Source organism: Pseudomonas sp. BMS12 (genome assembly GCF_001592875.1).
Taxonomy (GTDB): Bacteria; Pseudomonadota; Gammaproteobacteria; order Pseudomonadales; family Pseudomonadaceae; genus Aquipseudomonas.
Window position 1 is genome coordinate 178804 of sequence record NZ_LSOF01000005.1, and the last position, 57671, is coordinate 236474.

Sequence of the window (57671 nt, forward strand, 5' to 3'; positions counted from 1 at the left end):
GCGCGATAATGCCCGTCCACCTCAATGAACCTTTCAACGGCACCGCGCTGCTCACCTTCGACCAGCACCTTGACCGTACCGTCCGGCAGCTTGAGCAGCTGCAGTACAGTGGCAACCGTGCCCATGCGGTAGAGCGCATCCTCACCCGGATCATCATCAGCCGGATTACGTTGGGCCAGCAGAAGAATCTGCTTGTCACCGGTCATCGCCGCCTCAAGGGCCTCGATGGACTTCTCACGACCGACAAACAGCGGGATGACCATGTGCGGATAGACCACGACATCACGCAGCGGCAAGAGAGGCAATTCGATGGTTGTCTTCATGATTTCAGCTCTACGGCGGCCATTCGGCCGTAAACGGACGGGATACCCTTGAACCTAAGATGGGGCCAGCCCTAGGAAAAAACAAGCGAGAAAGACGCAAAAGCAAAGGGCCCCGCAGGGCCCTTTGTTACATCATCATGCGTCAGGCGCGGCCTTTGCAGGCGGCTCACTGTTCTCATAGATGAGCAATGGCTGGGAATTGCCCTCGATGACGCTTTCGTCGATCACCACCTTGCTGACCTCGGACTGCGAGGGAATCTCATACATGGTGTCAAGGAGTACGCCCTCGAGGATCGAACGCAGGCCACGTGCGCCAGTCTTGCGCTCCAGAGCCTTGTGCGCGACAGCTTTCAGCGCATCGGCACGGAACTCAAGATCGACACCTTCCATCTCGAACAGCTTGGCGTACTGCTTGGTCAAGGCGTTCTTCGGCTCGGTCAGAATCTGCATCAATGCTGCTTCATCCAACTCGTCGAGAGTAGCGATGACTGGCAGACGACCGACGAACTCGGGAATCAGACCAAACTTGACCAGATCATCAGGCTCGACTTCGCGCAGCGCCTCGCCAACCTTCTTGCCCAGGTCCTGGCTGCGCACTTCGGCATTAAAGCCGATGCCGCCTTTGGTGGAACGCGACTGGATAACCTTCTCCAGACCAGCGAATGCACCACCGCAGATGAACAGGATGTTGCGAGTGTCGACTTGCAAGAATTCCTGCTGTGGATGCTTGCGGCCACCCTGCGGCGGAACCGAAGCCACGGTACCTTCGATCAGCTTGAGCAGTGCCTGTTGCACCCCCTCACCCGAAACGTCACGAGTGATGGATGGGTTGTCCGACTTGCGCGAAATCTTGTCGATTTCATCGATGTAGACAATGCCCATCTGGGCTTTTTCTACGTCGTAGTCGCACTTCTGCAACAGTTTCTGAATGATATTCTCGACGTCCTCGCCCACATAACCGGCTTCGGTCAGGGTAGTGGCATCGGCGATGGTAAAGGGAACGTTGAGCAAGCGCGCCAATGTCTCGGCCAGCAGCGTCTTGCCCGAACCGGTAGGTCCGATCAGCAGGATGTTGCTTTTGCCCAGCTCGACGTCATCTTTCTTCTCGCGCTGATTCAGGCGCTTGTAGTGGTTGTACACAGCAACGGAGAGCACCTTCTTGGCACGCTCCTGACCGATCACATACTGATCCAGGATGCCGCTGATTTCCTTGGGGGCAGGCAACTTGTGAGCGCTGCTCTCGGCCTGGGCTTCCTGCACCTCCTCACGGATGATGTCGTTGCACAGGTCGACGCACTCGTCGCAGATAAAGACCGAGGGCCCGGCGATCAGCTTGCGTACTTCGTGTTGGCTTTTGCCACAGAAGGAGCAATAGAGCAGCTTGCCGTTATCCTCGCCATTGCGGGTGTCAGTCATTCGATCGATCCAATACGGTAGGCATGAAACACAAGATGAAGGCAATTGCAGGCATTTTCAAGCCTGCGGGACAGCCGGGCACGCCCGGCCGTCATGCGAGGGCGCGATCAGACAGCCAGCTGACGCCGCGTCAGAACCTGATCGATGAGGCCATATTTGACCGCATCATCGCCACTCATGAAGTTGTCGCGGTCCGTATCCTTGGCAATCACATCGATCGGCTGCTTGCAGTGGTCAGCCAGAATTTTGTTCAGGCGCTCACGAATGGTGAGGATCTCGCGAGCGTGGATCTCGATATCCGAGGCCTGACCCTGGAAGCCGCCCAGCGGTTGGTGAATCATCATGCGCGAGTGCGGCAGACAGTAACGCTTGCCTGCGGCGCCGCCAGCCAGGAGCAACGCCCCCATGCTGCAGGCCTGACCGATGCAGATGGTCGACACATCGGGCTTGATGAACTGCATGGTGTCGTAGATCGACATGCCGGCAGTCACCGAGCCACCCGGGGAATTGATGTAAAGGTGGATATCCTTGTCCGGATTCTCCGCCTCAAGGAACAGCAGCTGGGCCACCACCAGGTTGGCCATGTAGTCCTCGACCTGGCCGACCAGGAAGATCACCCGCTCCTTCAACAGGCGCGAGTAAATGTCGTAGGCGCGCTCGCCACGGGCGGACTGCTCGATCACCATTGGCACGAGGCCGCCGGCGGCTTGGATGTCAGGCATGGAGTTCATGAAAGAATTGTGCGACATGTCTAGCGATCTCTCCCTAATAGTCATGTCTCTAAAGACGCATAAGCCAGCGCGAAGGCTGGCTTATGGTTGTGCTCGAACGAGGCGAGGGATCAGGCTGCTTGCGGAGCTTCCGCCGGCTTGACCGCTTCTTCGTAGGAGACCGCTTTGTCGGTCACGCTGGCCTTCTGCAGGACAGTATCTACAACTTGCTCTTCCAGTACAACCGAACGCACTTCGTTCAGCTGCTGGTCGTTCTTGTAGTACCAGGCCACGACCTGCTGCGGCTCTTGGTAAGCAGAGGCCATTTCCTCGATCAGCTCGCGCACGCGGGCTTCGTCAGCCTTCAGCTCGCTCTGCTTGACCACTTCGGCAACGATCAGACCCAGCACCACGCGACGCTTGGCCTGCTCTTCGAACAGCTCGGCCGGCAGCTGATCCGGCTTGATGTTGCCACCGAACTGCTGAACAGCCTGCACGCGCAGACGATTGACTTCGTTGCCGATCAGAGCCTTCGGTACTTCGACCGGGTTGGCGGCCAGCAGACCTTCCATTACCTGGTTCTTGACCTTGGACTTGATGGCCTGGCGCAGCTCGCGCTCCATGTTCTTGCGCACTTCGGCACGGAAGCCTTCCATGCCGCCTTCCTTGACACCGAACAGGGCGAAGAAGTCGTCATTCAGTTCCGGCAGTTGCGGAGCGGAAACGCTGTTGACGGTGACGGTGAACTCGGCGGTTTTGCCGGCCAGGTCCAGATTCTGGTAATCCTCCGGGAAAGTCGGATTGATCACACGCTCTTCGCCAGCCTTGACGCCAACTAGTGCATCTTCGAAGCCCGGAATCATGCGACCGGAGCCCAGTACCAGCGCAGTACCCTTGGCGCTGCCGCCGGCGAAGGCTTCGCCGTCGATCTTGCCGACGAAGTCGATGTTCAGCTGGTCGCCATTCTCGGCAGCACGCTCGACGGCTTCGAAACGGGTGTTCTGCTTGCGCAGGATTTCCAGCATGTTGTCGACATCGCTGTCAGCGACATCAGCCTGCAGGCGCTCGACGGCGATGCCGTCGAAGCCAGCCAGCTGGATTTCCGGGAACACTTCGAAAGTAGCGACGTACTCGAGATCCTTGCCCTTCTCGAAGGTTTTCGGCTCGACAGACGGCGCACCCGCCGGATTCAGCTTCTGCTCGACGATGGCCTCGTAGAAGGTCGCCTGGATCAGATCACCCAGCGCTTCCTGACGAGCGGAGTCTTCGTAGCGCTGACGGATGACGTTCATCGGCACCTTGCCGGGACGGAAACCAGCAACCTTGGCACGACGGGCAGTCTGTTGCAGACGCTTGGTCACTTCGGTCTCGATGCGCTCGGCCGGTACGCCGATAGTCATGCGACGCTCAAGAGCGGAGGTGCTTTCAACAGAAACTTGCATGGATATTCCTCGTTGCACAGACATAAGCCGGCCGTTCCGGCCCCAAAATCAAAGGCGAGCATTCTAGTGGCTCGAATAGCAGAAGTCACCTGCACAAACGAGCACAAAAACCGGCGGGATATAAAAGGAAGGAAGAAGATGGTGCGGACGGAGAGACTCGAACTCTCACACCTTGCGGCGCCAGAACCTAAATCTGGTGTGTCTACCAATTTCACCACGTCCGCGTGGTAACGCTTTAAACGAAAACGCCAGGCCTTGGGCCTGGCGCTTTCTCGAATATGGGGTGGACGATGGGAATCGAACCCACGACACCAGGAGCCACAATCCTGTGCTCTACCAACTGAGCTACGCCCACCATATTGCGTTGCTTGTGCCTGATTCGCCAATGGCGCACCCGGCAGGACTCGAACCTGCGACCATCCGCTTAGAAGGCGGATGCTCTATCCAGCTGAGCTACGGGCGCTTAATCATCTGCGAACAGACTTTAAAGCTACAGCTCCAGCCACCAGGGCTGTCGCCTTCTTACCCAGCGACTGGCTGTGCTCGACAAGCGGGGCGAATCTTATATAGCCACCGCACATGCGTCAACACGAATTTCAAAAAAATTTCTTTGAGATAAAGGAGTTACAGGAAAGGGTGACGCATGTGCCTTTGCCCCATCGACCGCCCATGCGAGAATGGACGACCTTTTTCTCATCCTTCCTCATGGTTTAAGCACGCGTCATGACCGCACAACTGATCGATGGCAAAGCCATTGCCGCCAAGCTCCGCCAGGAAATCGCCCAACGTGTCACCGAGCGCCGCCAACAGGGCCTGCGCGCTCCTGGCCTGGCGGTAATTCTGGTCGGCAGTGATCCAGCCTCGCAGGTGTATGTCTCGCACAAGCGTAAGGACTGCGAGGAAGTCGGCTTCGTCTCCGTAGCCCACGACCTACCCGCAAACACCACTCAAGGTGAGCTGCTGGGACTGATCGACCAGCTCAACCGTGACAACGCCATCGACGGGATCCTGGTTCAGCTACCCCTGCCCGCCCACCTGGACGCATCGCAACTGCTGGAGCGCATCAGCCCGGACAAGGACGTAGACGGTTTCCACCCGTTCAACGTTGGCCGCTTGTCGCAGCGCATGCCACTGCTGCGGCCCTGCACCCCGAAAGGCATCATGACCCTGCTGGAAAGCACCGGCGTTGATCTGCACGGTCAGCATGCCGTGATCGTCGGCGCCTCCAACATCGTTGGTCGCCCCATGGCCCTGGAGCTGCTGCTGGCCGGCAGTACCGTGACCGTGACTCACCGTTTCACCAAGGATCTGCCCGGCCATCTGGCCCAGGCCGACATCGTCGTGGTAGCTGCCGGCAAGCCTGGCCTGGTCAAAGGTGAGTGGATCAAGCCAGGCGCCATCGTCATCGACGTCGGCATCAACCGCCAGGCCGACGGCAAGCTGGTGGGTGATGTGGAGTTTGATGTGGCCGCCGAACGCGCCGGCTGGATCACCCCGGTTCCCGGTGGCGTCGGCCCGATGACCCGCGCCTGTCTGCTGGAGAACACCCTGTACGCCGCAGAACATCTGCACGCGTAAGCGGAACTGCAGCAATGAAAAACGGCGCCCTCGGGCGCCGTTTTCGTTTCCACCACCAGCCCTACTGGGCCTTTTGCCAGGATTTGACCAGCTCGTCGTAGCTCACCGTCTCGCCCTTCGGCTTTTCGTTGGCCAGCTTCGGTTTCGGCGCCCCCGGCTGATCCAGCCAGTACTGCGGATCCTTCGGCTCGTTGAGCTTAGGCCCACAGTCACCCTGCACGCCAGAGCGCTCGATGCGCGCCATCATGGTGTCCTGGGCCGCAGCCAGGCCATCCAGCGCTTCCTGCGGGGTCTTGTCGCCACTGGCCGCCTCGGCGATGAACTGCCACCAAAGCTGCGCCAGGCGGGGATAGTCCGGAACGTTGGTGCCGGTCGGCGTCCACTGCACCCGGGCCGGGCTACGGTAGAACTCCACCAGGCCGCCCAGCTTGGGCGCAGCGTCGGTCATGGCTTGGGAATTGATGTCCGACTCGCGAATCGGCGTCAGGCCGACCAGCGTCTTCTTCAACGAAACGGTCTTGGAGGTGACGAACTGCGCGTACAGCCAAGCCGCCAGGCGCTGCTTCTCCGGAGTGGACTTGAGGAAGGTCCAGGAGCCGGCGTCCTGGTAGCCGAGCTTCATGCCCTCCTCCCAGTACGGGCCCTTGGGCGACGGCGCCATGCGCCACTTGGGCGTGCCATCCTCGTTGACCACAGCCAGACCCGGCTTGGTCATGTCGGCGGTGAAGGCGGTGTACCAGAAGATCTGCTGGGCGATATTGCCCTGCGCAGGCACCGGACCGGCCTCGGAGAAGGTCATGCCCTGGGCCTCCGGCGGCGCGTACTGGCGCATCCAGTCGACATACTTGGTGGTGGCGTACACCGCCGCCGGGCCGTTGGTATCACCACCGCGAGCGACGCTGGAGCCCACCGGGCGGCAGCCCTCGACGCGAATGCCCCACTCGTCCACCGGCAGGCCGTTGGGTAGGCCCTTGTCGCCACCGCCGGCCATGGAGAACCAGGCATCGGTGAAGCGCCAACCCAGGGACGGGTCCTTCTTGCCGTAGTCCATGTGGCCGTAGACGCGCTTGCCGTCGATTTCCTTGACGTCCTCGGTGAAGAATTTGGCGATGTCCTCGTAGGCCGACCAGTTCACCGGCACACCGAGCTCATAGCCGTATTTTTCCTTGAACTTGGCCTTCAGGTCCGGCCGCTCGAACCAGTCGGCGCGGAACCAGTAGAGGTTGGCAAACTGCTGGTCGGGCAGTTGGTACAGCTTCTTGTCCGGCCCCGTGGTGAAGGACAGGCCGATGAAGTCGTCGAGGTCGAGGGTCGGCGAGGTGAAGTCCTTGCCCTCGTTGGCCATCATGTCGCTGATCGCCACCGCCTTGCCATAGCGGAAGTGAGTGCCGATCAGGTCCGAGTCGTTGACCCAGCCGTCGTAGATGTTCTTGCCCGACTGCATCTGGGTCTGCAGCTTCTCGACCACATCGCCTTCCTGCATCAGGTCGTGGGTCAGCTTGATTCCGGTGATCTCGCTGAACGCCTTGGCCAGCACCTTGGCTTCGTACTCGTGAGTGGCAATGGTTTCCGAGGCGACGTTGATCTCCATGCCGCGGAACGGCTCGGCTGCCTTGATAAACCACTGCAGCTCGGCGAGCTGCTGTTCCTTGCTCAGGGTGGACGGCGAGAACTCGCTGTCGATCCACTTCTTCGCCGCCTCTTCATAGGCATCGGCCCAGGCCGCACCACTCAGTCCGGACAACGTCAGCAAGGCAGCCAGCGCCATGCTATGTCGGGTCTTGTTGTTATTGTCGAACATAGACTCCTCCTTCGGGGGTTAAGGGAACCGGGCGACCAGGCAGTCGCTCAGCCCCAGCGCATCACCATGAGTAACCACACGACGGACAGCGCCGAGGCCGCCCACACGCTCCAGTCGGTCACGCCCACCACCAGCAGATGCAGGTAGGCGCTGCCGAGCAAACCGATAAACAGGCGATCACCACGACTCGTGGCGATCGGCAGGAAGCCCTTGCGTTCCACGCAGGGCGAACGGATCTCCCACACCGTCATGCCGATCAGCAGCAGCGCGATGCCGCCGAAGAACAGCGCGGTGGGCAGGGTCCAGGCCATCCATTCCATAGTCGTGCCTCCTCAGACCCGACCGAGGGCGAAGCCCTTGGCCACATGATTGCGAACGAACCAGATCACCAGCATGCCGGGCAGGATGGTCAGCACCCCCGCCGCCGCCAGCACTCCCCAGTCGATACCGGAGGCCGACACGGTGCGGGTCATTACCGCCACGATCGGCTTGGCGTTCACCGAGGTCAGGGTCCGCGCCAGCAGCAGCTCGACCCAGGAAAACATGAAGCAGAAGAACGCCGTGACGCCGATGCCGGGACCGATCAGCGGGATGAAGATCTTCACGAAGAACTTGGGGAAGCTGTAGCCGTCGATGTAGGCGGTTTCGTCGATTTCCTTCGGCACCCCGGACATGAAGCCCTCGAGAATCCATACCGCCAGCGGCACGTTGAACAGGCAATGGGCCAGGGCCACGGCAATGTGGGTGTCGAACAGGCCGATAGACGAGTACAGCTGGAAGAACGGCAGCAGGAACACCGCCGGCGGCGCCATGCGGTTGGTCAGCAACCAGAAGAACAGGTGCTTGTCGCCGAGAAAACGGTAGCGCGAGAAGGCGTACGCCGCTGGCAGCGCCACCGTCAGCGAGATGAGGGTGTTCAGGCACACGTAGTACAGCGAGTTGAGGTAACCGGTGTACCAGCTCGGATCGGTGAAGATCACCTGATAGTTGGCCAGGGTGAACTCCTGCGGCCACAGGGTCAGGCCGCCGAGGATCTCGGTGTTGCTCTTGAACGACATGTTCAGCAACCAGTAGATCGGCACCAGCAGAAACAGGATGTAGAACAGCAGCGCCAGCGTTTTGCGAATGGTCATGGCGGGCTCCTCAGCGCTGCTGGTCGTTGTGGGTCATGGCCGTGTAGAACGCCCAGGACACCAGCAGGATGATCAGGAAGTACACCAGCGAGAACGCTGCAGCCGGGCCCAGGTCGAACTGCCCCACCGCCATCTTGGTCAGCGTCTGGCTGAGGAAGGTGGTGGCATTGCCCGGCCCGCCGCCGGTAAGCACGAAGGGTTCGGTGTAGATCATGAAACTGTCCATGAAACGCAGCATCACGGCGATCAGCAGCACGCTCTTCATCTTCGGCAGCTGGATATGGCGGAACACCGCCCAGCTGGAGGCACGGTCGATGCGCGCGGCCTGGTAGTAAACGTCGGGGATGGCGCGCAGCCCCGAGTAGCACAGCAGCGCCACCAGCGAGGTCCAGTGCCAGACGTCCATCACCAGCACGGTGACCCAGGCATCCATGGTGTTGGAGGCGTAGTTGTAGGCGATGCCCATCTCGCCCAGGGCCCAGCCGAGCAGGCCGATGTCGGCGCGACCGAAGATCTGCCAGATGGTGCCGATCACGTTCCACGGGATCAGCAGCGGAATGGCCATCACGATCAGGCAGGCTGAAGCCCAGCGCCCCTTGGTCGGCATGCACAGGGCAATGGCGATGCCCAGCGGGATCTCGATCAGCAGCACGCAGGCGGAGAAGATGAACTGGCGCAGCAGGGAATCGTGCAGGCGAGGGTCCTGCAGCACCTGCTGGTACCACTCGACCCCAACGAAGGTACGGGTACTGGCATCGAATATGTCCTGCACCGAATAGTTGACCACCGTCATCATCGGCAGGATGGCGCTGAAGGCGACCAGCAGAAACACCGGCAGTACCAGCCACCAGGCCTTGTTATTGACCACCTTGTTCATGCCCGCACCTCCACCAGCACGTCGTCTGCGTAGAGCATCAGCCACTGCGACGGGAAGCCGATGTAGGCCACCTTGTGCGGCACCGGCAGGTCCTCCTGCAGGCGCGCCTTGAGCGTCACACCGTCCAGTTCCAGGGTCAGAATCTTGTAGGTACCCAGGTCCTCGACGTGGCGTACCTCGCCGCGCAGGGCATCGACGAAGGGCTCGTCGCTGACATGCACGAACTCTGGGCGAATACCCAGTTTCAGCGAGCGCCCACCCAGCTCTGTCAGGCGCCGGCACAAGCCCAGCGGCAGCGGCACACGGGTTTTGCCGAAGCACACGCCCCCGGCATAGGGCGTGACCTCGATCAGGTTCATGCCCGGGCTACCGATAAAGAAGCCCACAAAGGTATGTTTCGGCCGCTCGAACAGCTCACGCGGGGTGCCGAACTGGACGATCTGTCCGCCGTACATCACCGCGATCTTGTCGGCGAAGGTCGAGGCCTCCAGCTGATCATGGGTGACGTAGATCATGGTGATGTTGAACTGCTCGTGGATCTGCTTGAGCTTGCGCCGCAGCTTCCACTTCAGGTGCGGATCGATCACCGTCAGCGGTTCGTCGAAGAGGATCGCCGACACGTCGTCACGCACCAGGCCACGCCCCATGGAGACCTTCTGTTTCTCGTCGGCGCTGAGATTGCGCGCCTTGCGGTGCAGCAGCGGGTGCAGGTCGAGCACCTCGGCGATCTCATGCACCTTGCTGGTCACCCGCGACTCGGCCAAACCCTGGTTGCGCAGAGGAAAGGCCAGGTTGTCGAACACCGTCATGGTGTCGTACACCACGGGAAACTGGAAAACCTGAGCGATGTTGCGCTCCTGCGGCGGCAGCTCGTTGACCTCGCGCATGTCGAACAGCACCTGGCCTTCGGATGGGCTGAGCAGCCCGGAAATGATGTTGAGCAGGGTCGACTTGCCACAGCCGGAGGGACCGAGCAACGCGTAAGCGCCGCCCTGCTCCCAGACATGGCTCATCTCGCGGATGGCGTAGTCCTCTGCCCCACTCGGCTCGGCACTGTAGCTGTGGGCCAGGTTCTGCAAACGTATCTCGGCCATGCGGGGCTCCTCAGGACCGACGGATCGGCGCCAGGACCAATTGGTCCCGGGTGTCGAAGACGAACAGTTTGTGCGTCGGGATATAGATGCGGATCGGCGCATCCACGTCGTACTCGTGCACGCCCTGCAGGTGCAGAACCAGGGCGAAGTACTCGCTGCGCACGTGCAGGAAGGTTTCCGAGCCGCTGATCTCGGCCAGCTCAACCGTCACGGCCAGCTCCAAATCATCGTCGTTGGACGGCACCAGACCGATATGCCCGGGGCGCACACCGAAGCGGTACTGCCCCTCCGGCAGATCGCGCAGCTCGGCGGTCAGCGGAAAATGCACGAAGTCTTCGAAGCTCACCTCGTTGTCGCCGATGCGCCCCTGCATCAGGTTGATCGGCGGCTCGGAGAACAGCTCGGCGGCCAACACCTGCTGCGGCCGCTGATAGACCTCGGTGGTCTTGCCACTCTGGATCACCCTGCCCTCGTGCAGGATGGTGGTGGTGCCGCCCAGGGCCAGCGCCTCGTTGGGCTCGGTGGTGGCGTAGATGGCGATGCTGCGACGGGCACGGAACAGCTCGCGCATCTCCTGGCGCAGCTCCTCGCGCAGCTTGTAGTCGAGGTTCACCAGCGGCTCGTCGAACAGCACCAGGTCGGCGTCCTTGACCAGTGCGCGGGCCATGGCCGTGCGCTGCTGCTGGCCACCGGACAGTTCCAGCGGGTAGCGCTTGAGAAACGCGTCGATGCGCAGCATCTGCGCCGTTTCCTGCACCTTGCGCTCGATCTCGGCCTTGGCTACCCCGGCCTGACGCAGTGGCGAGGCGATGTTCTCGAACACCGTGAGGTTCGGGTAATTGATGAACTGCTGGTAGACCATCGACACGTTGCGCTGACGCACCGGCACGCCGGTGACGTCGGCGCCGTGCATCAGGATGCGGCCGCTGCTCGGCTTGTCCAGCCCGGCCATCAGGCGCATCAGCGAAGTCTTGCCGGCGAGCGTGCGGCCCACCAGCACATTGAAGGAGCCCGGCTCGAAGCTCAGGCAGGCGTCATCGATGTACACCTGCTGGTCGACCACACGGCAGACATGTTCCAGCGTTAACGACATGGCGTGTCCTTGTATTTATTGCGCCAACCGTCGTGCACCTCACTCGGCCGACGGTACCGGTATAAGGCGACATTCGTGCCAGCGCCGAAGCAACAGGCGCATGTAGTTGATCCAAAAGATATTTCTCTGGATCAACCCGTCTGAAACGGGTAGCCGCTGCACAGCTGTGAACAGCACGAACTGAACACCTGAACAATTCGAGCGTTGACTTTGAACAGCAATGAACAACACTGGGCGGACGTTTTTCTCCGACTCGCCCATTGCAGTAACGGCGAAGCCGGCCACTCGCTGTCGCTATTCCAAGAACAAGAAAAGGCACAAGACATGACTGCCACTGCCACTGCCCCGGCGCCGAGCCACGACGCCATCGTCCGCGACTCCTGGAGCCGCTGCCGCGACTTCGGCCTGACCCACCAGAGCCAGCCGGCCTTCGGCCAGGCCGCCCCTGGCGAGGTCTCCGCCCTGCTGGAGAGCCAGCATTTCCTGGTGCAGACCACCCACCAGGAAGTGCTGCCCTACTACGAGAACATCCTGGCCAACTCCAACTGCCTGATCATGCTGGCCGACAACCAGGGCCAGCTGCTGCAGTCCTGGGGCGACCGCCGCTTCGTCGAGCCGGCTCAGGCCGCCGGCTTCGTCCCCGGCGCCTGGTGGCAGGAGCGCTACAGCGGTACCAACGCCATCGGCACGGCGCTGGCCTGCGGCCAGGCGGTGAATATTCAGCGTGACGAGCACTACCTCAAGGCCAACCGTTTCATGACCGGCTCGGCCTCGCCAATCTTCGACGCTGCACGGCAGATGATCGGCGTGCTGGACGTATCCAGCGACAGCTACCTGCCACCCGCCCACACCCTGGGCATGGTCAAGATGATGAGCCAGTCGGTGGAGAACCGGCTGATCCTCAACCTGTTCCGCGACGATTATTTCCAGCTCAGCTTCAACACCAGCCTCGACAACCTCGACAGCCAGTGGGCCGGGCTGCTGGTGTTCGACGAAGCCGGGCAGATCGTCTCGGCCAATCGCCGCGCCGACAGCCTGCTCGGCGTCGGCCTGTCGCGGGTCAATATCGAGAGTCTGTTCGACGTGCCGTTGCAGCAGTTGCTCAACCAGCCGGAGAGCCTGCCCTTCGCCCTGCGCGCTGCCGGCCGCTACCGTTTCCACGGCCTGCTCAAGCGCCCGCACAAGCCGCGCATCCAGCCCCGCGACTTCCGCCCAGCGCAACCCCAGGCCGAGCGCCAGGCAGGCTTCACCCTGGCCAATATCAATCTCGGCGACCCGCGAGTGGACAAGGCCGTACGCCAGGCCGAGCGCCTGGTGGAAAAGGACATCCCGATTCTGATCCAGGGCGAAACCGGTGCCGGCAAGGAGGTCTTCGTCAAGGCGCTGCATAACGCCAGCTCGCGCGCCGGTCAGCCACTGATCGCGGTGAACTGCGCGGCGATTCCCGCCGAGCTGGTGGAGTCGGAACTGTTCGGCTACGAGAAAGGTGCCTTCACCGGGGCCAGCCAGAAAGGCAGCATCGGCCTGATCCGCAAGGCCCACAAAGGCACGCTGTTCCTCGATGAGGTCGGCGACATGCCGCTGGCCGTGCAGGCCCGCCTGCTGCGTGTGCTGCAGGAGCGCAGCGTGCAGCCACTGGGCGGCGGCGAACCCTACCCGGTGGACATCCGCCTGGTCTCGGCCACCAATCGCCCGCTGCGCCAGGACGTCGACGCCGGGCTGTTCCGCGCCGACCTCTACTACCGCATCAGCGGCCTCAACCTGGAGCTGCCGCCGCTACGCGAGCGCAGCGACAAGGCCGCGCTGTTCCAGCGCGTGTGGGAGCACCATCGCGAACCCAGCCAGTGGGCGGGCCTGAGCCCTGAAGTGCTGGAGCTGTTCCAGCGCCACCCCTGGCCCGGCAACCTGCGCCAGCTCAGCAGCGTGCTTCAGATCGCCCTGGCCATGGCCGAGGACCAGCCGATCCGCGCCGAGCACCTGCCGGACGATTTCTTCGCCGACCTGGAGGAAGCACCTCTTGTTCCGCCCGACTCACCCGAGCCCGCCGCTGCCGACCTGGCCAGCCAGTACCAGGCGTGCGGCGGCAATATCTCGCATCTGGCGCGTCATCTCGGCCTGAGCCGCAACACGCTGTACAAGCGGCTACGCGAACAAGGCCTGAAGTAAGCGACAGTACCTACACCGGCACCCGCTGCTGCCGGGCAAATTGCGTGCACTCCTGCGCCGCCATCGGCCGAGCGAACAGGTAGCCCTGACCCTGGTCGCAGCCCAGTTCGGCCAGCAGAGCACGCGTGGCTTCGTCCTCGACGCCCTCGGCCGTGGTGTGCAGCCCCAGGCTGCGCGCCATCTGCACGATGGCGGTGACGATGGCGCGATCCTGCGGATTGCTCTGCAGGTTGCGCACGAAGGATTGATCGATCTTCAGCTTGTCGACACAGAAACGCTGCAGGTACGTCAGGTTGGAGTAGCCGGTGCCGAAATCGTCGATGGACAGGCGCACGCCAAGCGCCTTCAACCGGGCCAGCACGGCGATCAGCGCCTCGGAGTCCTGCAGCAGGATGGATTCGGTCAGCTCCAGCTCCAGGCAGCCCGGACTCAAGCCGTAGCGGGCCAGCGCCTCACGAATGCGCAATTCCAGATTGCCCCGGCGGAACTGCACCGCCGACAGGTTGATCGAGACCACGAAGCGCGGCAGGCCCGCGGCCTGCCAGAGCATCACCTGCCGGCAGGCCTCGTTGAGCACCCAGTCGCCGACCTCGACGATCAGCCCGCACTGCTCGGCCACAGGAATGAAGCGATCCGGCCCAAGCAGGCCGTGTTGCGGGTGCTGCCAGCGCAGCAGCGCCTCGACCCCCAGCAGACGCCCGCTGCGCAGCTCGACAATGGGCTGGTAATACAGTTGCAGTTCGTCGCGCTGCAGCGCCTGGCGCAGATCAAGCTCCAGGCCCAGGCGCTCGCGGGTGGCAGCGTTGACCTGTTCGTCGAAGAAGCAGCAGGCATTGCGACCCGCCGACTTGGCCTGGTACATGGCCATGTCCGCATGCTTGAGCAGGGTATCGAAGTCATCACCGTCGGCCGGAAACAGCGAGATGCCGATGGAGAGCGAGGTGACCACCTGCATGCCCTTGAGCAGAAAGGGCTGTGCCAGTCGCTCCTGAATCTGCGCGACCAGCTCGGACACCGTCGCCAGCTCCTCGACATCAGCCAGCGCCACGAGGAACTCGTCGCCCCCCTGACGGCTCACCGTATCGATGCTCCTGGCCGTCTGAGTCAGGCGTTGGGCCAGCTCCTGCAGCAGCTCGTCGCCGGCGGCATGGCCGAGGGAGTCATTGATGGTCTTGAAGTTGTCCAGGTCCAGAAACAGCAACGCTACCTGCGTGCCATCACGACGCGCACGCTCCATGGCCTGCTCCATGCGGTCGCGCAGCAACAAGCGATTGGGCAGGTTGGTCAGCGCATCGTGCTGGGCCAGATGGTTGAAGCTGGCCTGCGAGTCCCGCACTCGCGCGATCTCGTGCTGCAGGCGCAGCAGGGTATTGCGCAGGTCGTTAGCCAGCAACCATACCGCCACCGCGCACATCAGCAGGATGGCGCTGACATTGAGCATGCGCCCGAGGCCCATGGGTAGCGGCGCAAAACTCTGCAGGCCGCTCGACGCGGCCCAGGTCAGCAGCGCCACCATCGCCAGCATCGACACCAGCAAGCCGATGAACAATGACCTGGAGGCCAGCATGCCGGCAACGATGAGAATCGCCGGATAAGCCAGCAGCGCCCCGCTATACAGGCCCTGGCTGAACCATAGCGACAGGCTGACCAGAGCCGTGAGGGTAAACAGCACCAGGGCAATCGAGGCCATTACCCGGCCCTGCCGATTCAACCAGCGGCCCAGCAACACCGCCAGCAAGGCCAACGCCACCAGTCCGGTGTTCAGCCAGCTGTGGGCCAGCAGGGTCTGGCCGCCGATCAACAGCAGCATCAGACACAGCACATTGGCGATCTGCATCAGGCGCCGGGCCTGCAGGCGGCGCTCCAGAGGGTCGCCCGGAGCATCCGGGTCTTGCGGGGTATACGCACGCGTCATAACAACTTCACTTCCATGATGCGACTGCTGCGTCGAAATCTGAGCACAGGGTGGGAAACTAGCTAAAAGTCGACAACCACGGCAATAGTAAATGAGACATGGACAGCGCCATGCCACTGGCAGGCCAGGAGTCAACGCCTCTAGGGCGATGCTGACAGCCATGGCATGGGACAATGGCACCTCGGCATCCCCTACCAAAGTCTAATGTTGCGCTGAAGGCCAGCATGGGTGATCGAGCGAGTGGCCCCGATCTACCCCAGGACAAACCTGAACCATTTGCAGAGTGATGAGCAGCACATGAGCAACGAATTGAAAGTCGAAGATCTCCAACTCGGCGACGGCAAGGCCGTCGTCAAGGGCGCCCTGATCACCACCCAGTACCGGGGCTGGCTGGAGGATGGCACTGAGTTCGACTCCTCCTACTCGCGTGGCAAACCGTTCCAGTGCGTGATCGGCACGCGCCGGGTGATCCAGGGCTGGGACCAGGGCCTGATGGGCATGTGCGTCGGCGGCAAGCGCAAGCTCTGGGTGCCGGCTCACCTGGGCTACGGCGAACGTCAGGTCGGCGCCATCCCGGCAAATGCCAACCTGATCTTCGAGATCGAACTGCTAGAAGTGCTGACCCGCGACGATTGAAGCCCTGGCAGCGCCCTGTCCGGGCCTGGCGGCGAGCGGTCCGGCGGCGAGCGACTTGCATTCGGGCCATTCGCTTCAAGAATGAAGGAATCCGTCCAAGGTATTCCGCATGGCCTCTCCCACGAGCCTTACCAAGCGCATCGGCCAGCTCTGGCTGGCCGCCGATCTGGCCCTGATCGGCCAACGGCGCGAACGGCGCATGCGCCTGCTGGCCAGCCTGGTCCTGGTGCTCATCGGTATCTTCTGGGGTTGCTACTTCAGCCTGCGCGGCGTCTGGCCCATCGTGATAATGGACCTGGCCCTGATTTCCTGTGGCTTGGCCGTGTTCTACCTGACGTTGCGCAACCGGGTACGCAGCGCCAATCTGATCCTGTTCGGCGTGGTGATCGTACTGATTCTCGCCTCGACCCTGCTGCTGGACCCCTCGACACCAGCAGCACCGCGCGCCACCCATCTGTACCTGCTGCCCCTGGCGGTGGCCTCGCAAATGGCCTTCCGTGACGAGCCCACGTGGCTGCGCCACGGCGCGGCCCTGATCTGCCTGGCCCTGTTCACCGCCCTGGCCTCCTCGAATTGGAGCCCGGTCAGCGACTATCACCTGCCGGACGAGGTGCGCGTCGTCGGTTCCTGGGTACAGGCCGTGGCGGCCATGGCCATGCTGTTCATGCTGATCCATATCCTGCAGAGCGACGCGGCGGAGCGCTCCGAGCTGGACGCCGACCTGCGCAGCGCGATCCGCGACGAGCAGTTCGTCCTGCACTATCAACCCCAGGTGAACAGCCTCAATCGGGTGATCGGTGCCGAGGTTCTGATCCGCTGGCAGCACCCACAGCGCGGGCTCGTAGCGCCTGGTGAGTTCATCGACCACGCCGAGAAGACCGGCCTGATCGTGCCCATAGGTCAGTGGGTGTTACGCCAGGCCTGCCGCCAACTGCAGGCCTGGCAGCGCGTGCCCGGCTGCACGGATCTCAGCCTGGCGGTGAATATCAGCCAGAACCAGTTTCGCCAGGCAACCTTCGTCTCCGAGGTGCTGACCCTGATCGAAGACTTTGCCATTGCCCCGCAGCACCTCGAGCTGGAGCTGACCGAGACCCTGATCGTGCAGGACATGGATGACCTGCTGCGCAAGATGAAGGTGCTGGTCGAGCACGGGATTCGCTTCTCGCTGGACGACTTCGGCACTGGATTCTCCTCGCTGAGCCACCTCAAGCGCCTGCCGCTGAGCACGCTGAAGATCGACCGCTCCTTCGTCAGCGACGTGCTCACGGACGCCAGCAGCGAGACCATAGTGCGCACGGTCATCGGCCTGGGCCAGAGCATGGGCATGAAGGTGATCGCCGAGGGGGTGGAGAACGAGGCGCAGCGGCGCTTCCTGCAGGAGAATGGCTGCACGCAGTTCCAGGGCTATCTGTACAGCAAGGCGCTACCGCCGGAAGACTTCATCGCCTTCGTGCAACGCTGCAATGCCCTACCGCCTGCGGCCATCGCCTAGCGCCTGGTGACGTGCTGTCACTGGCGTGACGGAACCAGGCGCCGCATGCGCAGGTTCCAGCCCTGCTGCATGCCCGCCGCCGCCAGCAGGATGGCCGCCACGCCCAGCCACTGCAGAAGGCTCAGGCGATGCCCGAAGGCCAGCCAGTCGACGAAGATTGCCGCGATGGGATACACGAAGGACAGCGCCCCGGTCAACGCCGTCGGCAACTTCTGGATGGCGCTGTACAACAGCATGTACATCATCCCGGTATGCACGATGCCCAACGCCGCCAGGCTGGCCCAGGCCGCGGGCTGCTGCGGCCACTGCAAGCTGGCCAGAGGCGCCAGCATCAGGGTGCCGGTGAGCAGCTGGATCAGCGCGATCAGATGGGGCGGCGTACCGTTCAGGTGTTTGACGATCAGCGCAGCCACGGCGTACAGCAGGGCCGCCCCCAGCGCCAGGGCGATCCCCAGCAGATAGTTCTCCCCCGCCGTCGACCCCGCGCCATGGGCGCTGACGATGGCCAGCATGCCGAGGAAGGCCAGCCCCAGCCAGGCCAGCTTGTTCAGGGTGATGCGCTCGCCGAGAAACAGCGCCGCCAGGCCCACCAGCATGAACGGCTGCACGTTGTACACCGCCGTGCTGATAGCAATGGAGGCCCGCGAATAGGAGGCAAACAGCAGCAACCAGTTGCCGACGATGGCGACCCCGCTGAGCACGGCCAGCGCCAGCACCCGCCGCCCCAGCAGCTCGCGACGCAGCAGGCCCAGGCCCGCGCAGACCAGCAGCAACATGGCCCCGCCGATCACACAGCGCCAGAACACCACATCGACCACCGTCTGGCCGGAAACCAGCACGAACCAGCCGATGGTGCCGGAAATCAGCATCGCCGCGAGCATTTCCAGCGAGCCGCGCTTGAGCGTGTTGTCCATGATCGAACCTCCGCAGTGAGTGCGATCATTATTCGACTGCGCACCCCAGCCGCTCCAGAGCTAATCTAAGGCGCAGCCATGCCTTTACCTTTATTGCGAAGGCATTTTCCTGATTTCACTTAACGAGCCATGCAATGACCGACGAAATCGACCAGACCCTCATCGCAGCCCTGATGGCCGACTCGCGCCGTTCACTCAAGGCGCTGGCACAGATCAGCGGGCTGTCCTCGCCCAGCGTCGCCGAACGCCTGCGCCGCCTGGAAGAACGCGGCGTGATTCGCGGCTACACGGTGGAAGTCGAGCCGCGCCACTTCGGCTACCAGCTGCAGGCCATCGTCAGGGTGCGGCCGCTGCCCGGCAAGCTGCACGAGGTGGAGCGGCTGATCCAGTCGATTCCCGAGTTCACCGAATGCGACAAGGTCACCGGCGAGGACTGCTTCATCGCACGCCTGCACGTACGCTCCATGGAGCAACTGGACGAACTGCTGGACCAGATAAATGGCTCAGCCGAAACCAATACCGCTATCGTCAAGAAGACCTCGGTGGCGCGCAGACTGCCGCCCATGAGCGGAGCATCCTGAACCGCAGGCCCAGGATGAACACTGACAGAAATCTGCCGACAGCCAGGCAGCACTTTATTTACAGGTACTTTGCAGTGTATTTTATCGATAAATATCGAATTTAAACTCAGGCACGCGCCTGAAACGCAAACACGCCCCACCCGTAACAGGAGCTGGCAACATGATCGAAGTCACCGAAGTGCCCATCGCCGAACTGCGCGCCGCGCTCGAATCCGGCCGCACCACCGCCGTCGAACTGGTCCAGGCCTACTTCGCTCGCATCCATGCCTTCGACGGCCCGGACAGCGCCACCCAACTCAACGCCCTGGTAGTGCGCAACCCCGATGCGCTCAAGGAAGCCGCTGCATCCGACGCCCGTCGCGCCAAGGGCGAGACACTCGGCCCGCTGGACGGCATTCCCTACACCGCCAAGGACAGCTACCTGGTCAAGGGCCTGACCGCCGCCTCCGGCAGCCCGGCCTTCAAGGACCTGGTCGCCCAGCGTGACGCCTTCACCGTCGAACGCCTGCGCGCCGCCGGTGCCATCTGCCTGGGCAAGACCAACATGCCGCCCATGGCCAACGGCGGTATGCAGCGCGGCGTCTACGGCCGCGCCGAAAGCCCGTACAACGCGGCCTACCTGACCGCCCCCTTCGCCTCCGGCTCGTCCAACGGTGCCGGCACTGCCACGGCGGCCAGCTTCGCCGCCTTCGGCCTGGCCGAGGAAACCTGGTCCAGCGGCCGCGGCCCGGCCTCGAACAACGGCCTGTGCGCCTATACCCCGTCGCGCGGGGTGATCTCGGTGCGTGGCAACTGGCCGCTGACCCCGACCATGGACGTGGTGGTGCCGTATGCCCGCACCATGGCCGACCTGCTGGAAGTGCTCGACGCGGTGGTGGCCGACGACCCGGACACCCGCGGCGACCTCTGGCGCCTGCAACCCTGGGTGCCGATCCCCAAGGCCTCCGAGGTGCGCCCGGCGTCCTACCCGGCGCTGGCGGCAGGCGCTGAAGCGCTCAAAGGCAAGCGCCTGGGTGTGCCGCGCATGTTCATCAACAAGGACGAGCTGGCTGGCACCAGCGAGAACCCCGGCATTGGTGGCCCGACCGGCCAGCGCATCCAGACCCGCGCCTCGGTAATCTCCCTGTGGGAAGCCGCGCGCCAGGCGCTGGAAGCCGCCGGTGCCGAAGTGGTCGAGGTAGACTTCCCGCTGGTGTCCAACTGCGAGGGCGACCGCCCCGGCGCACCGACCGTCTACAACCGCGGCATCGTCACCCCGGAATTTCTGCATGACGAGCTGTGGGAGCTGTCGGGCTGGGCCTTTGACGACTTCCTGCAGGCCAATGGCGATCCCAAGCTCAACCGCCTGGCCGATGTCGACGGCCCGCAGATCTTCCCCCACGATCCGGGCACCCTGCCCAACCGCGAGGGTGACCTGGCCGCCGGCATGGACGAATACGTCAACATGGCCAAGCGCGGCCTGAAGACCTGGGACCAGATCGAGACCCTGCCGGACGGCCTGCGCGGACTGGAGAAGACCCGCAAGCTCGACCTGGAGGACTGGATGGATGGCCTTGGTCTCGACGCCGTGCTGTTCCCCACCGTGGCCGACGTAGGCCCGGCCGATGCCGATATCAATCCGCAATCGGCCGACATCGCCTGGAGCAACGGTGTCTGGGTGGCCAACGGCAACCTGGCCATCCGTCACCTGGGCGTACCGACCGTCACGGTACCGATGGGCGTGATGGCCGATATCGGCATGCCGATCGGCCTGACTTTCGCTGGCCGCGCGTACGACGACAGCAACCTGCTGCGCCTGGCCTCGGCCTACGAGTCGACTGGCTCCAAGCGCCAGGTACCGCCGCGCACACCGCCGCTGTCGCGCGGCTGACAGGGATAAGCGCGGCCCTGGGCATCAAGGCCGCGCTTGCTGGATGGCGGCTGCCCACCAGAGCAGCCGCGCTGTACCGCCACTGCGCAGCCCCACCAGCTAGACCACGCTGGCCCATTGCCAGGCTCCAGCTGACTGCGCAAAGCCCGTATGATGGCCGGCCGCATCTGCTTGCCGAGTTGCCATGCTGTCCGCCGTCAAACGCTATCAGGCGCTGCTTTCCACCGCCCTGGCACGTTACTTCCCCCGCACCACCGAATACCTGCGCGCCGAACGTGAGGCCTCCGCCAGGCTGCGCCAGCCGCAACCCCGCGCCAAGCGCCCCGCCAGCACCGGCAAGAGCAAGGCCGGCGGGCGCAAGAAGAAGACCAGCGACGGCCCTGCCCCCGCACAACCCGGCACCTATTCCAGTGCCCGCCTGAAGATCGACGAAACCCAGAGCGCCGCCATGCGCGCCCGTGTCGCCGAGGCAGTCTCGGCCGGGCTCATCGGCGCGCCCTCCGACGAGCAGTGGGCGATGATCCTCTGCCCCGCCCCGCTGGCACGCATCTTCGCCGGGGCCGGTTCGGGCAAGTCCACCACCCTGCTGCTGCGCGTGGTGTTCATGCTCTGCCACCTGCGGATTCCCGCCGCCAGCCTCACGGTGATTTCCTTCACCAACGCCTCCTGCGCCGAGCTGCGCGGGCAATTGCTGCGCCTGCTGGCCTTCTGGCAATTCCCCTTCGACGAGGCGCAGGCACGCCAGTGCGTGCGCACCTTCCACTCGGCCATGGCGCAGCAGGCCAAGGCGCTGCTGGGCACACCGAACTGGTTCGAGCAGCTCGGTAGCGGCGCCAGCGAGGAGCCGGACGCACCCAACCTGGGAGGCCGCCTGCCCGCCGCCCAGCAGCGCCTGCTGCGCCAGGCCCATGATGAGCTGTACGCCAGCGATGCCACATTCCGCCAGCAGGTGCACGAACTGCTCGGAGTGGCCATGCCCAAGACCGTTGGCAAGCCGCCGCAGGAAGGCCTGCGCCTGGCCGGCGAGCTGCGCGCGGCCCCGCTGTTTGAAGTGTTCTACCAGCAGGGCTGCTTTGCCGAGAGCCTCGGCCTGCGCCCGGATCAAATCGACGCCGCCACGCTGGACTGCGGGCCGCGCGAGCGCCTGTTCCTGCAGGCACTCGCCCGCTTCTGGACGCGCTTTCAGACGGTATTGCAGGCGCAAGGCGTTACCACCTTCGATGCCGCCTTCCGCCAGCTCGGCGAACGTCTGGCCAGCACGCAGGACCTGCCGGCAGCAGCCATCGAGCCACTGCGCCATCTGCTGATCGACGAGTTCCAGGACATCTCGCCACAGATCGTCCACTGGCTGCAGGCCGTGCATCGCGCCCTGGCCGGTCGCGGCAAGGTCACCCTGATGGCCATTGGCGACGACTGGCAGTCGATCTACGGCTGGCGCGGCAGCTCGCCGGAGCTGTTCCTCGACTTCGACCGCCATTTTCCCAGCCGCGGCAAGGCCAAGAGCCAGGTGCTGATGCTGACGGCCAACTTCCGCAGCATCGCGCCGATCCTGCGCGATGCAGAGGCGCTGCTGGAAGGCGTTGCCTGCAAGCAAACCAAGCGCAGCCAGGCGAGCAAGGCCGCGCAACCGGGCGACCACGGCGTGCGCCGCATCGAGGGCTTCGACCTCAAGCGCCAACTGCCCGAGCTATTGCAGGAGATCGCCACGCAGTGCGCGCATGTCGCCCAGCGTGGCAGCCGCGAGCGCCACCCGGTACTGCTGCTGGGCCGGCGCAACGATGCGTTGAAACGGGTGCAGGCCCAGCTGGACCCGAGTCTGCCGGTGCGCGCCTACAGCATCCACCGGGCCAAGGGCCTGCAGGGCGAGGTGGCGATCATCCTCGACGACGGCGGCAGCCCGGAGTCGCATCCGCTGCGCAACGCGCTGTACGCCCATTGCGCCCTGTTCCGCAACAGCTATGACCAGGCCATGCGCGACGAGAGCCTGCGCCTGGCCTATGTGGCCGTCACCCGTGGCGTCAGCCGGGTGATCTGGTACAGCGGCAAACGCTAAAGGTGCAGGCATGAAAAAGGCCGCCCGAGCGCGGCCTTTTCAGTACCGACACCTCCCTTACTCGGCCAGGCGCCAGCTGGTGCCGCCCTTGCCGTCTTCCAGCACCACGCCCATGGCGGTGAGCAGGTCGCGGATACGGTCGGACTCTGCCCAGTTCTTGTCGGCACGCGCCTGCAGGCGCGCGGCGATCAGGGCTTCGACTTCGGCGGCATCGACCTTGCCGGCAGCGCCGGCCTGGAGGAAAGCATCCGGCTCCAGCTGCAGCACACCAAGCGCGCCAGCCAGTTGCTTGAGCTGGGCGGCCAGGCCGGCGGCGGCCTGTTCGTCAGACTCACGCAGGCGGTTGACCTCGCGGATCATCTCGAACAGCACGGCGCAGGCTTCCGGCGAGTTGAAGTCGTCGTCCATCGCTGCGCCGAAGCGCTCGACGAAGGCTTCTCCACCAGCCGGTGCCACTTGCGGCAGACCTTTCAGGCCGTTGTAGAAGCGTTCCAGGGCGCCCTTGGCTTCCTTGAGGCTGTCTTCGGAGTAGTTGATCGGGCTGCGGTAGTGGCTGGACACCAGCAGGTAGCGCACCACCTCGGGGTGGTACTTCTCCAGCACCTCGCGGATGGTGAAGAAGTTACCCAGGCTCTTGGACATCTTCTCGCCGTCCACGCGCACCGCGCCGGCGTGCATCCAGCTGGCTGCATAGAGCTTGCCGGTGGCCGCCTCGCTCTGCGCGATCTCGTTCTCATGGTGCGGGAACACCAGGTCCGGGCCGCCGCCGTGGATGTCGAAGGTCTCGCCCAGGCAGCAGGTGGACATCACCGAGCACTCAATGTGCCAGCCCGGCCGGCCCTTGCCCCAGGGCGAATCCCAGCTCGGCTCGCCCGGCTTGGCGCCTTTCCACAGCACGAAGTCCAGCGGGTCTTCCTTGATTTCGTCGACCTCGATACGCGCGCCGATCTTCAGCTCGTCGATCTTGCGGCGGGACAATTTGCCGTAGCCTTCGAACTTGGTGACGCGGTAGTACACGTCGCCATTGCCCGGGGCATAGGCATAACCCTTGTCGATCAGGGTCTGGATCATCTCGTGCATGCCGGCGATATGGCCGGTAGCACGCGGCTCGATGTCCGGGCGAAGCACGTTGAGACGGCCTTCGTCCTCGTGCATCGCGGCGATCATGCGCTCGACCAGCGCCTCGAATGGCTCACCGTTCTCGGCCGCACGCTTGATGATCTTGTCGTCGATGTCGGTGATATTGCGCACGTAGGTCACGTCATAGCCGCGCTGACGCAGCCAGCGGGTGACCACGTCGAAGGCGACCATCACGCGGGCGTGGCCGATATGGCAGAAGTCGTACACGGTCATGCCGCACACGTACATGCGCACGCTGTTGCCTTCCAGCGGCTGGAAGGCGTCCTTGGTCTTGCTCAGGGTGTTGTAAATGCTCAGTGCCATTTACTGCCCCCAGGAGTCGCGCAGGGTGACGGTACGGTTGAACACCGGCTTGCCCGGCTGAGTGTCTTTCAGGTCGGCGACGAAGTAGCCCTCGCGCTCGAACTGGAAGCGCTCTTCAGCAGCGGCGTTGGCCAGCGACGGCTCGGCACGGCAACCTTGCAGAACCACCAGCGAATCCGGGTTGATGTTGTCGAGGAAGCTGCCGCCCTCTTCGCTCTTCTCCGGGTTGGCGGAGCGGAACAGGCGGTCGTACAGGCGTACCTCGCACTCGACGCTCTCGGCGGCCGGCACCCAGTGGATCACGCCCTTGACCTTGCGGCCCTCGGGGTTCTTGCCCAGGGTGTTCTCGTCATAGGAGCAGCGCAGCTCGACGATATTGCCGGCGGCGTCCTTGATCGCCTCGTCGGCGCGGATCACGTAGCTGCCACGCAGGCGTACTTCGCCGCCCGGGATCAGGCGCTTGAAGCCGTCCGGCGGGGTTTCCTCGAAGTCGCTGGCGTCGATGAAGATCTCGCGGCTGAACGGCAGCACGCGCACGCCCATGTCCTGCTTGGGATGGCGCGGCAGCTCGAGGTTCTCGACCTTCCCTTCCGGGTAGTTGGTGATCACCACCTTGAGCGGCTTGAGCACGCACATGGCGCGCGCAGCGTTGGCGTCGAGGTCCTCGCGGATGGCGAATTCCAGCATGCCGATATCGACCACGCCGCCGGCACGGTTGACGCCGATCATGTCGCAGAAGGTGCGGATCGAGGCCGGGGTGTAGCCACGGCGACGGTAGCCGGAGAGGGTCGACATGCGCGGGTCGTCCCAGCCGGCGACGTGCTGCTCATCCACCAGTTGCTTGAGCTTGCGCTTGCTGGTGATGGTGTAGTTCAGGTTGAGGCGGGCAAATTCGTACTGGCGCGGCTGCGCCGGCACCGACAGATTGGCCAGGAACCACTCGTACAAAGGGCGGTGATCCTCGAACTCCAGGGTGCAGATGGAGTGGGTAATGCCCTCGATGGCGTCCGACTGACCGTGGGTGAAGTCGTAGCTGGGGTAGATGCACCACTTGTCGCCAGTCTGATGGTGATGGGCGTGGCGAATGCGGTAGAGGATCGGGTCGCGCAGGTTGATGTTCGGCGAGGCCATGTCGATCTTGGCGCGCAGCGAACGAGCACCGTCGGGGAACTCGCCGGCCTTCATGCGGGCGAACAGGTCGAGGTTCTCCTCAACGCTGCGCTCGCGGAACGGGCTGTGCTTGCCCGGTTCGGTCAGGCTGCCGCGATAGGCGCGCATTTCCTCGCCATTGAGGTCGCAGACGAAGGCCTTGCCGGCCTCGATCAGCTCGATGGCCCAGGCGTGCAGCTGGTCGAAGTAGTCGGAGGCGTAGTGTTCCTCGCCAGCCCACTTGAAGCCCAGCCACTCGACATCGGCCTTGATGGCGTCGATGTATTCCTGGTCTTCCTTGGCCGGGTTGGTGTCGTCGAAACGCAGGTTGCACTCGCCGCCGAATTCCTGGGCCAGGCCGAAGTTCAGGCAGATGCTCTTGGCGTGCCCGATGTGCAGGTAGCCGTTGGGCTCCGGCGGGAAGCGAGTGATGACTTTGGCGTGCTTGCCGCTGTCCAGGTCGGCCTGTACGACGGGACGCAGGAAGTTGGCGGCTTTTTCGACGGTGGGCTTGCTCATGGTGTCCTTAGCTTCGAGGTGCGCGGCTCGCGGCCCGTGGCGGTTTCGCCCCAGGGTAGGCCGGTCAAGACAAAGCCCGTATGATACCCAACCCGTCAACCCCCTGACAGCCGCAAAGCGACCGGGAGTGGCCTTTTGGCGCGAACACGCCGCCGCCCTGCCCGCTTTGCCCGAATTCGAGAGAATTTTCCATGATCAAGCTGCATACCAACCACGGCGTCATCACCCTGGAACTGTTCGAAGACAAGGCCCCGGAAACCACGGCCAACTTCAAGGAATACGTGCAGAGCGGCCACTACGACGGCACCGTGTTCCACCGCGTGATCAGCAACTTCATGATCCAGGGTGGCGGTTTCGAGCCGGGCATGAAGCAGAAATCCACCCGCGCCCCGATCAAGAACGAAGCCAACAACGGTGTTTCCAACAAGGTCGGCACCGTCGCCATGGCCCGTACCATGGACCCGCACTCGGCCTCCGCGCAGTTCTTCATCAACGTCGCCGACAACGGCTTCCTCGACCACACCGCGCCGACCATGCAGGGCTGGGGCTATGCCGTGTTCGGCCAGGTGACCGAGGGCATGGACGTGGTCGAGAAGATCAAGGGCGTGGCCACCACCATGAAGTCTGGTCACCAGGACGTGCCGGTGGATGACGTGATCATCGAGAAAGCCGAAATCGTCGAGTAATTCGATGATTCTGCTGATCTCCGATCTGCACCTGGAAGAGAAACGCCCGGACATCACCCGGGCGTTTCTGCATTTCCTGCAGACCCGCGCCCGTGAGGCCGAAGCCCTGTACATCCTTGGCGACTTCTTCGAGGTGTGGATCGGCGACGACGGCATGTCGCCCTTCCAGCAGGAAATCGCCCGTGCCCTGCGCGAGCTGAGCGACAGCGGCACGCGTATCTTCCTGATGCACGGCAATCGCGACTTCCTGATCGGCCGCGCCTTCTGCCGCGCGGCCGGCTGCACCCTGCTCAGTGATCCAAGCGTCGTCCAACTGGGCGGCGAGTCTGTACTGCTGATGCACGGCGACAGCCTCTGTACGCTCGACAAGGGCTACATGAAGCTGCGCCGCTGGCTGCGCAATCCGCTGAGCCTGTTCATCCTGCGCAACCTGCCACTGGCTACCCGACACAAGCTGGCGCGCAAGCTGCGCAACGAGAGCCGCGCGCAGACTCGCATGAAGGCCAGCGAGATCGTCGACGTGACCCACGAGGAAGTGCCACGGATCATGGCCGAGTTCGGCGTACACACCCTGATCCACGGCCATACCCATCGCCCGGCCACCCATGAACTGCAGGTGGACGGCGAAGCGGCGCGGCGCATCGTCCTCGGCGACTGGGACAAGCAGGGCTGGGCGCTGCAGGTGGATGCCAGCGGTTTCCACCAGGCCCCCTTCGAACTGGACTGAGACCCCTCCCTGCCTCGCTCATGCCACTGAACGAGGCAGCCCTCCCCCAACCTATGCGTGCGCCTATGCGCCCCGGCCCACTAGACGCCGTCGACCATCTCCAGCCAGGGCTGGATATCCACTTCGTCTATCTGTTCCGGGTGGAGGAATTTCTCGCCGTAATCGCGGTACACCCCGCTCGTCAGGAACAGGCGAAACAACTGCGGGTCGATGTGACTGTCGCGGGCCATGAAGGCGAGGATCTTGACCGACTCGGACAGGCTCTTGGGCGCCTTGTACGGGCGGTCGGCGGCGGTCAGCGCCTCGAAGATGTCGGCGATGGCCATGACCCGTTCGGCAATGCTCATGTCGTCCTTGCTCAGGCGACGTGGATAACCAGTGCCATCCATCTTCTCGTGATGGTTGCCGGCAATGGTCGGCACCCGCTTGAGCTGGCGTGGCAGCGGCAAAGTGCTGAGCATGATGATGGTCTGCACGATGTGCTCGTTGATCTTGAAGCGCTCCTCCTCATTGAGGGTGCCGCGGCGAATACCCAGGTTGTACAGCTCGCCATAGTTGTAGGCATTGGCCGGCAGGCGCATGTCGAAGCCCCAGATATTGCGTGGGTCGTCCTTGGCCACGGGCGGCTTGCGCTCGCCCCAGGGCACCAGGTGCTCCGGACGATCGGCCAGCAGAAACTCTTCTGCCGGCAACGGCACCCTGGGCACCTCGGCGAAGCGCTCGCTCTCGTCGTAAGAAAGGCCCAGGCGATTGTCGAAATGTCGTAGCCAACGGCGCTGGCCGATCTGCTGCAGGCGCTCGACATCCGCGTCAGCCATGAACTCGCCGCCGATATTGGCCTTGGCGACGAAAGCGAACTCGTCCTGCAGTTCGGCCTGGCAGCGCTCCAGAGTCAGTTGCAGGGACTCCTGGTCACCGCCGCTGGCGATACCCTGCCAGTAATCGATCATGGCATCGCGCCAGAGCACCTCGAAGCGCATGCGCACTTCGTGAATGCGGTTGTACAGGGTCTCCAGCTTGGTCGCCTTGTCCACCACATATTCGGGGCTGGTGACCTTGCCGCAGTCGTGCAGCCAGGCGGCGATGCGGAACTCGTATAGCTCGGCGGGGCTCATGGCAAAGTCGGCATAGGGCCCGCTGTTGGCGCGCACGGCCTTGTCCAGCAGCATTTGCGCCAGCTGCGGCACCCGTTCGCAGTGCCCCCCGGTGTAGGGGCTCTTGGCGTCGATGGCGTCGGCCAGCAGCTTGATGATGGCGTCCAGCAGGCGTTGCTGGGCCTCGATCAGCTGGCGGGTCTCGATGGCCACGGCCGCGGCGCCGGACAGCTCTTCGACGAAGCGGCGGAACGGCTGGCGCACATCGTCCTGCTCATGTTCGCTTTCCAGTTGCAGTACCAGGATGCCGAGCAGTTCGTGGCTGCGATCGTTCAGCGCCACGGCCATGCAATGGCCGCGCATCTCCAGCACCCGCGCGACGGCGGCGGCCAGGCCTTCGTGACTGTTGGCAGCCAGCTTAAGCTCCGCCGGATAACCCAACCCACGGCACTCGGCGGCCAGGCGCAACAGACCGCTGTCATCGTCATGCAGGTAGACGGCGCCGCCGGACACTCCGGTGGCCTCCACCAACTGCTGCAGCACGCCGCCAAGCATGCTGTCCAGTTGCGTCTCGCGGCTCAGGGTCAGGGTGATCGACTGGAAATTGCGGATGGTGCCGGACATACGCGACAACACATGGCTCAGCTCGCCCACCTCGGTGACCCGCGAGCGCACCCCTACTTCGCGGCCGAAGTCGAAGTTGGCCAGGGCCTGCACCTGATCGGCCAGCATCCGCAGCGGCTGACCGATGCGCTGCCCCAGCGCCCAACCGATCAGCAACAACAAGACGATCAACCCCGCAGCCCAGAGGGTCTGCTCGAAAAGAACCTTGCGCGCTCCGGCCAACAGCTCCGCAGCCGGAATGGCGATCAACACCTGCATATCCTGCTGGCCGAAGCTCGACAGCGGTATGCGCATGCCATACCAGGCCTGCCCATCCACCTGAAAAAGACCCGGCGTGGAGCCCAGCCTGTCCTCGGAAAAAACATGAAGGAGGCTGGGCACACCCAGCTCCCCAATCCTTGACAGGCGCAGCCCTTCCCCCTCGGCAATCATCACTCGCTGCAAATCCGGGTAGGCCACCACGGTACCCTTGCCGTCCACCACGGCAATTTCGGTGCCGGGAGTCATGCGCATATCCTGCGTCTCGCTGGCCAGGTCATCCACCGCCGTATCGAGGCCCAGCACCACGGCACCGTCAATGCTGCGCTGAGCCAGCGTCAGGCCGATCTGTCGGGTGGTGAAGAACACATAGGGGGTAGTCAGCACCGTGGTGGAGCGCTGTATCGCATCGGTAAACCAGGGCCGGGTACGTGGGTCGAAGCGGTAGTCCGCCTTGATCTCGGACTTGAGCAGCCCGAGTTCACGGTCATAGAAACGCCACTCGCCTAGATAACTGCCCGCATCAGCCAGGGTGATGCTCTGCACCAGGTAGGCAGTGCCCTTCGGCGCCGCGAATTTCTCACGCAACTTGGCATCGCGCATGCGCCGCACCAGCAGGAACTCGCCATTCGGATAGCCGACATAGGCGGCACTGAGCATCTTGTTGGAGGCCAGGCTTTCCACCAGCAGCGGCAGACGTTCCAGGCGCTGCGGCAGGTTGTCTGCCCGCGAGACGGGATCGTAGGCCAGCAGGCGGATCGAGCTCTGCGCCGGGTCGATCAGCCGCCTGGCACGTTCATTGATTGCCTGGCTGAGCTGTTTCGCCGAGTCGCCCGCCGCCGCTACCAGCGCCTGCTGAATGCCGCGATAGCCCTGCCAGGCCAGCGCACCACCGAGCGTCAGGGTGCTGACCATGATCGCCAGCGCAATCAGCACCTGCAGGGGAATTCCACGCGAGGACGCCGTCATTGTGTGCCACCCCTCTTGCTCACTTCATAGCGATAACCACTACGCAGAAATTCCTCCACCAGATGCGCCGGCATGTGCGTGTGCACCAGAGCAGCCAGACTGCCATCCAGACGCATGGTCTCCAGCAGACGCAACCACTCGGACGCCTGCGGCGCGGTAAACGTACGCCGCGACAACAGCAAACCAACGGCCAGAGAAGGCCCTGGGTTGAGATCGAGCACCCGATAGTCGAGCCGCTCGTCTGCCGGCAGCATTAGATTCAGATTGATGTCATGGGCAATCAGCGCACTGACTTCGCCGCTGCGTAGCGCAGCGAAGCGCGCACTATCGTTAGGGTATTCACGTACTCGCCCCTGGCTGTAGAGCATACGCACCGTGCCTTCGAAATAAGGGCCGTTCCAGTAGCCGCGCACCGTGCCGAATTGCGCTCCCGGAATTTTCTGGAAATCGCTGAAGCTGACAATCTGCGGCGCCAGCGCTGCCGGCACGATCAGCTTGTTGCGGTAGAACAGCGTGGGGATAAAGAAAGCCTGCTGGCGCCGCTGCTCGTTGGGTACGCCATTGGTGACCATGTCCAGGCTGCCATCGGCCAGCCCATCCCAGGTGACGGCACGAGGCATCAGACGGGGCTCGAAGACGCAACCGGTACGCCGCTGCAGCTCGGCGATCATGTCCGGATCCAAGCCTTTGCCGTCGCGATAGACGATGACGTTGGCCAGCAGCGCCAGACGAATCGGCTTCAAACAGCCATAGCGCTGCGCCGCCTCGTCCGCCTGCGCCGAGCCGATTATCCCGGCGAGCAGCAGGCCTAGGGAATATTGTCGATAGCGATGCGTTGACCAGCCCATTCCTTGCGCTCCAACCCGGTGAGAGCCTGTCAAGCAGGCGGCATTGCGAATCAGTGTAATAGTCTCTGGGCAATCTGCTGGCGGTCGCTGTGCAGTGCTGCAAGACTTCCCCCATATACCGTCGGTCAAGAGCACGCATGCCCATGCCATTTCGCGCCCTGTCGCTTCTCTTCCTGCTGCTGGCCGGCTGTGCCGGCACGACACCACTGACGCTGATGAACACCCCGGTGATCTACCAACAGGCGGCGGTGGACCCCTTCGCCCACCTGCCCGAGGCCGAGCGAGTGCCACCGGTGGCGGTTTTCTATGCCAGCAATCGCGGCCGCAGTGGCGCCGCCTTCGGTAACGCCATCAGCAACGAGCTGCATCTTGGCCGCGCCAGCGTGCAACTGGGCGTGCCCGATGACGACTGGCCTGACCTGTATCAGGCTTCGATCAGCGAAATACGTGAGCGCGAGTTGCCCCTGGCGCTCACGCGCGTGGAAAACCTCAGCCAGCTGGACCTCGCCACACCGCTACCGACACAGCTGAACGCGGCGCAACAGGCCTATGTCGACGCCATCAACTTCGAACTGGCCAAGGCGCGCGACAAGGAAATCATCATCTACGTGCACGGTGCCAAGGTGGACTTCGCCAACGCCTGCGAGCTGATGGGCGAAATCGTCCACTTCGCCGGCCGCGACTTCGTTGGCGTGGCCTTCTCCTGGCCATCGCACCAGAACATCCTCAGCTACCTGACGGGCACCGATGTGCGGCGCGCACGCGATTCCCAGGCCGCACTGGCCAGCCTGATCGAGCTGCTGGCACGGCATACCAACGCCGAACGCATCAATCTGATCGCCTACAGCGCCGGTGCCCGCGTCGCCTCGCTGGCCCTGCCGACACTGCAGAACCGCCATCCACGCCTCAATGCCAGGCAACTCAAGGAGCACTACCGAGTCGGCGCGGTGGTATTCGCCGCCGGCGACGTCCCCGAAGAACTGTTCGAGCAACGCCTATCCGCCATCAGCCGGCTCGCCGAACAGGTGCTGATCACCCTCTCCGACCGCGACGATGCCCTGGAGTACGCCCGCCGCCTGATGGCCGGCGGGGCGCGCATCGGCAGCAGCCGAGCCGAGGAAAGCCTGCACCACTTCACCCACGACTGGCACCTGGACAACGTCACGCTGCTCGACGTCTCCAGCCACCAGGCCGAACGCGGCTTCGACATCGCCGGCCATCACTACTGGTACCGCCACGCCTGGGCCAGCAGCGACGTGATCCTGCTGATGCGCACCAACCTGCCGCCCTGGCAGCGCGGCCTGACCGTCAGCGACAGCGCCGAGCTCTGGTACATGGATCGCAACTACCCGGACAACGTGCGCAACGCCGTCCGCCGCGCCCTCAAGGGGCAGTGGTAACAGCGCCGACTTGCGCACATGGCGGCCATGTGCCACTTGACGCCCCACTAGGCGCTGAGCAGCATGCACGACCTTTCCCGCAGTCAAGGACGAAGCATGCAACTCCCCGCCGACACTCCCAGCAAACTCTCCCTGTTCAAGTACATCGGCCTGCCCGTACTGGTGGCCGCCATCGGCTTCGCCACCTTCAACGGCGTGTTCTTCTATAACGAAGCGGGTTTCGCCACTCATGTGCGGACCATCTTCGGCGAAGAGAAAGTGGTCGACGACGTCGGCTACGCCACCAAGTGGTTCGGCCGCGCCACGCCGTGGAAGAAAGCTCTCAGCGTGCAATCGGTGCTGACCGAGGCGCTGGCCATCGACGACAGCAGCGACAACGACTCGCTCGGTGCCACCATCGAGGCTTTCCCCATCGTCTTTCTCGGCAACGTCGACGCCAAGGTCGAGTCCTCGGCGCGCTTTCGCCTGCCCGCTGGCGAGCAGTTCCTGAAGATCGCGCAGGAGTACCGCAACCCGGAAAACTTCATCAAGACCGCCCTGGTGCCCGCCATCAAGGAAACCCTGCAGGCCACCGCCTCGCTGATGAGTGCCGACGACTTCTACGCCGGTGCGCGCAGCGAATTCGCCGCCGAGTTCGAGAACCAGCTCAACGACGGCCTGTACCTGATCAAGCGCAAGGAAATCCGTGGCCCTCGCGGTCACCAGCCAAGCCAGACCGCGATCCTCCAGGCCGGCACCGAGCAAGGCACTTTCGGCGACAACAACGTCAGCCAGTTCGTTACCGAGAAGGTAGTCGACAGCAAGGGCATCCCGGTGCGCAAGCAGCAGCAGTTTCGCAAGTACGGCGTGGAGGTGGTCGAGGCGCGCATCACCAACGTCGATCCCAATCCGCAGTACAAGCAGCGCATGGTCAAGGTCCAGCAGGCCCTGGCCGAGCTGGCCGTGGCCCGGCAAAACCGCCTGAAAGAAGAGGAAGAGAAGCTGCTGGTTACCGCCCGCGGTGAGAAGGAAGTGGAAGCCCGCCGCCAGGAAACCCTGCGCGACCAGATCGAGCGCACCACCCAGGCCGAGACCGAGAAGCAGCTGGCGATCATCAACGCCGAACGCGAGAAAGGCCGCGCCGAGATCGAGAAGCAGACCGCCGAACTGCTGCGTGACAAGGCGGCGATCACCGCCGACGCCACCAAGATCACCGCCGACGCCGAAGCCTATGCACGCAAGGCCGTGATCGAGGCGGACGGTGCCCTGCAGCCCAAGCTGGATGCCCTGGTCGCCATCAACAAGGTCTGGGCCGAAGCCGCCGCCCGAGCGCCTGTACCCGGCGTGATGATGGGAGCCTCCGGCAACGGCGCCAGCGCCAGCCGCCAGGACGAGATCGGCCAGCTGATGGGCATCCTCGCCACCAAGGCCGCCCGCGACCTGTCGCTGGACCTGAAAGTCCAGCAGTAACCGGCTAGGCGGGCACGACCTTTCACCGTCGCCCCCTGCTGCATCCCAAACGCCCCGCTAGAGCGGGGCGTTTTCTTTTGCGCACGCCAGTGCAAAAGCGGCACGTCGGTGCAATAGCTGAGCGGGCTACGGCGCGACACTCGATGCTCCTTTCATCCGTTCAGGAGCCTCATCATGGCCACCGCTTCCGCTGTTCCCGGCAAAACCCTGCTCAGCCCACTCGATCACACCCTGATCATGATCGATCACCAGTCGCAGATGGCTTTCGCCACCAAGTCCATCGACGCAGTCGCTCTGCGCAACAACGCCGCTCTGGTGGCCAAGGCCGCCAAGGAATTCGGTGTCTCCACCATCCTCACCACCGTTGCCGAGAAGAGCTTCTCCGGACCGATCTTCGACGAAATCAAGTCGGTGTTCCCCGAGCACAACGTGATCGACCGCACCAGCATGAACACCTGGGAAGATCCGCGTATCGCCGTAGAGGTAAACAAGTTCGGCAAGAACAAGATCGTGCTGGCCGGCCTGTGGACCTCGGTGTGCATCGTCGGCCCGGCGCTGTCGGCGCTGGACCAGGGCTTCGAGGTCTATGTCATCGCCGACGCCTGTGGCGACGTCTCGGACGAGGCTCACGAGATGGCCATGCAGCGCATGATCCAGCTCGGCGCGCGCCCCATGACCTCGCTGCAGTACCTGCTCGAACTGCAACGCGACTGGGCCCGTGGCGAAACCTATGACCAGACCGTGAAGACCGCCATCGCCAACGGCGGTGCCTACGGCCTCGGCCTGATCTACGCCAAGACCATGTTCAACGCCTCCGAAGGCCACTGATCGCTCCGCGCCGGGCTTAACCGCTCGGCGCCGCCCTGGAGATTCGCCATGTCCATCGAAAAAGTGCTCTACCGCGCCTATGCCGAGGCCTATGGCGGCCGTGACGGCCGCGCTGTGTCCTCCGACGGCGTACTCGACGTCGCCCTGACCACGCCCAAGGAGCTGGGCGGTGCAGGAGGCGAAGGCACCAACCCCGAACAGCTGTTCGCTGCTGGTTACTCGGCCTGCTTCCTCGGCGCCCTGAAGTTCGTCGGCATGCGCGACAAGCTCAGCGTGCCGGCCGACGCCTCCATCGAGGGCGTGGTTGGTATCGGCGTGGTGCCCACCGGCTTCGCCATCGAGGTGGAGCTGCGCATCAGCCTGCCGGGGCTGGCTCGCGAGGCAGCAGAAGAGCTGATCCAGCGCGCGCACATCGTTTGCCCCTACTCCAATGCCACGCGCAACAACATCGATATCACCCTGACGCTGGTCGACTGAAGGATTAAGAAGATGCCTCGTTTCGCCTTGCTAAGCACCCTGTTCGCCCTGGCTACCGGCCAGGCTCTCGCCGCCGGCAGCCCCGGCGTCGAACACAATACCCAGGCCTTCCTCGAAGCTCTGGCCGCCGGCGGCGGCAAGCCGCTGGAAACCCTCAGCCCACAAGACGCCCGTGCAGTACTGGTCGGCGCCCAGGCCTCGGTCAAGGTCGACCTGGCCGGCACTCAGGTCGAGGAAAAGACCATCCAGGCCGACGGCAAGCCGCTCAAGTTGACCATCGTCCGCCCGGAAGGCGTACAAGGCACCCCGCCGGTGTTCATGTTCTTCCACGGTGGTGGCTGGGTACTCGGCGACTATCCGACCCACGCCCGTCTGATCCACGACCTGGTGGTGAACTCCGGCGCCGTGGCCGTCTACGTGGACTACACGCCGTCGCCGGAGGCCAAGTATCCGACCGCCATCAACCAGGCCTACGCCGCGACCCAATGGGTGTCCGAGCATGGCAAGGATCTGAATGTGGACGCCTCGCGCCTGGCCGTGGCCGGCAACAGCGTCGGCGGCAACATGGCTGCCGTGGTTGCCTTGAAGGCAAAAGAAGCCGGCACGCCGAAGCTGCGCTTCCAGCTGCTGCTGTGGCCTGTGACCGACGCCAGTTTCGAGACTGCATCCTACAGCCAGTACGCCGAGGGCCACTTCCTCACCCGCAACATGATGAAGTGGTTCTGGGACAGCTACACCACCGACCCGAAACAGCGTGCCGACATTCATGCCTCGCCGCTGCGCGCCTCCGCCGAACAGCTCAAGGGCCTACCGCCGGCGCTGATCCAGACCGCCGAGTTCGACGTGCTGCGTGACGAAGGCGAAGCCTATGCACGCAAGCTGGACGCCGCCGGCGTGACGGTCAGCGCGGTGCGCTACAACGGCATGATCCATGACTACGGTCTGCTCAATCCGCTCGCTCATGTACCGGCCGTGCACACCGCCATGCGCCAGGCAGGCCTCGAGCTGAAACAGCACCTGCAATAAGGACGGGACGATGGACGCGGAAAACACCGATGAAGTGGTCACCCTGCTGATTCGTCACCGCGTCCGACGCGGTCAGGACGAACCCTACGAACGCTGGTTACGACGTATCGTTCAGGCGGCCCAGGGCTACCCTGGGCATCTGGGCGTCGACGTGATGCGCAGCGAGCAGGAAGGCCTGGCGTTGTTCACCAGCGTACTGCGCTTCTCAGGCGCGACTCGGCTGCAGGACTGGCTGGGCTCGACCGAGCGCCGATCCCTGATCGAGGAAGTCACCCCTCTGCTGGCGGATGTCGAGGACCTGGCGCTGCACCCGGACCGTGAGTTCTGGTTCAACCCGGGCACCATCACCAGTCCGCCGCCGCGCTGGAAGCAGGCTTGCATCACCTACCTGGTAATTCTGCCCTTGAGCCTGCTGATTCCCCTGCTATGGCAGCCGATTTTTGCCGCAGTGCCCTGGCTGGGCGGCTACCTGGCGAGCAACGTCTTGATCACGCTGAGTATCGTGCTGCTGGTGGTCTATCTGCTCATGCCCAGGGTCACCGCTTGGTTTTCCGACTGGCTGAATGCCCGCTAGGGCCTGGAGAACGACATGACGCAGGACAACCCCGACCAGAGCCGCCGCAAGTTCCTGGCCACCAGTTCGATGTTCGGCACCGCAGGCATGCTGTGGGCCGCCCTTCCCTTTGCCGGCAGCGCCGGTTCCTCTTTCGCCAGCACAACGGGAAATACCATGAATGCTGATCTGATTCTGCACAACGGTCGCCTGCACACGGTAGACCGCGAGAAACCCACCGCCACCGCCGTCGCCATCAAGGACGGCCGCTTCCTGGCCGTCGGCAGCGACGCCGAGGTCATGGCCTTGCGTGGCAGCGCCACCCAGGTCATCGACCTGCAACGACGCACAGTAGTGCCGGGACTCAACGACTCGCACCTGCACCTGATCCGCGGCGGCCTCAACTACAACCTGGAGCTGCGCTGGGAAGGCGTGCCGTCTCTGGCCGACGCCCTGCGCATGCTCAAGGAGCAGGCCGATCGCACGCCGACACCGCAGTGGGTCCGCGTGGTCGGTGGCTGGAACGAGTTCCAGTTTGCCGAGAAGCGCATGCCGACGCTGGAGGAGCTGAACAAAGCGGCACCAGACACCCCTGTGTTCATCCTCCACCTGTATGACCGTGCCCTGCTCAACCGCGCGGCTCTGCGTGTGGTTGGCTATACCAAGGACACCCCCAACCCACCCGGCGGCGAGATCGTTCGCGACGCCAATGGCGAGCCTACTGGCATGCTGGTCGCGCGCCCCAATGCGATGATCCTCTACTCGACCCTGAGCAAGGGCCCGAAGCTGCCTCTGGAGTATCAGGTCAACTCGACCCGTCAGTTCATGCGCGAGCTCAATCGCCTGGGCGTGACCAGTGCCATCGATGCGGGCGGCGGCTTCCAGAACTATCCGGACGACTACGAGGTGATCGAGCAACTGGCCAAGGACGACCAGCTGACCATCCGCATCGCCTACAACCTGTTCACCCAAAAGCCCAAGGAAGAACTGGACGACTTCAAGCGCTGGACCGGCTCGGTGCAGTACGGCCAGGGTAGCGACTTCTTCCGCCACAACGGCGCTGGCGAGATGCTGGTGTTTTCCGCGGCCGACTTCGAGGATTTCCTCGAACCGCGCCCGGACCTGGCGCCGACCATGGAAAGCGACCTGGAGCCGGTGGTACGCCATCTGGTCGAGCAGCGCTGGCCATTCCGCCTGCACGCCACCTACGACGAATCCATCTCGCGCATGCTCGACGTGTTCGAGAAGGTCAACCGCGATATCCCGTTCAACGGCCTGCCATGGTTCTTCGACCATGCCGAGACCATCTCGCCGAAGAACATCGAGCGCGTGCGTGCCCTGGGCGGCGGCATCGCCATCCAGGACCGCATGGCCTTCCAGGGCGAGTATTTCGTGGATCACTACGGCAAGCAGGCAGCCGAGAAGACCCCGCCGATCCAGCGCATGCTGGCCGAAGGCGTACCGGTAGGCGCCGGTACCGACGCCACCCGTGTATCCAGCTACAACCCCTGGACCTCGCTGTACTGGCTGGTCAGTGGCAAGACCGTTGGTGGTCTGGAGCTCTACCCGCAGGGCCTGCCACGCGAGACCGCACTGCAGCTGTTCACCCACGGCAGTGCCTGGTTCTCCAGCGAGCAAGGCAAAAAGGGCCAGATCAAGGTCGGCCAGTTGGCGGACCTGATCGCCCTGTCGGCGGATTTCTTCAGCGTCGAGGAAGAAGCCATCAAGTGGATCGAGTCGGTACTCACCGTGGTCGGCGGTAAGGTGGTCTACGGTGCCGGCGAGTTCGACAAGCTGGCACCGCCACCTACTCCGGTGCTGCCAGACTGGTCACCGGTGGCCAAGGTACCCGGGCACTGGCGGCCCAACTCGCCCCTGGTGGCGCAAGTGCACCAATGCGTCGGCGCCTGTGCCGTACATGCTCACAGCCATGAGCGGGCGCGCCAGTCCTCGGTGCCGATCAGCGATTTCCAGGGTTTCTGGGGGGCCTTCGGCTGCTCCTGCTTCGCCTTCTAGCCTGATCACCTTCGCACCGGCCATCCCGGTGCGAAGGCTCTAGCACGTGGCATGCGCTAGCGATGAGAGTCCGCTATCCTGACTCTTTCGATAGCCAAACCCGATGCAGCAACGAACATGAAGAGCGTAGCGATCCTTCTTTTCCCCGATGTGCTGATGCTGGACGTGGCCGGGCCACTGGAAGTCTTTTCGGTCGCCAACCGCTACCTGCCCCCTGACGAGCACTATCAAATAGTCACCATCAGCACTACCGACAAGACGGTCCGTGCCTCCAACGGCCTGAGTCTGGTCGCCGACCGACTGCTCGCCGAGGCCCCCGAGGCCTTCGACCTATTGCTAATCCCCGGCGGGCCAAGTGCCTACAACAAGAGACACAACGATCTGCTGCCCTGGCTGTTGCGTGCAGCACAGGCTTCTCGCCGCCATGCATCGATCTGCACCGGGGCCTTCATCCTTGGCGAGGCCGGACTGCTCGACGGGCGCCAGGTCACCACCCACTGGAACTATATCGAGCGCCTGAGCCAGCGCTTCCCCAACACCCGGGTCGTCGGCGACCAGATCTACATCAAAGACGGTGCGCTACTAACCTCTGGCGGTGTCACCGCCGGTATCGACATGGCCCTGGCGATCCTCGCCGAGGACCATGGCAAGCAGGTTGCCATCGACGTCGCCAAGGTGCTGCTGGTAGCTATGAAGCGCCAGGGCGGCCAGGCCCAGTTCAGCCCGCTGCTGGCCGAAGTTGCCAAGGAGGACTCGCCGGTAGCACGCGCCCAGCAGCATGTGCTGGACAACCTGGAGCAGGAACTCAGCGTAGAGTGCCTGGCCCGGGTCGCCGGCGTCAGTACCCGCCACTTCGCCCGCATATTCGCCCGCGAGTCGGGAATGACTCCGCGTGAGTTCGTGCACAGCGCCCGTATCGATCGAGCCCGACAGTTGCTTGAGAGCAGCGAGCTTCCTCTCAAGACGGTCGCCTACCACGCCGGTTTCCGCAGCGTGCGTTGCATGCGCTTGCTGTTCAGCGAGCGACTCGGCCTGACCCCGGCGCAATACCGCCACCAGTTCGGCTGAGTTTTCTGTTGACCGTTCAGGGCCCCTACATGGCAGCTGCCGGCCCCTCGTTCGTGTTTCCCACGCACGCATGGAACCTCATCATCGTTCCCATGCTGTGGAGTCGCTCAAAAGGCCGGTAGGCCCGGAGACGCTCGCTTGCGTACGCCATGGAGTTAGCGCGTACCGGTGGTCACCGCTCAGCATTGGGCATCCACAGCCTCATCTCATGAAGAGGGAGGAGAAACGGATGAGCGCTCGCGAGCTACTGCAATCACTCACTGACTGCACACAAAAAAATCTGCCGGGAGCCGGTATCGAGCGCCTCTCGCCCAGCCAAGAGCGACGAGCCAAGGAGCTGATTGCCGCCAACCTCAATACCGGGTTGTCCATCGCTCATCTGGCGCGCGAGTGCGGCAAATCCCGCTGCCACTTCTCACGTGCCTTTCATGGCAGCACCGGCATGTCACCGCATCAGTGGCTGACACAGCAGCGCCTGGCACGGGCCAGGCAACTGCTGCTCAGCGACCTGAAAATCGCCAACATCGCTCAGGAATGCGGCTTCGCCGACCAGGCGCATTTTTCCCGCGTATTCGCCCGCCTTGCCGGCGTGCCGCCGAGCCAGTGGCGGCAGGCAGGAGGGGCCGCAGGCTGATTGCGAGAGGATGCTGACGCCCCCGCCCGCTTACTTACCGATCAGGGTGAAATAGCTGGTCATCAGGTTGCGGTAGTTGGGGATGTGATTGGACAGCAGGCTGCCCAGCCCTTCGATGTCATTACGCCAGTCGCGGTGCAGCTCGCACGCTACGCTGAACCAGTTCATCAACTGCGCACCGGAAGCACTCATGCGATTCCAGGCAGCCTGCTGCACGGTCTTGTCGAAGGTACCGGAGGCGTCGGTCACCACGAACACGTCAAAACCTTCAGCGAGCGCCGACAGGGTCGGAAACGCAACGCACACATCGGTCACCACACCAGCAATGATGATTTGCTTCTTGCCGGTCGCCTTGATGGCCTTGACGAAGTCTTCGTTATCCCAAGCGTTGATCTGTCCGGGGCGGGCGACGTAGGGCGCATCCGGGAACATTTCCTTGAGTTCAGGCACCAGCGGACCGTTCGGTCCCTGCTCGAAGCTGGTGGTGAGAATGGTCGGCAGGTTGAAGAACTTGGCCACGGCGCCCAGCGCCAGCACGTTGTTCTTGAAGTCGCTGGGGGTGAAGTCCTGGACCAGGGAAATCAGTCCGGACTGATGGTCGACCAACAGGACAACTGCATCGTCCTTGTTCAGGCGCTTGTAGGGGGTGGACATGGTTGAATCTCCTTTCTCGCTTGGTGGATGACACTTCAAGTTCGCGGGGCGGCGAGCAGGTGGCGAATACGCACCGGCACGTCGGCCTGCTGGTAGCGTCGAGCAGCCGCTTCGATGCGCTGCTCGGCACGGGTGACACGGCCGTGGTGGCGCAGATGCTCCAGCCACGACTCGTCGAAGAAGAACTCCTGCCAAAGGTCAGGGTCCTCGGCGTCCTGCACCAACCCCCAGGAGATGGCGCCATTGCGCCGGCGCATGCGTCGCACATCCTGCATGGCCTGGCGAAATGCCTCGGCATGCTCGGCGGCGATGCGGTATTCGAGGGTGACCAGCACCGGACCGCGCTCACGGTCCAGGGCACCATCCAGCAACGGCGCCGGCCAGTGCAGGGAGGGCGACAGGTCATCGGCATGAGTCGCCGGTAAGGCAAACCAATGGCGGCTAACGATACCGAGCAGAAGCAGTGCTCCCCCGCCGGCAAAGGCCGCCGTTACCGAGACATGGCTGGCCAGCGCCCCCCAGGCGATACCACCAAGGGCCGAAGCGCCGAAGAACACCAGGATGTACACCGACAGGGCGCGGGCGCGTACCCAGGCCGGCACCGAGGTCTGCGCCGCCAGCTGCAGGCTGGACAGCACGGCGATCCAGGCCGCGCCACTGAGCAGCATCAGGGGCGCCAGCCAGACGAAGGAACGTAGCCAGGCCATGCCCAGCAAAACCCCGGCATAGAGGATGCTGGCGACCGCCACAGTGGCGTCGCCGCCAAAGCGCGCACGCAGACGCGGCAGCAGCATGGCACCGCCTATTGCGCCGATGCCGACACAGCCGAGCAGGATGCCGTAGTCCAGCGCACTGCCAGCCATCTCCCGGCGCACCAGCACCGGCAGCAGGGCCATGCCGGCGCTAGCGCCGAGAAAGAATGCCGCCGTGCGTACCAGTACCGCCTGCAGCGGCCGCGCGCTACGCGCATAACGCACACCGGCACGCAAAGCGCCAAACAACCGTTCAGCCGGCAGCACCGACTCGCTTGGGGCACGCTTCCAGAGGAACAGGGCGAGGATCACCGCGAAGAACGACACGGCATTCAGGGCGAAGGTCAGCCAGGGCCCGCTGAGGCTGACCAGGATGCCTGCCAGCGCCGGACCTATGGCCCGCGCCACATTGACCCCGAGACTGGACAGAGCTACCGCCGCCGGCAGCTCATCGCGCGCGACGATCTCCGGCGCCAGCGCCGACCAGGCCGGCATCATCAACGCCGTGCCAATACCCATGGCAAAGGTCAGCGTCAGCAGCAGCGTCACCGTCATCAACCCGGTCAGGGTCAACACCGCCAGAACCATTGCCACGCAGGCCATCCATAGCTGCACAACCAACAGGTAGCGACGCTTGTCGACGATGTCGGCCAAGGCTCCGGCCGGCAACGCCAACAGGAAGATCGGCAGCGCACCAGCGACCTGAACCAGCGCCACCGCCAGGGGGCTGGCCGAGAGCGAGGTCATCAGCCAGCCGGCACCGACCTCGTGCATCCAGGTGCCGATATTGGAGGCGATGCTGGCGAGCCACAGCCAACGGAACACCCGCACCCGCAGCGGTTGCCAGGGCGAATCCACGGTGCCTTGCGCATTGTCCACGGCCATTGGCTCAGATCACCGAAAGCGCAGGCAGGCGCCGCTGATTGACCGTTTCACCGCCCTGCCACGCCATGTTGATCATGGACACCACTCCTCTAACTGAATGGCACCACTATCCGCGAGCCCCTCAATGCTGGATTGCACGGATGTGCTCGATTGTCCCCGACCCGCGGGCGGCAGCGACGGAACCCGACTACGCGGCACACAGCACATGGCTGCAAGACGCTAGCGGGCAGGCTGGTGATAGTGCCCATTCATTTCACGGGAAAACTCCAGCATGTCCACACACACCACTGACACACTGCCCGCGCCGCAAGCCTGGGCCTTGCTACTGATGCGTATCGGCGCGGCACTGATACTGCTGCTGGTACATGGCCTGCCCAAGCTGCTCCACTGGCAGGACGAGCTGCTACGCATCGAGGACCCTCTGGGCCTGGGCGCGCAGCTGACGCTGAGCCTCGCTGTATTCGCCGAAGTACTCTGCCCACTGCTATTGATGCTGGGTCTGTTTGCTCGCTTGGCCTGCCTGCCCGTGCTGGTCGTACTGCTGGTATCGCTGGTACTGGTACATCCGGAGTGGAGCCTGGAGCAGGGTCAGTTCGCCTGGTTGCTGCTGGCGCTGTACGCCGGACTCGCCATTAGCGGCCCCGGCCCACTGGTGGCGCAGCGTCTGCTGTACCGAAGTGCATCGGCATGAGCCGCATGGCTGCTCTGGTGGCCTGCATGCTGGCCTGCACGTCAGCCCAGGCTGCCGAATGGTCGCTGTTGGCACGCAACTATCTGCTTCACAACGAGTTGCATGAGCCTGACCAGAGTTTGCGGCAGGAGTGGGCACAGGGCTTCATCGTCAATGCCTCCGGTGAGCCATTCGGGCGCGGCGAGCTGGGCTTAGGCGGCGAGATCCACGGATTCCTCGGTCTCAAACTGGATGGTGGTCGAGGTCATGCCGGTACCGGGCTGCTTCCGCTGGACAGCCGTGGCACCGCCGAAGACAACTACGCCAGCGCTGGCGCAGCGCTACACCTGCGCTGGGGAGAGAACCGCCTGCGCTACGGCGAGATGACGGTGGAAACTCCGTTACTGGATACCGGCGACAAACGCCTGCAACCCGAATATGCCAATGGCTGGCTGCTCGACAGCCACGCCCTGGACGGCCTGTTACTGCAAGCCGGGCGCTTCACCGCATTCAAGAACCAGGATGCCAGTACGGCCCATGGCGACTTCGCCGGCTACGGCGCCTCTACCCGCCACGGCGGACTCAGCCTGGCCGGCCTGCGCCGTGCCAAACCCAGCTCGGCCTGGGGCGGCGCGCTGTATGCAGGGCGTCTGGATGATGCCTGGGACCAGGCCTATGCCAACCTCAACGCCCACCTCGGCCGCTGGTCCGTGGACGCCAACCTGTACCGCACCCGCGACAGCGGCGCGGAACGCGCCGGAGCCATCGATACCCTGGCCTATAGCCTGCTCGGCAGCCTTAAACTCGGCGACCACGGCTTGAGCCTGGGCTACCAGCGGGTGGAGGGCAACACGCCTTTCGACTTCGTCGGCGGCGACTCCATCTACCTGGCTAACTCGGCCAAGTACGCCGATTTCAACGGTCCCGGAGAACGCTCATGGCAGCTGCGCTATCAATGGACGAGCCCGGCCCTGCCTGGTCTCAGCCTCGCGGCCCGCTATGTGCGCGGCAGCGGCATCGACGGTACTCGTGCCCCATCCGGCGGCGCCTATCAGGCGCTCTACGCCGACCTGCCGCGCCAGGGCCGTGGCGGCCGCCACTGGGAGCGCGATCTGGACCTGCGCTACGAGGTGCAGAGCGGCCCGGCCCGCGACCTGGCCCTGAGCCTGGCGCACGTATCGCACCGAGCCAACGCCGCCCAGGGCAGTGCCGACCTGGACCGCGTCTACCTGATTCTCGAATACCCACTATCGGGTAGTTTCTAAACCCCTCAGCAAGGCTGGCACCTCCAATGCCAGAGCTAGCAGCAGCGCCGCGCCGGCCACCATGAACAGCACGGCGTAGTGCCCCTCGCTGGCCGAGAACAGAGCCGAATAGGCGTAGCCGGCAAGCGCCTGGAAGGTGGCGAAGGAGACTGTGGCGCGGCTCCACGTCGCATGCTGCCCCGGATGATCGGTGACCAACTGGTGCACCCGCGCCAGTGCCAGCGGCACGATACCCGGCGGGAACGAGCCGATCAGCACGGCCGCTAGACCCAGCACGCGCATGTCCGCGCTACCGACCAGCATGCCGAGAGCGACTATCTGGATCACCAGCACCAGGCGGATGGCTGCCCGCGCACCGAAACGGTCGGCAAGAAAGCCGTATGCCACTGGCCCGACAATCGCCCCCACCCCATAGAGAATCCAGATCAGCACACCCGTGTGCGGATCAGCCCCCAAGCCGCGACTGACGTAGTCGACCAGAAACATCATCGGAGCCACCAGACCAACCGCCATCAGCGCGTACTGGGCGAACAGTAGGTAGACACCCGGCGAGCGCCCCGCCACACCCTTCCCTGCGGCGACCTGCGGGAGCTCCGCGGGCCAGCCGAACCAGCTACTGGCGGTCAGCAAAAGTGCCACCAGGCCGAGGCCCACCCAGGTCTGCAGCAGCCCTTGGGCCAGCAACAACGGCAACAGAGTGCCGGACCCGGCAATGCCCAGGCCCACGCCGAGAAAGATGGCCCCGCTGGCCAAGCCACGGCGATGTGGCGCCACGTGCGGCAGCACCGCACTCGCCGCCAGTACCATGATCACGCCACCGGCAATGCCGGAGGCCAGTCGCCAGACAAAGAACCAGGCCACGGACACCGGTACCGCACAGGCGAAGAAAGACAGGGTGACCAGCACCATCATCGCCCGCAGCACACCCGCGCTCGACCAACGCGCAGCCAGTGCCCTTCCACCCAGGGCGCCGAGCAGATAGCCCGCGAGGTTGGCTGCGCCGAGGTAGACCACCGCCGAGGCGGAAAACCAGTGGGCGTCGATCAAGGCGGGGATCAACGGGGTATAAGCAAAACGGGCCAGGCCAATGCCGATCAGGCTGGCGCACAGTCCGGCCCAGATCGGCAGCCACGGCGAGCCGCGCGAAGGCGCGACGCAACCTACTCCAGCATTCATGACGACTCCTCGCACCCACGAGGGGTGCCTATCGATAGCGTTGTGCCGATGATAGGAGGCTTGACGCATGAATAAACGCAGCGTTATCAAACACCACCAATGCAAAATTGCATCACAGCCTGGAGCCCGCGATGAACTGGGATGACGCCCGCATCTTTCTTGCACTGTGCCGCGAACAGACATTGCGCGGTGCCGCCCGTGTGCTGGGGGTCGATCAGGCGACAGTCGGACGGCGCCTGACCTCGCTGGAGCAGGCTCTCGGCGCCACCCTGTTCCTGCGCACCTCCGCCGGCTACAGCCTGACCGCTGCCGGCGAAGTGGCGATGGCCGCGGCACAGAACATGGAGAACTCGGCAAGTGACCTGCAGCGGCAGATCCTCGGCATGGACGGACGCATGAGTGGCGAGGTACGTGTTACCACCACCGAGTCCTTCGCCCTCGACTTCGTGATTCCTGCCGTTGCCGCCGTGCGCCGTGAACATCCTGGCATCGAGGTCAAGCTGCAGGCTTCCAACCAGATGCTCAACCTGGCTCGCCGCGAGGCAGACATTGCCGTGCGCAACGTCAAGCCGGACAACCCCGACCTGATCGTGCGGCGCATCGCCCGCTGGAGTGCGGGCCTGTTCGCCACTGCCGACTACCTTGCAACACGCGGTGCGCCCTCACCTGGCAGTGCCTTTGCCCAGCATGACCTGGTGCTCTACCAGCCCTATCTGGACAGTGGGCGCGAAGTAACCCTTGCCGGCGAGCCGATCCACCAGGGCCAAATCGCCATGACCTGCACCTCGGGCCTGATGGTTCGGCGCGCAGTAGCTGCAGGCCTCGGGCTCGGGGAAATCCCCCTACCCCTGGGCTTGCGCGACGGGCTGGTGCGTCTGTGGCCCGAACGCGAGCGCACGCCTTACGACATCTGGCTGGTTACCCACAAGGACGTACGCCATACCGCTCGCGTACGGGTGGTCATCGATGCAATTGCCAAGGCCTTTGCTGCCGCGACACCTCTCAACGGATAAGCAGCGTCTGCGCGGCACCCTGATACGGGTAAGTCCGACTGAAATCCGTCCTCTTCTGCCCCGCTCTCCAAACAAGCTGAACCACCACCCAGGCGCTCCCGCTCAGCACTCTTGCAGACTCATGCTCACCGGCTGGCCAACATGAACTCGGTAATGCGCTCGCGTAGCCAGCGCTCCGCGGGATCGTTGTCGTAGACCCCGCTCCAGACCATCGACAGCTCCGCCTTGCTCACCTCGAAAGGCGCATCGTCGGCCCTCAGGCTACCGTCCTCGACGAGCGTGCAGGCCGCATAATCCGGCACCGTGGCGATCATCTCGGTATTGCGCAGTAGGGCGCGCAGGCTGCCGAACTGAGGCACGGCGAGGACCACCCGACGGCAGCGCCCGACGCGCTCCAGGTCCCGATCGATGTTGCCGGACAGATCCCCGGAGAACGACACCAGCGCGTGCGGGCGAGCACAGTAATCGTCCAGCGTCAGCGGGCCGGGACGATTGTCACCGCGCAGTACCTTGACCCCGATATCGCGCAACTTGCGTCGTTTGGCGTTGGCCGGTAGCTCGGTGGTGTAGCTGACGCCAACGGAAATCTCCCCGGAGGCCAGCAGCGCCGGCATCAGCAGATAGTTGGCGCGGCGCACCACCACCACGATATTTGGCGCTTCGCACTGCAGTGCATTGAGCAGCGCAGGGAACAGGCCGAACTCCGCATCATCGGAAAGGCCCAGACGAAAGACATTGGTACTGCTGGCTGGATCGAAGGTCTTGGCCCGGCTGACCGCGCTGGAGATGACATCCATCGCCGGGCGCAGTTCCTCGAAGATATGCTGGGCGCGCAGGGTCGGCTCCATCTGCCGACCGTTGCGCACCAGCAGCGGGTCGTCGAACAGATCGCGCAGGCGGGCGAGCGCCGCACTCACCGTTGACTGGGTGATGAACAGCTTCTCCCCCACCCGGGTCAGGTTGCGCTCGATCATCAATGCCTCGAATACCACCAGCAGGTTCATGTCGAGGCGACGCAGCTCGTTTCGGTTCATCGAACCTCGTCCAAATATGCGGTGACTCCTGCAATTTGAGCACGCGTGCAACAGCTCGACTTGAACATTTGTGCGAATTACCGATTCGTCTAACTTTGCCTTGAGAAGCTGTCAGACATCCTCTACGGTAAAACCAAATCGCTGTGAAGCGACCAAGTATTTTTCCTTGTAAAACAACGAGTAACGTCATGATTCGGCTAGGCGAAGCTTGGCTCTCGATGGAGCGACGAGAGGCCTTTCTGCACGGCGAACCGGTTCGACTCGGCAGCCGCGCATTCTCCGTTCTGGAGATGTTGCTGGCGGCCCCCAATCGCCTGGTGACCAAGGACGAACTGATCGACGCCATCTGGCCCGACACCGTGGTCGAGGAGAACAATCTGCAGGTGCAGATCTCAACCCTGCGCCGCGTGCTTCAACTCGATCAGCGCGTACTGGAAACCGTGCCGCGCCGCGGCTACCGCCTCAATATCTGCAGCGAAGCGGCGTCGCTCGCCCTCGTATCGCCTCCGGACGACGATGACACTTGGAAGTCTCTGGCCCATGTCCATGTGGTGGACGACGAGCCTGCCGTCTGTGCGGCCCTGGTGCGCCTGCTGCGCGCCATGGGTATTGCCGCCACCGGTCATGCCTCGGCCGCCGCGTTCCTTGCCGAGTGTGTGGTCGAGCGTCCAGCCTGCCTGTTGTTGGACGTGCGCCTCAACGAAGGTAGCGGCTTCGACCTGCTCGACGAACTGACTCGACGCCAAGCCCCCTTCCCCATCGTTTTCATGACCGGCTTCGGCACCATCGACATGTCCGTGCGCGCCATGAAAGCCGGTGCCCTGGGCTTTCTCACCAAGCCGGTGAACGAGGACCAGTTGCTCTGCGCCGTGCGCGAGGCGATAGAACGTGCCCACACCCGCCACGCCGAGAGCACCCTGTGTCGTTCGGTGTGTAGCCGCTATGCCTGCCTGACCGAGCGCGAACGGCAGATCTTCGCCTGCCTGATACGCGGCCACCAGAACAAACAGATCGCGGCAGACCTGGGCCTGCAGGAGGTCACGGTGAAAGTGCACAAAAAGCACATCATGACAAAACTGGGCGCCAGGACCCTGGTAGACCTGCTGATGGTGGGACGAGTCCTGGGCATGCTTCCGGACTTTCACCCGCAGGCCGAGCCGGCCTGAACCCTCCGTCAACACGTCCACTCAGCAGTAGGCCCTCCATGCCGATCGTTTGCGTCATCGACGACGAAGCCTCGATCCGCAAGGGTCTCACCAATCTGCTGCGCTCCGCCGGCTACCAGCCGGTGGGCTTCGCCTCCGGAGAAGGTTTTCTGTCCTCTCCATGGCGGAGCAAAGCGGCCTGCGTTCTGCTCGATTTGCAGCTGCCCGGCCTGCAGGGAGACGAGGTAGTACGAGCGCTCAATGCCGAAATCCCGGTCATCTGCCTGTCGGCCCAGACTGATGAGCAGCAGATTGCTACCTGTCTCGCTCAGGGCGCGCGCTTTCTGGCCAAGCCCTGTGAAGCTGAGACGCTTCTGAACACCATCGCCAGCTGCCTGGAAGCGCGCCCATGAATGCCATTACAGCGCCCGCCGTCGGCAATCCGCGTTTCGACGAAACCTGGCTCGAGCACGTCGAATGGCAGTGCCTCGACCAGGCCGGCGAGCTTTCCCGCTGGCAAGTGAGCGACGCCCTTGCCGGGCGCCGCTGGCTGGTGATGCGCGCCAGCCCCCGCGCCTCCCTGTGGGAGCTGACCCGCCTGGATCGCGAGTACGCCCTGGGCGCGAGCCTTACCGAAGACTGGGCAGCACCAGCCCTGGCCCGACTGAGCACCGCCGAGGGACCACTGCTGGTGCTCGATGACGACGGAGGCAAGCCACTTTCGAGTTTTGTCTCCCTGGCCGTGTCGCTCGAACGCTTCCTGCAACTGGCCATTGCTGCCAGCGCTGCGCTGGCGCAGCTACATCGTAAAGGTCTGGTACACCGCGACATTCGCCCGGAGAACCTGATCCTCGCCGCCGATGGCAGTGTGCGCTTGACCGGGTTCGCCTTCGCCATGCCACCGCATGGCAACCCGGATGAGGTGCCACCGCTCCCCGACTGCTCGCTGGCCTATCTACCACCGGAACAAACGCTGTCACCCCGCGGCGACCTCTACGCTCTCGGCGTGACCTTCTTCCAACTGCTCACCGGCCGCCTCCCCTTCAGTGCCACCGATCCGGTGCGCTGGCTGCACCAGCACGTGGCCATCACGGTACCGAGCCTGAGAGCCTACCGCCCTGGCTTGCCGCCAGTACTGGATGACCTGCTCTCCTGGCTAATGGCCAAGCAACCCGGCCAGCGTCCCGAAACCGCCCACCAACTGGAAGCGGAGCTGCGCCGTTGCCTGAATGAATGGCGCGAGACCGGCACGATCCGCCGCATATCGCCACTGCTGACGCCCGGTGACGACGACACGCTAGTTGGTCGTGATGCCGAACTGGCCACGCTGCAGGCCGTTGTCGCGCGCCTGCGGCAGGGCATGGGCGGTACCGTGCTGATCGGCGGCGAACCCGGTATCGGCAAGACCTCGTTGGTCCGTCGACTGTGCCGTGAGCAGTCCGGCGATACGCTGCTATTCGCCCATGCCAAGTGCGAGCAGTCCCGCCACCGCCAGCCCTATGCCGCGCTCTGCGCTGCCCTGACCTCGCTGTTCACCCGCCTGGCCGGGGATACACCGAGCGCAGCGCAGCGCTGGGGCGTGTACCTGCGCGAAACACTCGGCCACAACGGCGGCTTGCTGGCGCGTCTGATTCCAGAACTGGAATGGCTAACCGGCCCGCTCCCGAGCCCTGCCAACGCCCCGCCGGTCAGCGAGGCACGCCGCCATTTTCATGGCCTGCTGAGCAATCTGCTGACTTCCCTGGCGGGGCGCGAGCAGCCGCTGGTGCTACTCCTCGATGACGTGCAATGGATAGATCCGGAAACCCATTCCTTCCTGATCGAACTGCCATCATCAAACTTTGACCGGCTCCTGCTGATCGCCACCTACCGCAACCACGAAACGCCGAGCCAGGAGCTGGATGCCCTGCTCACACGCTGCCGCAGCCTTGGCGCACGCGCCCTGGAAGTCGTCCTGACACCGCTGGCGGCCCGCGATATCGCCACCCTGCTGCCGGCAGAGCTGAACCTGCCCGCCGACGAGATGGCTCTACTGGCCGAGCGGTTAAGCCGACGTGGCAGTGGCAACCCCCTGTACCTCGCGCAACTGGCAGCCTTGCTGCGGGAGTCCGAATGGGTCGTGGGCGACACGGCGCAGCTCGAAGACGTCGCCGAGCTGATGCAACTGCGCCTGGAACGTCTGCCGGCCTGTACCCGCGACACCCTTGGGGCACTAGCCCTGCTCGGCAACCACACGCCGATAACGCACCTGGCTGCGGTATGCGATTGCCAACCGGCGCAGCTACTCAATCGTCTGCGACCGGCCCTGAAGGCCGGACTGGTGGCGGAAGATCACGAGGGGTTCTCGTTCACCCATGACAAGATCTGGGAAACGGCCAAGGCGCGTATACCCCAGCACCTGCGCCACACCATGGCGGTGGAGTTCGCCTCCGCGCTGCTCCACCTGCTGACCGACGATGCCGAACCGGACGCGGTGTACCGTGTGGCCGCGCAAGTACTACACGCCGCCGATGCGCCATTGCAGGAACGGCAGCGCGCCACCTTCATCGCGCTGCTGATGCGCGCCGCACGGCTGGCCATTACTGCGGCGGCTGCCTCGACCGCGCTGGAGCATCTCGGCCAGGCCCAACGACTCGCCAACAGCGACGTCGACGCCGGAGTACAGCGGGAGATCGCGCTACTGAGGGTCCAGGCACTGATTCTCAGCGCCGACTACGTAACCGCCGAGGCGCATGCAGCAATCCTGCTCGACACCACCAGCGCACCACTGCAACGTGCCGAACTGTATCGTCAGCGCTGCGAGATCCGCTCCTTGTGCGGCGATTACGCTGGGGCCGTGAAGACAGCGACACAGGGGCTGGCCGAGCTGGGCGTAGTACTGCCGCTGAATGCGCCCAAAGGCCACGCCGAACAGTCCTGGCAGGAGCTGCAGCAGGCCATGGGCGAGCGCTCACCGGAAGTGTTCGCCAGCCTTCCGGAGATCATCAACCCGGATATGCAGGCGGTCATCGAGCTGCTTGCCGCAGTGATGATCCCGGGTTCATTCATCCAGCCGGATCTGATGTTACTGAGCACCTGCCGCATCGCCACCCTCAGTCTCGAGTTCGGCATGAGCACTCCGGCGGTGCAGGCCCTGGCCTGGCTCGGAGTCGCCTGTGCACATCGTTTTGATCACTATCAGCAAGGCTTCCAGTTCGCCACCTGCGCCAGGCGCCTGGCCGAACAGCCACAGCACGCGGGCAGTCGTACGGCGGTGCTGGTTGCCCTCGACCAGGTCAGCGTCTGGACCCGACCACTGCCATTCGCGCTGGAGTGCGCCGAGTCTGCCTTCCGCGCCAGCCTGGCGCAGGGTTCGCCGAGCTTCGCCTGCTACGCCAACAACCACATCGTCTCCGACCTGCTGGTGCTGGGCGCCCCCATCGAGCGCATGCTGCGACAGATCGATGCCGGCCTGGCCATGGCGCGCAACCTCGAATTCATCGACGCCCAGAGCATCCTGCACGCCCAGGCCCGCTATATCCGACGCCTGGCCGGCGACCGCGCCGACAGTATTCCCGTACTGCCTTACGACGAGCTGGCCGAACGGGTGGCGTGCAGCACGATGGGCCCACTGCACTTCTGGTGGGAACTGTACGAAGGCCTGTTGCGCTTTCTCGAAGGTGATTTCGAGAAGGCCGCCCGCCATCTGGATGAAGCTTGGGCCCTGACCTGGTCCGCACCGGCGCATATCCATCTGATCGACCTGGCCCTGTTCACCGTACTCAATCGTGCGGCCCTGCAAACCGCCACCGGCCGCGCCCAGGCGTTCGACCAGCCAATGCAGCGCCTACGTCTGTGGGCCGAGTTGAATCCACGCTATTTCACCGACCGCCTGGCGCTGGCCGAAGCCGAGCTGCTGCGCCTGGAAGGTCGCAGCCTGGAAGCCCTGCAGCGTTACGAGGAAGCCATCGCCAAGGCTGAGCACTGCGGCGCCGTCCACATCAAGGGCCTGGCCCACGAACTGGCTGCACGTGGTCACCAGGAGCTGGGCATGCAGGTCGGTTTCCGCACGCATCTGCGCCACGCCCGCGATGCCTGGCGGCGCTGGGGCGCACACACCTTGGCTCAGCAGCTGGAGAACGAACACGCCTACCTGCGCGAGCCGCAGGCGCCGGTACAGGCCTTGACCGGCGGCCAGCAACTGGATCTGCTTTCCATCACCCGCGCCTGCCAGGCTTTGTCGCGACAGATCGAGCCCAGCGCCTTGATCGAGACGCTGCTAGCCAACGCCGCCGTGCACGCGGGCGCCACCTACACCGCACTGCTGCTGAGCGAAGGCGATGGCCTGCGTGTGGCAGCCGTAGGCCTGGCCGGCAGTCGCGGCATCGACGTGCATCTGGAGCCGCCACCCGCCGCAGGTGCAGCAGCCCCCTTGAGTCTGGTGCGGCAAGTAATGCGGTGCCGCGAACCGCTGGTAATGGGAGGCGCAGAGGCGCTAAGACGCTTCGGCGAGGACGCCTACCTGGTGCGCGTAGAGCACGGCTCGCTGATGTGCGTGCCGCTGCTCATGCAGAACGAAGTGATCGGGGCGCTGTACCTGGAAAATTGCCTGAGCCAAGGCGCCTTCGAGCCGGCCAGGATCGACGTAATGGAACTGCTCGCAGCCCAGGCGGCGATTTCCCTCAGTACGGCGCGGCTGTACAGCGACCTGCTCGCGGAGAACCAGCGGCGCAGGGATAGCGAGGGCACTCTGCAGCGCACCCAGGCGCTGATGGCCATCGGTCAGGCCGTGAACCGCTATGGCACTTTCCTCTGGCGTCACCAGACGGAGCCTTCGTTCTGGTCGCCACGCTTGATCGACGAACTGGGGCTGCCGGTGCCTTCTGACGGTGGTCACCTGCAAGACCCCGCCGTGCTGATCCATGCCGATGACCGTGCGCGCTTCATACGGGTGCTCGACGAGGCCTGCGAGCTCCTGCTGCCGTTCCGACTGGAGTGTCGGACCGTGGCTCTGGACGGCTCGCCGCGTCACCTGGAGCTGGCCGGCGAACCAGATGGCGAAGCCTTCATCGGTGTGGTCTGTGACATCAGCGAGCGACGCCAGGCCGAGGTCGCCCTGCGCAGTGCCCGTAACGAACTGGACCGCACCTCACAGGCCACCATGCTCGGTGAATTGGCCGCATCCATCGCTCACGAGATCAATCAGCCGCTGGCGTCGATCCTGTCCAACGCAGGAGCCAGCCTGCGCTGGCTGGATCGACCTCAGCCGGCGATCGCAGATGCCGTAGAGAGCCTTCAGGATATTCTCGACGAGGGCCGACGCGCCGCCGATATCGTCCGCTCCATGCGCACCCTGGCCCGCAGAAAGCCGTTGCAGCGCAAGCCGGTCGCCTTGGAGCACATCATTCTACAGGTGCTCGAGATTACCCGGACCGAGCTGAGAGACAAGCACGTGACACTTAGCCTGGACCTGGCACCGGCGGCACTGGTACTGGGCGACACCATCCAGTTGCAGCAGGTCCTGCGCAACCTGATCGTCAACGCCGTGGAGGCCATGCAGTCGCTGCCACCCAGCATCCGCCATCTGCATATCCAAACCCTACCCGCAGGTAGCGACATGCTGATCCTCGTCGAGGACAGCGGCCCGGGCGTAGCGGCAGACAAGCTGGGCAAGATTTTCCAGGCCTTTTTCAGCACCAAGACATCCGGGATGGGCATGGGCCTGGCCATCTGCACGTCCATCATCTCGGCCCATGGCGGAGTACTCGGCACAACGCGAGGACGTCAAGACGAGAGCCTGTTCTTTTTCACCCTGCCCGTTCATCGGGACTGAATCCTTCAGGACTTTTCAGGATCTGCAAAGGACTGCTGTACGGCTCAAGGCGCACGCTCGGTAGCACTCGATAAGGAGAGCCGCCATGAACGCCTCGGCCATTTCGGCTAACGCCACGCTAGACACCCAAACCTACCACCTGATCGTCAGCCTTCAGGATGCCTTGCTGTCCGCGGACAGCATCGAGCGCGACCCGATAACCCAAGCTGGTCGTCAGCTCTGCGAGCACCTGCTGCAACGCTACCGGCAACCTCTGGCTGGCGCAGAACGCCTGTCGCTGGCGCCCTGGCAGGAGCGCAAGGCCAAGGAAATCCTCGCGTGCTGTCTCAACACACGCCTGTTCATCGCCGACGTTGCCCGACAATGTGCGATGTCACGCAGTCATTTCTCCAGGGCGTTCAAGAAAGCTACCGGCATGTCGCCGCAGGAATGGGCACAGGACCTGCGGGTGCGCCGAGCCCAGGAACTGCTACGTGACAGCAAACTGCCCATCGCATCGATCAGCCTGGAATGTGGCTTCGCTGATCAGTCGCACTTCAGCCGCACCTTCAGCCGGCTGGTCGGGAGCACACCGAAACGCTGGCGGCAGTTGCACGCGGTTTCAACCACATGCGCCCAGGTTATCCCCAGGGATATGTCTGCAGGGATAATGGCGGGCTAGCCAGCGGCAAATACCAGCGCCTTGAGCCCGGCATCCGGATCGATATCGGCGAATTCCGGCGGATTCGGCAGGCGCTCGACGAAACGCAAGCCAGGTGCCTCGCGGGCCATTTCCTCGATGAGAAAAGCCGGGCCAATGGCCGGGTCGTTGATGCAGGCCAGTACCGTGCCCTGCTCGCTGAGCAGTTCCGGCAAGCGACGCAGCACCTTGGCGTAATCCTGGGTCAGCACGAAGCTGCCCTTCTGGAAACTCGGTGGGTCGATGATCACCAGATCGTAGGGCCCGCCGCGCTTGACCCGGCCCCAGGATTTGAACAGCTCATGACCGAGAAACTCCACGCGGCTCAGGTCGTGGTCGTTGAGACGGTGGTTGTCGCGGCCGCGGCTCAGCGCGGCACGGGCCATGTCCAGGTTGACCACATGCGTGGCGCCACCGGCGATGGCGGCAACGGAGAAGCCGCAGGTGTAGGCGAACAGGTTGAGCACCCGCTTGCCGGCCGCCTGCTCACGCACCCAGTCGCGGCCCAGACGCATGTCGAGAAACAGGCCGCTGTTCTGCTTACGGCCGAAATCCAGCTGGTAACGCAGCCCACTCTCGACTATCTGCCCGGAGTCGATAGGCTCGCCGACCAGGTACTCGGTGGCGCTGTCAGGCCGGTAGCGGTGCTGCAGCAGCAGGTGTTTGCCGCCACTGGCGCGCCAGGCCGGTGACTCGGCCAGTGCCCGCAGCAGGGCGTGCAACGCGACCAGCTGCGGTGCCGGCGGTTCGCGAAACAGGCTGACCAGCAGCACGTCCTGCAACCAGTCCGCGGTGATCTGCTCCAGCCCCGGCCACTGCCGGCCACGGCCGTGGAACAGGCGTCGTGCTTCGGCGGGCGGTATGCTTAGGGCAGCGGTCAGGTGGTGCTGGAGCTGTTCGAGGGCGGCGGTATGCATGCAGGTACGGAGACAGGAGAGGAAGGCACGGCATTCTAGGGCATATCACGGCCCTGGGCGCTGCCGACACGGCGCAGCGGCGGGAGCAGAACCCGTGTATTCACGGAGAGAGCCAAAGGGTCCAGGCAAAAAAACGGCCCATCGCCGGGAGGACGTGGGCCGCAAATGCACTAAAGGTCGTGGGTGATGCCCCGCTGCCACCGGATGAGGGAATGGCAACAGCGGGGCCGAACGCCTGGCGGGACGACCGGCCCGCCAGGCGTGGGGTTTCAGATATGTGCGTCCTGGTATTCCTGCTCGGCTTCGTCGAAACGCTTGTTCATCGCGCTGGACGGGCCATTGCCGATACGGCTGAACACCAGAATGGCCAGGGTCGCCAGGATGAAGCCCGGGATGATTTCGTACAGGCCCATGCCGATCCAGTTCTTCCACACCACCACGGTCACGGCACCGACGATCATGCCGGCCAGGGCGCCGTTGCGGGTCATGCCCTTCCACAGCACGGAGAGGATCACCACCGGACCGAAGGCGGCACCGAAGCCAGCCCAGGCGTAGGACACCAGGCCCAGTACGCGATTGTTCGGATCGGCAGCCAGGGCAATGGCAACCAGCGCTACCAGCAGCACCATGGCGCGACCGACCCAGACCAGTTCGATCTGCGAAGCGCCCTTGCGCAGGAAGGCCTTGTAGAAGTCTTCGGTCAGGGCGCTGGAGCACACCAGCAACTGGCAGCTGAGGGTGGACATCACCGCGGCCAGGATGGCGGACAGCAGGACACCGGCGATCCAGGGGTTGAACAGGATCTTC

The 57671-nt window shown here is 64.0% G+C and carries 47 protein-coding genes and 3 tRNA genes (2 of these 50 only partly in view); 25 read left to right on the forward strand and 25 right to left on the reverse strand.

The window, feature by feature from the left end:
* The 7 genes from lon to AYB31_RS04285 all read right to left on the reverse strand — a co-directional run.
* A protein-coding gene (gene lon / locus AYB31_RS04255; RefSeq protein ID WP_068826113.1) for an endopeptidase La crosses the window boundary here: on the reverse strand, positions 1–323 show its 5' portion. It extends 2074 nt beyond the left edge of the window; 323 of the gene's 2397 nt are visible here — the first part of the coding sequence; its start codon is at positions 321–323; its stop codon lies beyond the left edge, outside the window.
* A gap of 135 nt (positions 324–458) precedes the next feature.
* On the reverse strand, positions 459–1739 hold the full coding sequence (gene clpX, locus AYB31_RS04260) for an ATP-dependent Clp protease ATP-binding subunit ClpX (RefSeq protein ID WP_068826115.1): 1281 nt from the start codon (positions 1737–1739) through the stop codon (positions 459–461).
* Positions 1740–1846: 107 nt separating this feature from the next.
* Complete coding sequence (clpP, locus tag AYB31_RS04265; protein ID WP_068826117.1) at positions 1847–2488, reverse strand: ATP-dependent Clp endopeptidase proteolytic subunit ClpP; 642 nt, start codon at positions 2486–2488, stop codon at positions 1847–1849.
* A 92-nt stretch (positions 2489–2580) separates the two neighbouring features.
* Entirely contained in the window at positions 2581–3891 is a 1311-nt protein-coding gene (tig, locus tag AYB31_RS04270) for a trigger factor (protein WP_068826119.1), read from the reverse strand.
* A gap of 139 nt (positions 3892–4030) precedes the next feature.
* Positions 4031–4115, reverse strand: a tRNA-Leu gene (locus AYB31_RS04275).
* A gap of 55 nt (positions 4116–4170) precedes the next feature.
* Positions 4171–4246, reverse strand: a tRNA-His gene (locus AYB31_RS04280).
* 31 nt (positions 4247–4277) lie between these two features.
* Positions 4278–4354: transfer RNA gene (locus AYB31_RS04285), tRNA-Arg, on the reverse strand.
* A 260-nt stretch (positions 4355–4614) separates the two neighbouring features.
* Here AYB31_RS04285 and folD point away from each other — a divergent pair.
* On the forward strand, positions 4615–5469 hold the full coding sequence (gene folD / locus AYB31_RS04290) for a bifunctional methylenetetrahydrofolate dehydrogenase/methenyltetrahydrofolate cyclohydrolase FolD (protein WP_068826121.1): 855 nt from the start codon (positions 4615–4617) through the stop codon (positions 5467–5469).
* A 61-nt stretch (positions 5470–5530) separates the two neighbouring features.
* On the opposite strand, the gene AYB31_RS04295 is transcribed toward folD, so the two are convergent.
* Genes AYB31_RS04295 through AYB31_RS04320 form a run of 6 tightly spaced genes read right to left on the reverse strand, consistent with a single transcriptional unit; the run spans position 5531 to position 11467 of the window.
* The gene (locus AYB31_RS04295) at positions 5531–7270 is read right to left on the reverse strand and encodes an ABC transporter substrate-binding protein (protein WP_068826123.1); all 1740 of its coding nucleotides are present in this window, start codon (positions 7268–7270) and stop codon (positions 5531–5533) included.
* A 47-nt stretch (positions 7271–7317) separates the two neighbouring features.
* Complete coding sequence (locus tag AYB31_RS04300) at positions 7318–7590, reverse strand: DUF2160 domain-containing protein (protein ID WP_068826125.1); 273 nt, start codon at positions 7588–7590, stop codon at positions 7318–7320.
* 12 nt (positions 7591–7602) lie between these two features.
* On the reverse strand, positions 7603–8403 hold the full coding sequence (locus AYB31_RS04305) for a carbohydrate ABC transporter permease (RefSeq protein ID WP_068826127.1): 801 nt from the start codon (positions 8401–8403) through the stop codon (positions 7603–7605).
* A 10-nt stretch (positions 8404–8413) separates the two neighbouring features.
* On the reverse strand, positions 8414–9280 hold the full coding sequence (locus AYB31_RS04310; RefSeq protein WP_068826129.1) for a carbohydrate ABC transporter permease: 867 nt from the start codon (positions 9278–9280) through the stop codon (positions 8414–8416).
* On the reverse strand, positions 9277–10374 hold the full coding sequence (locus AYB31_RS04315; RefSeq protein ID WP_068826131.1) for an ABC transporter ATP-binding protein: 1098 nt from the start codon (positions 10372–10374) through the stop codon (positions 9277–9279). Before AYB31_RS04315 ends, AYB31_RS04310 begins: the two co-directional genes overlap by 4 nt.
* Positions 10375–10384: 10 nt before the next feature.
* Complete coding sequence (locus tag AYB31_RS04320) at positions 10385–11467, reverse strand: ABC transporter ATP-binding protein (protein WP_068826133.1); 1083 nt, start codon at positions 11465–11467, stop codon at positions 10385–10387.
* A 324-nt stretch (positions 11468–11791) separates the two neighbouring features.
* Between AYB31_RS04320 and AYB31_RS04325 the strand changes: the two genes are divergently transcribed.
* Complete coding sequence (locus AYB31_RS04325; RefSeq protein WP_068826135.1) at positions 11792–13633, forward strand: sigma-54-dependent Fis family transcriptional regulator; 1842 nt, start codon at positions 11792–11794, stop codon at positions 13631–13633.
* 10 nt (positions 13634–13643) lie between these two features.
* On the opposite strand, the gene AYB31_RS04330 is transcribed toward AYB31_RS04325, so the two are convergent.
* Entirely contained in the window at positions 13644–15548 is a 1905-nt protein-coding gene (locus AYB31_RS04330; protein WP_068826138.1) for a putative bifunctional diguanylate cyclase/phosphodiesterase, read from the reverse strand.
* Positions 15549–15845: 297 nt separating this feature from the next.
* Here AYB31_RS04330 and AYB31_RS04335 point away from each other — a divergent pair, with 297 nt between their 5' ends.
* Entirely contained in the window at positions 15846–16184 is a 339-nt protein-coding gene (locus AYB31_RS04335; protein WP_068826140.1) for an FKBP-type peptidyl-prolyl cis-trans isomerase, read from the forward strand.
* Positions 16185–16293: 109 nt separating this feature from the next.
* Positions 16294–17676, forward strand: a complete 1383-nt coding sequence (locus AYB31_RS04340; RefSeq protein ID WP_068826142.1) for a putative bifunctional diguanylate cyclase/phosphodiesterase — start codon at positions 16294–16296, stop codon at positions 17674–17676.
* Between the two features lie 17 nt (positions 17677–17693).
* Here AYB31_RS04340 and AYB31_RS04345 read toward each other — a convergent pair whose 3' ends face one another.
* A complete protein-coding gene (locus AYB31_RS04345) occupies positions 17694–18590 on the reverse strand; it encodes a DMT family transporter (protein WP_068826143.1) in 897 nt (298 codons plus the stop codon).
* 134 nt (positions 18591–18724) lie between these two features.
* On the opposite strand from AYB31_RS04345, the gene AYB31_RS04350 reads away from it, so the two are divergent.
* The 3 genes from AYB31_RS04350 (at position 18725) to AYB31_RS04360 (ending at position 23094) form a co-directional block, all read left to right on the forward strand.
* Complete coding sequence (locus AYB31_RS04350) at positions 18725–19171, forward strand: Lrp/AsnC family transcriptional regulator (protein WP_068826145.1); 447 nt, start codon at positions 18725–18727, stop codon at positions 19169–19171.
* A 160-nt stretch (positions 19172–19331) separates the two neighbouring features.
* A complete protein-coding gene (locus tag AYB31_RS04355; RefSeq protein ID WP_068826146.1) occupies positions 19332–21041 on the forward strand; it encodes an amidase in 1710 nt (569 codons plus the stop codon).
* 184 nt (positions 21042–21225) lie between these two features.
* On the forward strand, positions 21226–23094 hold the full coding sequence (locus AYB31_RS04360; protein ID WP_068826148.1) for a DEAD/DEAH box helicase: 1869 nt from the start codon (positions 21226–21228) through the stop codon (positions 23092–23094).
* Positions 23095–23151: 57 nt separating this feature from the next.
* Here AYB31_RS04360 and cysS read toward each other — a convergent pair whose 3' ends face one another.
* Positions 23152–24537, reverse strand: a complete 1386-nt coding sequence (cysS, locus tag AYB31_RS04365) for a cysteine--tRNA ligase (protein WP_068826150.1) — start codon at positions 24535–24537, stop codon at positions 23152–23154.
* Entirely contained in the window at positions 24538–26205 is a 1668-nt protein-coding gene (locus AYB31_RS04370; RefSeq protein WP_068826151.1) for a glutamine--tRNA ligase/YqeY domain fusion protein, read from the reverse strand.
* A 191-nt stretch (positions 26206–26396) separates the two neighbouring features.
* Here AYB31_RS04370 and AYB31_RS04375 point away from each other — a divergent pair, with 191 nt between their 5' ends.
* Entirely contained in the window at positions 26397–26891 is a 495-nt protein-coding gene (locus tag AYB31_RS04375; protein WP_068826153.1) for a peptidylprolyl isomerase, read from the forward strand.
* Positions 26892–26895: 4 nt separating this feature from the next.
* The gene (gene lpxH, locus AYB31_RS04380) at positions 26896–27618 is read left to right on the forward strand and encodes a UDP-2,3-diacylglucosamine diphosphatase (RefSeq protein ID WP_068826155.1); all 723 of its coding nucleotides are present in this window, start codon (positions 26896–26898) and stop codon (positions 27616–27618) included.
* Between the two features lie 80 nt (positions 27619–27698).
* Here the strand turns inward: lpxH and AYB31_RS04385 are convergent, their stop codons facing one another.
* Together AYB31_RS04385 and AYB31_RS04390 are read right to left on the reverse strand one after the other, a co-directional pair.
* Positions 27699–30563, reverse strand: coding sequence for an HD domain-containing phosphohydrolase (locus tag AYB31_RS04385; protein WP_068826157.1), 2865 nt, complete (start codon positions 30561–30563; stop codon positions 27699–27701).
* Complete coding sequence (locus AYB31_RS04390) at positions 30560–31411, reverse strand: substrate-binding periplasmic protein (protein ID WP_068826159.1); 852 nt, start codon at positions 31409–31411, stop codon at positions 30560–30562. Before AYB31_RS04390 ends, AYB31_RS04385 begins: the two co-directional genes overlap by 4 nt.
* 137 nt (positions 31412–31548) lie before the next feature.
* Between AYB31_RS04390 and AYB31_RS04395 the strand changes: the two genes are divergently transcribed.
* The 9 genes from AYB31_RS04395 (at position 31549) to AYB31_RS04435 (ending at position 40862) form a co-directional block, all read left to right on the forward strand.
* The gene (locus AYB31_RS04395) at positions 31549–32811 is read left to right on the forward strand and encodes an alpha/beta hydrolase (protein WP_068826161.1); all 1263 of its coding nucleotides are present in this window, start codon (positions 31549–31551) and stop codon (positions 32809–32811) included.
* Positions 32812–32907: 96 nt separating this feature from the next.
* A complete protein-coding gene (locus AYB31_RS04400; RefSeq protein ID WP_068826163.1) occupies positions 32908–34260 on the forward strand; it encodes an SPFH domain-containing protein in 1353 nt (450 codons plus the stop codon).
* A gap of 174 nt (positions 34261–34434) precedes the next feature.
* A complete protein-coding gene (locus AYB31_RS04405) occupies positions 34435–35088 on the forward strand; it encodes a hydrolase (protein WP_068826165.1) in 654 nt (217 codons plus the stop codon).
* Positions 35089–35136: 48 nt separating this feature from the next.
* Positions 35137–35565 (forward strand): organic hydroperoxide resistance protein, encoded by a 429-nt coding sequence (locus AYB31_RS04410; RefSeq protein WP_068826167.1) that lies wholly within the window; start codon positions 35137–35139, stop codon positions 35563–35565.
* A gap of 12 nt (positions 35566–35577) precedes the next feature.
* Positions 35578–36591: an alpha/beta hydrolase gene (locus AYB31_RS04415; protein WP_068826169.1), complete on the forward strand. Its 1014-nt coding sequence runs from the start codon at positions 35578–35580 to the stop codon at positions 36589–36591.
* A gap of 10 nt (positions 36592–36601) precedes the next feature.
* On the forward strand, positions 36602–37165 hold the full coding sequence (locus AYB31_RS04420; RefSeq protein WP_068826171.1) for an antibiotic biosynthesis monooxygenase: 564 nt from the start codon (positions 36602–36604) through the stop codon (positions 37163–37165).
* Positions 37166–37321: 156 nt separating this feature from the next.
* Positions 37322–39160, forward strand: coding sequence for an amidohydrolase (locus AYB31_RS04425; protein WP_162492999.1), 1839 nt, complete (start codon positions 37322–37324; stop codon positions 39158–39160).
* A 117-nt stretch (positions 39161–39277) separates the two neighbouring features.
* The gene (locus tag AYB31_RS04430; protein WP_068826177.1) at positions 39278–40228 is read left to right on the forward strand and encodes a GlxA family transcriptional regulator; all 951 of its coding nucleotides are present in this window, start codon (positions 39278–39280) and stop codon (positions 40226–40228) included.
* Between the two features lie 229 nt (positions 40229–40457).
* Positions 40458–40862, forward strand: coding sequence for a helix-turn-helix domain-containing protein (locus AYB31_RS04435; RefSeq protein ID WP_082805194.1), 405 nt, complete (start codon positions 40458–40460; stop codon positions 40860–40862).
* A 30-nt stretch (positions 40863–40892) separates the two neighbouring features.
* Here the strand turns inward: AYB31_RS04435 and ycaC are convergent, their stop codons facing one another.
* Positions 40893–41516, reverse strand: a complete 624-nt coding sequence (ycaC, locus tag AYB31_RS04440; RefSeq protein ID WP_068826179.1) for an isochorismate family cysteine hydrolase YcaC — start codon at positions 41514–41516, stop codon at positions 40893–40895.
* Between the two features lie 35 nt (positions 41517–41551).
* A complete protein-coding gene (locus AYB31_RS04445; protein WP_068826180.1) occupies positions 41552–43153 on the reverse strand; it encodes an MFS transporter in 1602 nt (533 codons plus the stop codon).
* Positions 43154–43424: 271 nt separating this feature from the next.
* On the opposite strand from AYB31_RS04445, the gene AYB31_RS04450 reads away from it, so the two are divergent.
* The gene (locus AYB31_RS04450; RefSeq protein WP_068826182.1) at positions 43425–43844 is read left to right on the forward strand and encodes a DoxX family membrane protein; all 420 of its coding nucleotides are present in this window, start codon (positions 43425–43427) and stop codon (positions 43842–43844) included.
* Entirely contained in the window at positions 43841–45088 is a 1248-nt protein-coding gene (locus tag AYB31_RS04455) for an OprD family outer membrane porin (RefSeq protein WP_068826184.1), read from the forward strand. Before AYB31_RS04450 ends, AYB31_RS04455 begins: the two co-directional genes overlap by 4 nt.
* On the opposite strand, the gene AYB31_RS04460 is transcribed toward AYB31_RS04455, so the two are convergent.
* Positions 45071–46264, reverse strand: coding sequence for a YbfB/YjiJ family MFS transporter (locus AYB31_RS04460; protein WP_068826185.1), 1194 nt, complete (start codon positions 46262–46264; stop codon positions 45071–45073). The genes AYB31_RS04455 and AYB31_RS04460 overlap by 18 nt on opposite strands.
* A gap of 131 nt (positions 46265–46395) precedes the next feature.
* On the opposite strand from AYB31_RS04460, the gene AYB31_RS04465 reads away from it, so the two are divergent.
* Positions 46396–47277 (forward strand): LysR family transcriptional regulator, encoded by an 882-nt coding sequence (locus AYB31_RS04465; RefSeq protein ID WP_068826187.1) that lies wholly within the window; start codon positions 46396–46398, stop codon positions 47275–47277.
* Between the two features lie 125 nt (positions 47278–47402).
* Here AYB31_RS04465 and AYB31_RS04470 read toward each other — a convergent pair whose 3' ends face one another.
* Positions 47403–48311, reverse strand: coding sequence for a LysR family transcriptional regulator (locus AYB31_RS04470; protein WP_068826188.1), 909 nt, complete (start codon positions 48309–48311; stop codon positions 47403–47405).
* 188 nt (positions 48312–48499) lie between these two features.
* Here AYB31_RS04470 and AYB31_RS04475 point away from each other — a divergent pair, with 188 nt between their 5' ends.
* The 4 genes from AYB31_RS04475 to AYB31_RS04490 all read left to right on the forward strand — a co-directional run bounded on the left by AYB31_RS04475 (position 48500) and on the right by AYB31_RS04490 (position 55929).
* Positions 48500–49477 carry a response regulator gene (locus AYB31_RS04475; RefSeq protein ID WP_068826190.1) on the forward strand — a complete coding sequence of 326 codons (978 nt, stop codon included), beginning with the start codon at positions 48500–48502 and terminating at the stop codon, positions 49475–49477.
* 38 nt (positions 49478–49515) lie between these two features.
* On the forward strand, positions 49516–49869 hold the full coding sequence (locus AYB31_RS04480; RefSeq protein WP_068826191.1) for a response regulator transcription factor: 354 nt from the start codon (positions 49516–49518) through the stop codon (positions 49867–49869).
* A complete protein-coding gene (locus tag AYB31_RS04485) occupies positions 49866–55268 on the forward strand; it encodes an ATP-binding sensor histidine kinase (protein ID WP_068826193.1) in 5403 nt (1800 codons plus the stop codon). The genes AYB31_RS04480 and AYB31_RS04485 overlap by 4 nt, the downstream gene beginning before the upstream one ends.
* A gap of 85 nt (positions 55269–55353) precedes the next feature.
* Positions 55354–55929 (forward strand): helix-turn-helix transcriptional regulator, encoded by a 576-nt coding sequence (locus AYB31_RS04490; RefSeq protein WP_068826195.1) that lies wholly within the window; start codon positions 55354–55356, stop codon positions 55927–55929.
* Here the strand turns inward: AYB31_RS04490 and AYB31_RS04495 are convergent.
* Positions 55926–56864: a class I SAM-dependent methyltransferase gene (locus tag AYB31_RS04495; RefSeq protein WP_068826198.1), complete on the reverse strand. Its 939-nt coding sequence runs from the start codon at positions 56862–56864 to the stop codon at positions 55926–55928. The two genes, AYB31_RS04490 and AYB31_RS04495, sit on opposite strands and share 4 nt — an antisense overlap.
* Before the next feature lie 269 nt (positions 56865–57133).
* On the reverse strand, positions 57134–57671 hold the final stretch of the coding sequence (putP, locus tag AYB31_RS04500; RefSeq protein WP_068826199.1) for a sodium/proline symporter PutP. It continues 953 nt past the right edge of the window; the window shows 538 of its 1491 coding nt (coding positions 954–1491); its start codon lies off the right edge, out of view — the gene reads right to left on this strand; the stop codon is at positions 57134–57136.

Excerpts from the sequence above, each read along its gene's own strand:
- clpX (WP_068826115.1), bottom strand. The coding sequence starts at position 1,739 with ATGACTGACACCCGCAATGGCGAGGATAACGGCAAGCTGCTCTATTGC.
- clpP (WP_068826117.1), bottom strand. The coding sequence starts at position 2,488 with ATGTCGCACAATTCTTTCATGAACTCCATGCCTGACATCCAAGCCGCC.
- tig (WP_068826119.1), bottom strand. The coding sequence starts at position 3,891 with ATGCAAGTTTCTGTTGAAAGCACCTCCGCTCTTGAGCGTCGCATGACT.
- folD (WP_068826121.1), top strand. The coding sequence starts at position 4,615 with ATGACCGCACAACTGATCGATGGCAAAGCCATTGCCGCCAAGCTCCGC.
- AYB31_RS04295 (WP_068826123.1), bottom strand. The coding sequence starts at position 7,270 with ATGTTCGACAATAACAACAAGACCCGACATAGCATGGCGCTGGCTGCC.
- AYB31_RS04300 (WP_068826125.1), bottom strand. The coding sequence starts at position 7,590 with ATGGAATGGATGGCCTGGACCCTGCCCACCGCGCTGTTCTTCGGCGGC.
- AYB31_RS04305 (WP_068826127.1), bottom strand. The coding sequence starts at position 8,403 with ATGACCATTCGCAAAACGCTGGCGCTGCTGTTCTACATCCTGTTTCTG.
- AYB31_RS04310 (WP_068826129.1), bottom strand. The coding sequence starts at position 9,280 with ATGAACAAGGTGGTCAATAACAAGGCCTGGTGGCTGGTACTGCCGGTG.
- AYB31_RS04315 (WP_068826131.1), bottom strand. The coding sequence starts at position 10,374 with ATGGCCGAGATACGTTTGCAGAACCTGGCCCACAGCTACAGTGCCGAG.
- AYB31_RS04320 (WP_068826133.1), bottom strand. The coding sequence starts at position 11,467 with ATGTCGTTAACGCTGGAACATGTCTGCCGTGTGGTCGACCAGCAGGTG.
- AYB31_RS04325 (WP_068826135.1), top strand. The coding sequence starts at position 11,792 with ATGACTGCCACTGCCACTGCCCCGGCGCCGAGCCACGACGCCATCGTC.
- AYB31_RS04330 (WP_068826138.1), bottom strand. The coding sequence starts at position 15,548 with ATGACGCGTGCGTATACCCCGCAAGACCCGGATGCTCCGGGCGACCCT.
- AYB31_RS04335 (WP_068826140.1), top strand. The coding sequence starts at position 15,846 with ATGAGCAACGAATTGAAAGTCGAAGATCTCCAACTCGGCGACGGCAAG.
- AYB31_RS04340 (WP_068826142.1), top strand. The coding sequence starts at position 16,294 with ATGGCCTCTCCCACGAGCCTTACCAAGCGCATCGGCCAGCTCTGGCTG.
- AYB31_RS04345 (WP_068826143.1), bottom strand. The coding sequence starts at position 18,590 with ATGGACAACACGCTCAAGCGCGGCTCGCTGGAAATGCTCGCGGCGATG.
- AYB31_RS04350 (WP_068826145.1), top strand. The coding sequence starts at position 18,725 with ATGACCGACGAAATCGACCAGACCCTCATCGCAGCCCTGATGGCCGAC.
- AYB31_RS04355 (WP_068826146.1), top strand. The coding sequence starts at position 19,332 with ATGATCGAAGTCACCGAAGTGCCCATCGCCGAACTGCGCGCCGCGCTC.
- AYB31_RS04360 (WP_068826148.1), top strand. The coding sequence starts at position 21,226 with ATGCTGTCCGCCGTCAAACGCTATCAGGCGCTGCTTTCCACCGCCCTG.
- cysS (WP_068826150.1), bottom strand. The coding sequence starts at position 24,537 with ATGGCACTGAGCATTTACAACACCCTGAGCAAGACCAAGGACGCCTTC.
- AYB31_RS04370 (WP_068826151.1), bottom strand. The coding sequence starts at position 26,205 with ATGAGCAAGCCCACCGTCGAAAAAGCCGCCAACTTCCTGCGTCCCGTC.
- AYB31_RS04375 (WP_068826153.1), top strand. The coding sequence starts at position 26,397 with ATGATCAAGCTGCATACCAACCACGGCGTCATCACCCTGGAACTGTTC.
- lpxH (WP_068826155.1), top strand. The coding sequence starts at position 26,896 with ATGATTCTGCTGATCTCCGATCTGCACCTGGAAGAGAAACGCCCGGAC.
- AYB31_RS04385 (WP_068826157.1), bottom strand. The coding sequence starts at position 30,563 with ATGACGGCGTCCTCGCGTGGAATTCCCCTGCAGGTGCTGATTGCGCTG.
- AYB31_RS04390 (WP_068826159.1), bottom strand. The coding sequence starts at position 31,411 with ATGGGCTGGTCAACGCATCGCTATCGACAATATTCCCTAGGCCTGCTG.
- AYB31_RS04395 (WP_068826161.1), top strand. The coding sequence starts at position 31,549 with ATGCCCATGCCATTTCGCGCCCTGTCGCTTCTCTTCCTGCTGCTGGCC.
- AYB31_RS04400 (WP_068826163.1), top strand. The coding sequence starts at position 32,908 with ATGCAACTCCCCGCCGACACTCCCAGCAAACTCTCCCTGTTCAAGTAC.
- AYB31_RS04405 (WP_068826165.1), top strand. The coding sequence starts at position 34,435 with ATGGCCACCGCTTCCGCTGTTCCCGGCAAAACCCTGCTCAGCCCACTC.
- AYB31_RS04410 (WP_068826167.1), top strand. The coding sequence starts at position 35,137 with ATGTCCATCGAAAAAGTGCTCTACCGCGCCTATGCCGAGGCCTATGGC.
- AYB31_RS04415 (WP_068826169.1), top strand. The coding sequence starts at position 35,578 with ATGCCTCGTTTCGCCTTGCTAAGCACCCTGTTCGCCCTGGCTACCGGC.
- AYB31_RS04420 (WP_068826171.1), top strand. The coding sequence starts at position 36,602 with ATGGACGCGGAAAACACCGATGAAGTGGTCACCCTGCTGATTCGTCAC.
- AYB31_RS04425 (WP_162492999.1), top strand. The coding sequence starts at position 37,322 with ATGAATGCTGATCTGATTCTGCACAACGGTCGCCTGCACACGGTAGAC.
- AYB31_RS04430 (WP_068826177.1), top strand. The coding sequence starts at position 39,278 with ATGAAGAGCGTAGCGATCCTTCTTTTCCCCGATGTGCTGATGCTGGAC.
- AYB31_RS04435 (WP_082805194.1), top strand. The coding sequence starts at position 40,458 with ATGAGCGCTCGCGAGCTACTGCAATCACTCACTGACTGCACACAAAAA.
- ycaC (WP_068826179.1), bottom strand. The coding sequence starts at position 41,516 with ATGTCCACCCCCTACAAGCGCCTGAACAAGGACGATGCAGTTGTCCTG.
- AYB31_RS04445 (WP_068826180.1), bottom strand. The coding sequence starts at position 43,153 with ATGGCCGTGGACAATGCGCAAGGCACCGTGGATTCGCCCTGGCAACCG.
- AYB31_RS04450 (WP_068826182.1), top strand. The coding sequence starts at position 43,425 with ATGTCCACACACACCACTGACACACTGCCCGCGCCGCAAGCCTGGGCC.
- AYB31_RS04455 (WP_068826184.1), top strand. The coding sequence starts at position 43,841 with ATGAGCCGCATGGCTGCTCTGGTGGCCTGCATGCTGGCCTGCACGTCA.
- AYB31_RS04460 (WP_068826185.1), bottom strand. The coding sequence starts at position 46,264 with ATGAATGCTGGAGTAGGTTGCGTCGCGCCTTCGCGCGGCTCGCCGTGG.
- AYB31_RS04465 (WP_068826187.1), top strand. The coding sequence starts at position 46,396 with ATGAACTGGGATGACGCCCGCATCTTTCTTGCACTGTGCCGCGAACAG.
- AYB31_RS04470 (WP_068826188.1), bottom strand. The coding sequence starts at position 48,311 with ATGAACCGAAACGAGCTGCGTCGCCTCGACATGAACCTGCTGGTGGTA.
- AYB31_RS04475 (WP_068826190.1), top strand. The coding sequence starts at position 48,500 with ATGATTCGGCTAGGCGAAGCTTGGCTCTCGATGGAGCGACGAGAGGCC.
- AYB31_RS04480 (WP_068826191.1), top strand. The coding sequence starts at position 49,516 with ATGCCGATCGTTTGCGTCATCGACGACGAAGCCTCGATCCGCAAGGGT.
- AYB31_RS04485 (WP_068826193.1), top strand. The coding sequence starts at position 49,866 with ATGAATGCCATTACAGCGCCCGCCGTCGGCAATCCGCGTTTCGACGAA.
- AYB31_RS04490 (WP_068826195.1), top strand. The coding sequence starts at position 55,354 with ATGAACGCCTCGGCCATTTCGGCTAACGCCACGCTAGACACCCAAACC.
- AYB31_RS04495 (WP_068826198.1), bottom strand. The coding sequence starts at position 56,864 with ATGCATACCGCCGCCCTCGAACAGCTCCAGCACCACCTGACCGCTGCC.